At 66.6% G+C, this 57,671-nt stretch carries 48 protein-coding genes and 2 pseudogenes (2 of these 50 cut by a window edge); 30 read left to right on the forward strand and 20 right to left on the reverse strand.

What is annotated here, in order from left to right:
• On the forward strand, nt 1-499 hold the final stretch of the coding sequence (locus QFZ69_RS14460; RefSeq protein WP_306919160.1) for a dicarboxylate/amino acid:cation symporter. 953 nt of this gene lie to the left of the window's left edge; only the last 499 of its 1,452 coding nucleotides appear in the window; its start codon lies beyond the left edge, outside the window; it ends in the stop codon at nt 497-499.
• A gap of 120 nt (nt 500-619) precedes the next feature.
• On the opposite strand, the gene QFZ69_RS14465 is transcribed toward QFZ69_RS14460, so the two are convergent.
• A complete protein-coding gene (locus tag QFZ69_RS14465) occupies nt 620-1,180 on the reverse strand; it encodes a hypothetical protein (protein ID WP_306919162.1) in 561 nt (186 codons plus the stop codon).
• A gap of 308 nt (nt 1,181-1,488) precedes the next feature.
• Between QFZ69_RS14465 and QFZ69_RS14470 the strand changes: the two genes are divergently transcribed.
• Both QFZ69_RS14470 and QFZ69_RS14475 read left to right on the forward strand, forming a co-directional pair.
• Entirely contained in the window at nt 1,489-2,223 is a 735-nt protein-coding gene (locus tag QFZ69_RS14470; RefSeq protein WP_306919163.1) for a TetR/AcrR family transcriptional regulator, read from the forward strand.
• 1 nt (nt 2,224) lies between these two features.
• Complete coding sequence (locus QFZ69_RS14475) at nt 2,225-4,768, forward strand: MMPL family transporter (RefSeq protein WP_306919165.1); 2,544 nt, start codon at nt 2,225-2,227, stop codon at nt 4,766-4,768.
• A 230-nt stretch (nt 4,769-4,998) separates the two neighbouring features.
• Here the strand turns inward: QFZ69_RS14475 and QFZ69_RS14480 are convergent, their stop codons facing one another.
• The gene (locus QFZ69_RS14480; protein WP_306919167.1) at nt 4,999-6,537 is read right to left on the reverse strand and encodes an HNH endonuclease signature motif containing protein; all 1,539 of its coding nucleotides are present in this window, start codon (nt 6,535-6,537) and stop codon (nt 4,999-5,001) included.
• A 58-nt stretch (nt 6,538-6,595) separates the two neighbouring features.
• Here QFZ69_RS14480 and QFZ69_RS14485 point away from each other — a divergent pair, with 58 nt between their 5' ends.
• The 3 genes from QFZ69_RS14485 (at nt 6,596) to QFZ69_RS14495 (ending at nt 10,072) form a co-directional block, all read left to right on the forward strand.
• On the forward strand, nt 6,596-7,321 hold the full coding sequence (locus tag QFZ69_RS14485) for a nucleoside triphosphate pyrophosphatase (RefSeq protein ID WP_306919170.1): 726 nt from the start codon (nt 6,596-6,598) through the stop codon (nt 7,319-7,321).
• 158 nt (nt 7,322-7,479) lie between these two features.
• Complete coding sequence (locus tag QFZ69_RS14490) at nt 7,480-9,306, forward strand: biotin carboxylase N-terminal domain-containing protein (protein WP_306919700.1); 1,827 nt, start codon at nt 7,480-7,482, stop codon at nt 9,304-9,306.
• Between the two features lie 34 nt (nt 9,307-9,340).
• Complete coding sequence (locus tag QFZ69_RS14495; RefSeq protein ID WP_306919171.1) at nt 9,341-10,072, forward strand: glutamine amidotransferase; 732 nt, start codon at nt 9,341-9,343, stop codon at nt 10,070-10,072.
• Nucleotides 10,073-10,245: 173 nt separating this feature from the next.
• Here QFZ69_RS14495 and QFZ69_RS14500 read toward each other — a convergent pair.
• A pseudogene (locus QFZ69_RS14500) lies at nt 10,246-11,660 on the reverse strand (MFS transporter).
• A gap of 287 nt (nt 11,661-11,947) precedes the next feature.
• Between QFZ69_RS14500 and QFZ69_RS14505 the strand changes: the two are divergent.
• From QFZ69_RS14505 to QFZ69_RS14515, 3 genes are read left to right on the forward strand one after another with little or no spacing between them, the layout of a single operon-like run.
• Complete coding sequence (locus tag QFZ69_RS14505; RefSeq protein ID WP_306919175.1) at nt 11,948-13,372, forward strand: MFS transporter; 1,425 nt, start codon at nt 11,948-11,950, stop codon at nt 13,370-13,372.
• A 1-nt stretch (nt 13,373) separates the two neighbouring features.
• Nucleotides 13,374-15,614: a molybdopterin oxidoreductase family protein gene (locus tag QFZ69_RS14510; RefSeq protein WP_306919177.1), complete on the forward strand. Its 2,241-nt coding sequence runs from the start codon at nt 13,374-13,376 to the stop codon at nt 15,612-15,614.
• Nucleotides 15,611-17,170 carry an FAD-dependent oxidoreductase gene (locus tag QFZ69_RS14515; protein ID WP_306919180.1) on the forward strand — a complete coding sequence of 520 codons (1,560 nt, stop codon included), beginning with the start codon at nt 15,611-15,613 and terminating at the stop codon, nt 17,168-17,170. Before QFZ69_RS14510 ends, QFZ69_RS14515 begins: the two co-directional genes overlap by 4 nt.
• Nucleotides 17,171-17,323: 153 nt before the next feature.
• Here the strand turns inward: QFZ69_RS14515 and QFZ69_RS14520 are convergent, their stop codons facing one another.
• From QFZ69_RS14520 to QFZ69_RS14535, 4 genes are all read right to left on the reverse strand, one after another.
• A complete protein-coding gene (locus QFZ69_RS14520) occupies nt 17,324-18,706 on the reverse strand; it encodes a hypothetical protein (RefSeq protein ID WP_306919181.1) in 1,383 nt (460 codons plus the stop codon).
• A 421-nt stretch (nt 18,707-19,127) separates the two neighbouring features.
• The gene (locus tag QFZ69_RS14525) at nt 19,128-20,060 is read right to left on the reverse strand and encodes a S1C family serine protease (RefSeq protein WP_306919183.1); all 933 of its coding nucleotides are present in this window, start codon (nt 20,058-20,060) and stop codon (nt 19,128-19,130) included.
• Complete coding sequence (locus QFZ69_RS14530; protein WP_306919185.1) at nt 20,057-20,368, reverse strand: hypothetical protein; 312 nt, start codon at nt 20,366-20,368, stop codon at nt 20,057-20,059. The genes QFZ69_RS14525 and QFZ69_RS14530 overlap by 4 nt, the downstream gene beginning before the upstream one ends.
• A 131-nt stretch (nt 20,369-20,499) precedes the next feature.
• Nucleotides 20,500-21,048 carry a dihydrofolate reductase family protein gene (locus QFZ69_RS14535; RefSeq protein WP_306919187.1) on the reverse strand — a complete coding sequence of 183 codons (549 nt, stop codon included), beginning with the start codon at nt 21,046-21,048 and terminating at the stop codon, nt 20,500-20,502.
• Between the two features lie 170 nt (nt 21,049-21,218).
• Between QFZ69_RS14535 and QFZ69_RS14540 the strand changes: the two genes are divergently transcribed.
• Nucleotides 21,219-21,920: a hypothetical protein gene (locus QFZ69_RS14540; protein ID WP_306919189.1), complete on the forward strand. Its 702-nt coding sequence runs from the start codon at nt 21,219-21,221 to the stop codon at nt 21,918-21,920.
• Nucleotides 21,921-21,987: 67 nt separating this feature from the next.
• Here the strand turns inward: QFZ69_RS14540 and QFZ69_RS14545 are convergent, their stop codons facing one another.
• Complete coding sequence (locus QFZ69_RS14545; protein WP_306919191.1) at nt 21,988-22,887, reverse strand: helix-turn-helix domain-containing protein; 900 nt, start codon at nt 22,885-22,887, stop codon at nt 21,988-21,990.
• Nucleotides 22,888-23,018: 131 nt separating this feature from the next.
• On the opposite strand from QFZ69_RS14545, the gene QFZ69_RS14550 reads away from it, so the two are divergent.
• Nucleotides 23,019-24,323, forward strand: coding sequence for an MFS transporter (locus tag QFZ69_RS14550; protein ID WP_306919192.1), 1,305 nt, complete (start codon nt 23,019-23,021; stop codon nt 24,321-24,323).
• A gap of 52 nt (nt 24,324-24,375) precedes the next feature.
• Nucleotides 24,376-25,419 (forward strand): NAD(P)-dependent alcohol dehydrogenase, encoded by a 1,044-nt coding sequence (locus QFZ69_RS14555; protein WP_306919194.1) that lies wholly within the window; start codon nt 24,376-24,378, stop codon nt 25,417-25,419.
• Between the two features lie 71 nt (nt 25,420-25,490).
• Here QFZ69_RS14555 and QFZ69_RS14560 read toward each other — a convergent pair whose 3' ends face one another.
• The gene (locus QFZ69_RS14560; protein WP_306919197.1) at nt 25,491-26,906 is read right to left on the reverse strand and encodes an NAD(P)H-quinone dehydrogenase; all 1,416 of its coding nucleotides are present in this window, start codon (nt 26,904-26,906) and stop codon (nt 25,491-25,493) included.
• Nucleotides 26,907-27,010: 104 nt separating this feature from the next.
• Between QFZ69_RS14560 and QFZ69_RS14565 the strand changes: the two genes are divergently transcribed.
• Nucleotides 27,011-27,832, forward strand: a complete 822-nt coding sequence (locus QFZ69_RS14565; RefSeq protein ID WP_306919199.1) for a purine-nucleoside phosphorylase — start codon at nt 27,011-27,013, stop codon at nt 27,830-27,832.
• Between the two features lie 30 nt (nt 27,833-27,862).
• Here QFZ69_RS14565 and QFZ69_RS14570 read toward each other — a convergent pair whose 3' ends face one another.
• From QFZ69_RS14570 to QFZ69_RS14600, 7 genes are all read right to left on the reverse strand, one after another.
• The gene (locus QFZ69_RS14570) at nt 27,863-28,348 is read right to left on the reverse strand and encodes an Rrf2 family transcriptional regulator (RefSeq protein ID WP_306919201.1); all 486 of its coding nucleotides are present in this window, start codon (nt 28,346-28,348) and stop codon (nt 27,863-27,865) included.
• Between the two features lie 371 nt (nt 28,349-28,719).
• Nucleotides 28,720-29,133, reverse strand: a complete 414-nt coding sequence (locus tag QFZ69_RS14575) for an HPP family protein (protein ID WP_306919204.1) — start codon at nt 29,131-29,133, stop codon at nt 28,720-28,722.
• Between the two features lie 259 nt (nt 29,134-29,392).
• A complete protein-coding gene (locus tag QFZ69_RS14580) occupies nt 29,393-30,769 on the reverse strand; it encodes an NAD-dependent succinate-semialdehyde dehydrogenase (RefSeq protein ID WP_306919206.1) in 1,377 nt (458 codons plus the stop codon).
• A 475-nt stretch (nt 30,770-31,244) separates the two neighbouring features.
• Nucleotides 31,245-32,339 (reverse strand): DUF3445 domain-containing protein, encoded by a 1,095-nt coding sequence (locus QFZ69_RS14585; RefSeq protein WP_306919208.1) that lies wholly within the window; start codon nt 32,337-32,339, stop codon nt 31,245-31,247.
• A gap of 11 nt (nt 32,340-32,350) precedes the next feature.
• A complete protein-coding gene (locus QFZ69_RS14590) occupies nt 32,351-33,322 on the reverse strand; it encodes a PDR/VanB family oxidoreductase (protein ID WP_306919210.1) in 972 nt (323 codons plus the stop codon).
• Nucleotides 33,319-33,924 (reverse strand): dimethylamine monooxygenase subunit DmmA family protein, encoded by a 606-nt coding sequence (locus QFZ69_RS14595; protein WP_373461901.1) that lies wholly within the window; start codon nt 33,922-33,924, stop codon nt 33,319-33,321. Before QFZ69_RS14595 ends, QFZ69_RS14590 begins: the two co-directional genes overlap by 4 nt.
• Nucleotides 33,925-33,932: 8 nt before the next feature.
• Entirely contained in the window at nt 33,933-35,477 is a 1,545-nt protein-coding gene (locus tag QFZ69_RS14600; RefSeq protein ID WP_306919215.1) for an APC family permease, read from the reverse strand.
• Between the two features lie 315 nt (nt 35,478-35,792).
• Here QFZ69_RS14600 and QFZ69_RS14605 point away from each other — a divergent pair, with 315 nt between their 5' ends.
• The 4 genes from QFZ69_RS14605 to QFZ69_RS14620 all read left to right on the forward strand — a co-directional run bounded on the left by QFZ69_RS14605 (nt 35,793) and on the right by QFZ69_RS14620 (nt 38,173).
• Nucleotides 35,793-36,554 carry a FadR/GntR family transcriptional regulator gene (locus QFZ69_RS14605; protein WP_306919217.1) on the forward strand — a complete coding sequence of 254 codons (762 nt, stop codon included), beginning with the start codon at nt 35,793-35,795 and terminating at the stop codon, nt 36,552-36,554.
• Nucleotides 36,551-37,252, forward strand: coding sequence for a cache domain-containing protein (locus QFZ69_RS14610; protein WP_306919218.1), 702 nt, complete (start codon nt 36,551-36,553; stop codon nt 37,250-37,252). The genes QFZ69_RS14605 and QFZ69_RS14610 overlap by 4 nt, the downstream gene beginning before the upstream one ends.
• 214 nt (nt 37,253-37,466) lie before the next feature.
• Entirely contained in the window at nt 37,467-37,706 is a 240-nt protein-coding gene (locus QFZ69_RS14615) for a hypothetical protein (RefSeq protein WP_306919219.1), read from the forward strand.
• Between the two features lie 326 nt (nt 37,707-38,032).
• A complete protein-coding gene (locus QFZ69_RS14620; protein ID WP_306919221.1) occupies nt 38,033-38,173 on the forward strand; it encodes a hypothetical protein in 141 nt (46 codons plus the stop codon).
• Nucleotides 38,174-38,268: 95 nt separating this feature from the next.
• On the opposite strand, the gene QFZ69_RS14625 is transcribed toward QFZ69_RS14620, so the two are convergent.
• Nucleotides 38,269-39,015, reverse strand: coding sequence for a FadR/GntR family transcriptional regulator (locus tag QFZ69_RS14625; protein WP_306919223.1), 747 nt, complete (start codon nt 39,013-39,015; stop codon nt 38,269-38,271).
• Between the two features lie 215 nt (nt 39,016-39,230).
• Here QFZ69_RS14625 and QFZ69_RS14630 point away from each other — a divergent pair, with 215 nt between their 5' ends.
• From QFZ69_RS14630 to QFZ69_RS14645, 4 genes are read left to right on the forward strand one after another with little or no spacing between them, the layout of a single operon-like run.
• Complete coding sequence (locus QFZ69_RS14630; RefSeq protein WP_306919225.1) at nt 39,231-40,034, forward strand: (Fe-S)-binding protein; 804 nt, start codon at nt 39,231-39,233, stop codon at nt 40,032-40,034.
• On the forward strand, nt 40,031-41,557 hold the full coding sequence (locus QFZ69_RS14635; protein WP_306919227.1) for a LutB/LldF family L-lactate oxidation iron-sulfur protein: 1,527 nt from the start codon (nt 40,031-40,033) through the stop codon (nt 41,555-41,557). The genes QFZ69_RS14630 and QFZ69_RS14635 overlap by 4 nt, the downstream gene beginning before the upstream one ends.
• Nucleotides 41,554-42,192, forward strand: a complete 639-nt coding sequence (locus QFZ69_RS14640) for a lactate utilization protein C (RefSeq protein ID WP_306919229.1) — start codon at nt 41,554-41,556, stop codon at nt 42,190-42,192. Before QFZ69_RS14635 ends, QFZ69_RS14640 begins: the two co-directional genes overlap by 4 nt.
• Nucleotides 42,193-42,232: 40 nt before the next feature.
• Entirely contained in the window at nt 42,233-43,975 is a 1,743-nt protein-coding gene (locus tag QFZ69_RS14645) for a phospho-sugar mutase (RefSeq protein WP_306919230.1), read from the forward strand.
• A gap of 20 nt (nt 43,976-43,995) precedes the next feature.
• On the opposite strand, the gene nirD is transcribed toward QFZ69_RS14645, so the two are convergent.
• Entirely contained in the window at nt 43,996-44,373 is a 378-nt protein-coding gene (gene nirD / locus QFZ69_RS14650; protein ID WP_306919232.1) for a nitrite reductase small subunit NirD, read from the reverse strand.
• 255 nt (nt 44,374-44,628) lie between these two features.
• On the opposite strand from nirD, the gene nirB reads away from it, so the two are divergent.
• From nirB to QFZ69_RS14680, 6 genes and pseudogenes are all read left to right on the forward strand, one after another.
• Complete coding sequence (nirB, locus tag QFZ69_RS14655) at nt 44,629-47,313, forward strand: nitrite reductase large subunit NirB (protein WP_307000203.1); 2,685 nt, start codon at nt 44,629-44,631, stop codon at nt 47,311-47,313.
• A 2-nt stretch (nt 47,314-47,315) separates the two neighbouring features.
• Nucleotides 47,316-48,351, forward strand: a pseudogene (gene cobA, locus QFZ69_RS14660) (uroporphyrinogen-III C-methyltransferase).
• Between the two features lie 5 nt (nt 48,352-48,356).
• Nucleotides 48,357-49,544, forward strand: a complete 1,188-nt coding sequence (locus QFZ69_RS14665) for a uroporphyrinogen-III synthase (RefSeq protein ID WP_373461902.1) — start codon at nt 48,357-48,359, stop codon at nt 49,542-49,544.
• Nucleotides 49,545-49,691: 147 nt separating this feature from the next.
• Nucleotides 49,692-50,552: an FAD-dependent oxidoreductase gene (locus tag QFZ69_RS14670; protein ID WP_306919238.1), complete on the forward strand. Its 861-nt coding sequence runs from the start codon at nt 49,692-49,694 to the stop codon at nt 50,550-50,552.
• Between the two features lie 94 nt (nt 50,553-50,646).
• Entirely contained in the window at nt 50,647-51,384 is a 738-nt protein-coding gene (gene deoC, locus QFZ69_RS14675) for a deoxyribose-phosphate aldolase (protein ID WP_306919239.1), read from the forward strand.
• 53 nt (nt 51,385-51,437) lie between these two features.
• Nucleotides 51,438-51,680, forward strand: a complete 243-nt coding sequence (locus QFZ69_RS14680) for a hypothetical protein (RefSeq protein ID WP_306919241.1) — start codon at nt 51,438-51,440, stop codon at nt 51,678-51,680.
• Between the two features lie 107 nt (nt 51,681-51,787).
• Here QFZ69_RS14680 and QFZ69_RS14685 read toward each other — a convergent pair whose 3' ends face one another.
• Together QFZ69_RS14685 and mfd are read right to left on the reverse strand one after the other, a co-directional pair.
• A complete protein-coding gene (locus QFZ69_RS14685; protein ID WP_306919243.1) occupies nt 51,788-52,621 on the reverse strand; it encodes a metal-dependent hydrolase in 834 nt (277 codons plus the stop codon).
• A 3-nt stretch (nt 52,622-52,624) separates the two neighbouring features.
• Complete coding sequence (gene mfd, locus QFZ69_RS14690) at nt 52,625-56,326, reverse strand: transcription-repair coupling factor (RefSeq protein WP_306919246.1); 3,702 nt, start codon at nt 56,324-56,326, stop codon at nt 52,625-52,627.
• 305 nt (nt 56,327-56,631) lie between these two features.
• On the opposite strand from mfd, the gene QFZ69_RS14695 reads away from it, so the two are divergent.
• The 3 genes from QFZ69_RS14695 to QFZ69_RS14705 form a co-directional block, all read left to right on the forward strand.
• Nucleotides 56,632-57,129 (forward strand): DUF2505 domain-containing protein, encoded by a 498-nt coding sequence (locus QFZ69_RS14695; RefSeq protein WP_306919248.1) that lies wholly within the window; start codon nt 56,632-56,634, stop codon nt 57,127-57,129.
• 4 nt (nt 57,130-57,133) lie between these two features.
• Nucleotides 57,134-57,355 (forward strand): SCO4848 family membrane protein, encoded by a 222-nt coding sequence (locus tag QFZ69_RS14700; RefSeq protein WP_306919250.1) that lies wholly within the window; start codon nt 57,134-57,136, stop codon nt 57,353-57,355.
• 97 nt (nt 57,356-57,452) lie between these two features.
• On the forward strand, nt 57,453-57,671 hold the 5' end (the start) of the coding sequence (locus QFZ69_RS14705; RefSeq protein ID WP_306919252.1) for a VanZ family protein. The gene runs 228 nt beyond the window's last position; 219 of the gene's 447 nt are visible here — the first part of the coding sequence; its start codon is at nt 57,453-57,455; its stop codon lies beyond the right edge, outside the window.

Below are 57,671 nucleotides of genomic sequence, written 5' to 3' on the forward strand. Positions count from 1 at the left end.
CGCCTACGCCTCCTTCGCCGTGCCGCTGGGCGCCACCACCAAGATGGACGGCTGCGCCGCCATCTACCCGGCAATCTCGGCGATCTTCGTGGCCCAGTTCTTCGGCATACAGCTCGACTTCACCCAGTACCTGCTGATCGCCCTCGTCTCGGTGCTGGGCTCGGCCGCGACCGCCGGTACCACCGGCGCCGTCGTCATGCTGACCCTGACGCTTTCCACCCTGGGACTCCCACTGGCCGGCGTCGGCCTGCTGCTGGCGATCGACCCGATTCTGGACATGGGCCGCACGGCCGTCAACGTGGCCGGCCAGGCGCTGGTCCCGACCATCGTCGCCAAGCGACAGGGCATCCTGAACGACTCGCTCTACAACGCACCGCGCAACGGTGACCCGTTCACCGACGAAGTCGACGACGCCGGCAACTCCGCCGTCGACCCTTCGGCTGCCGCCGCTCCCGCCGTTGAACGGGACGAGCGCGAGCTGGCAGACGCGAAGGCGTAACCGCCGGAACGAGCCGCAACAGGAGAAGTCCCCGGGAATTCCCGGGGACTTCTCCTGTTAAGCGGGCGTCCGGCTTGAGCGGCGTCCGGCTTCAGCGGCGTCCGTTGGAATCCGCGGCGCCTAGTGCCCGCCTCCCCCGATGACGCCTTTCTCCACGGCCTTGCTGACGGCGTCCGCCTCGGCCTGGGTCAGGGTTCCATCGGTGACGGCCTGGTCCAGCTTGGTCTTCAGCGCCGCGGCACGGTCCGCCTGTGCTGCGGTCCGGAGCTCCTCGAGGGCCGCGGTGACCCTGGACTCCTCGATGCCGAGCGACGACGCCAGGGCCTTGGCCAGGGCCGCGTCCCGGGCGGCACGGTCCGGTTTGGCGCCGTCGGCCGGCGGGGTGGTGGGCTTGTAGGCGTCGCGGAAGGCCTTCAGCGCTTCAGTCACCTTGGCCTCGTCGACGCCAAGCTTGGCGGCCAGCTCGGAGGCCCGGGCGCCGCCGCGGTCCCCGCCACGACCATGGCCGCCGCGCATGCCCTGACCGTCGGTGGTGCCGGGCGTCGCCTCCGCCGAGGCACTGGTGCTGGGAGCGGGAGTCGGAGTGGTGGCTGCCGATGCCATTTCGGTGACTCCCAGACCGGCGCCGAGGGCCAGCGAAGCGGCCGAAATGACCAGGGTGATTCTCTTCGTGCTTGACATGTGCTGTCTCCTGGATCTGCCGTGCGGTGACGGCTCCTTGTGCTGTGGTCTCTTTTCCAAGACGTAGTTCCAGTCTGCTGCGGCCGCTTCAGCCGGAGCTGTCGGGAAGCTTTCATCTTGCTGTGAATGTTTCCGGTCCTGAGGCTCGGGAATGGGTAGGCTCAGGGCATGTCGATCGTTACGTCGAACGAGATCCCGGAAACAGCAGCCGGACCTGCGATGACCGGACACTCCTCGCCGATTTCCCTCCTCGGCCCGGCCCCTCACGAAAGTTGCGCACTGTGCAAACATGCACGTAGTGTAAGGGCGTGACCCCACCTTCCACTCCCGATGCCGCCAGTCCCGACAGCGCCGGGCCCTCGCGCCGCGAGCTCAATAAGGCGGCGACCCGCCAGGCCATCACGGAAGCGGCGCTGGGCCAGCTGCGCGCCAAGGGCCCGGGCAACTTCACGGCCGAGGACATCGCGGACGCTGCCGGTATCTCCCGCCGGACCTTCTTCAACTACTTCAACAGCACCGAGGCGGCGATCGCGGCCGTGACTTTCGGCTTCCTGGACAAGGCGCTCCAGCAGTTCCGGCTGCGCCCGGCCGGGGAACCCTTCCTGGAATCGGCCCGTGCAGCACTCGTGGCCCTCGCGGACCCGATGACCGTGGCCCCGATGGCCGAGCTGTACAGCCTGGGCAAGTCGAATCCGCAACTCAGCCGCTCGGAGCTGGAAGCCTGGGACCACTGCACCGCCGAAATCACTGCCGCCGCCCGCGAGCGCGTCAACGAGGGGGCGGGCGCCGAACTCGACGAACTGTACCTCCGTGCCCTGGCCGGGTCCGTCATCTCCTGCGGCAGGGCGGCCATGGACGTCTGGCTGGCCAGATGCGGCGGGTCGCTCACCCCGGAATCCCTTTCCACCCTGCGCCAGCTCCTGATCGATTCCATGGGCCTGCTGGGCTCTGGATTCGCCCGCCCCGCAGCTGCCCAGGGTGCCCTTCAGGCCGGCAACCCGGCCGTCCCGTCCACCGCCACCCCTTCCCCAGATCGGCTCTGACATGGCACTACTCCTCTACCGCCTCGGCAAGTTCTCCTACCGGCACCGATGGTTGGTGATTTCACTGTGGCTGGCCGTGATGGTGGCCATCGGTGGTGCCGCCGCCGCCTTCCACGGCACCCTGTCCAACAACTTCCAGATTCCGGGCACGGAAACCCAGCAGATGGCGGACAAGCTCAAGAAAGAGCTCCCTGCTTCCTCGGGTGGCTCTGCGGGAATCGTCTTCGAAGCCAATGGCACCGAGTTCAGCCAGGCCGGCAAGGATGCGGTGTCCGCCGCGCTGACCAAGCTGACGACCCTTCCGGACGTCCAGGGGACGTTGGAACCGTTCGCCACCCAGGCGCAGCTGGACGGCGCCGCCGCTGAACTTATTACCGCCCAGCAACAGTCAGCCGCAGGCCAGGCCCAGCTGGCCCAGGCCGCGGGAGAACTCGCCGGCGGCAGGAGCCAACTTGAGGCCGCCGAGCAGCAGATGGCCGCCGCCGGACTCCCCGCCGCCGCCATCGAGGCACGGCTCGGCCAGCAGAAGGCCGCCCTCGCCGCCGGGCAGGAGAAGCTCGACGCCGCCACCAGGGAGCTTGCGGCCGGCAACAAGAAACTCGCCCTCGGTCAACGCCAGTTGGACGCCTCCCGAGGGATGCGCTTCGTCTCGGAGGACGGCAACGCCGCGATTGCCCAGGTCCAGTTCAAGACCTCCATCAATGGCCTGGAGCCCCAGGTCCGCCAGGAAGTCCAGGACATCGTCAAGGAAGTCTCCTCCGCCGGCGTCACGGCCCTGCCGAGCAAGGAAATCACCGAAGACGTCTCCGAGCTGTTCGGGATCTCGGAGATCCTCGGAATTGCCATCGCCGCCCTGGTCCTGATCATCATGCTGGGCACCTTGATCGCCGCCGGACTTCCTCTGCTCATGGCCGTCGTGGGCGTGGCAGTGGGCGTGGGCGGCACGTTCGCCCTCAGCGGCGCCCTGGACATGAGCTCCATCTCCCCGATGCTGGCCTTGATGCTCGGCCTCGCCGTGGGCATTGACTATTCCCTGTTCATCGTCAGCCGCCACCGCGGCCAACTGCTGTCAGGCATGGATCCGGAGGAATCCGTGGCCCTCGCCACCGGCACGTCGGGAAACGCGGTGCTCTTCGCCGGCCTCACCGTCATCATTGCCCTCGCAGCGCTCGTCATTCCGGGGTTGCCCTTCCTGGCCGTGATGGGGCTGTCCGCCGCCGGCACCGTGGGCGTCGCCGTCGTCGTCGCCCTGACTCTGACCCCGGCCGTCCTCTCCCTGCTGGGCCGGAAGCTGATCTCCAAGCGGGCCTGGGCCAAGGCGGAGGAGCACAACACCGAGCCGGGCCACGAGATGGAAGACCGCGCCAGGGACGAACACCGCGGCAGCCACGGCTGGGGCGGCCTCGTCACCAAGCACCCGGTGATGGCTCTGCTGGCCGGCGTCCTGCTGCTCGGCATCGTGGCGCTGCCAGCCGGCCAGTTGAGGCTCGCCCTGCCCGACGGCGGGTCAGAACCCGTCGATTCGCTGGCCTTCAAGGCCTACGACGTCACGGGACGCAGCTTTGGAGCAGGCATGACAGGACCTATCGTGGTCGTCGGTGACCTCCCGGCCGGTCTCAGCGAAACCGAGGCGCAGGCCAGGCAACTCGACGTCGCGGACATCCTGCGCAGCACCGAGAACGTCACCGCCGCCGTCCCCGTGGCACTGAGCGACGACCGCCGCACCGCAGTATTCCAGGTCATCCCGAACGAGGGACCGGCCAGCGCCAGTACGGTCCGGGTGGTCTCCGAACTGCGCGCCGAAAAGGGCGCGATCAAGGACTCCACCGGGGTAAGCATCGGCCTCACCGGACAGACCGCCGGAAACGTCGACGTTTCCACCAAGCTCGGCGATGCCCTGCCGCCGTACCTGGCGATCGTGGTGGGCCTGTCCCTGATTCTGCTGCTGCTGGTGTTCCGTTCCATCGTGGTGCCGCTCCTGGCCACCGGCGGCTTCCTGCTCTCGCTGGCTGCCGCCTTCGGCGCCGTCGTCGCGGTCTACCAGTGGGGTTGGCTCGGGGCCATCTTCGGCGTCGAGAATCCGGGCGCCGTGCTGAGCTTCCTGCCGATCATCCTGATCGGTGTGCTGTTCGGCCTGGCCATGGACTACCAGGTGTTCATAACATCCGGCATGCGCGAGTCCTACATGCACGGCGAATCGGCCAAGCACGCGGTCCGGTCCGGCTTCAGCCAGGCCGCCGCGGTGGTCACGGCGGCAGCGATCATCATGGTCAGCGTGTTCGCGGGCTTCATCTTCTCGCACCTGAACATGGTCCGGCCGCTGGGCTTCGCCATGGCCTTCGGTGTGCTGATCGACGCCTTCGTGGTCCGCATGACGATCGTCCCCGCCGTGATGTACCTGCTCGGCGCGAAGGCCTGGTGGCTGCCCCGCTGGCTGGACCGAATCCTGCCTGACGTGGACGTTGAAGGCGCGAAGCTGCGGAAGCCGGACACCATTCAGGCTGCCGGTGCCGCGGAGGAACCCGCGGAGGCCACCGCCCACTGACCTTCGCCACCGCCCACGAGGTGTCAAGCCGCCCGCCGATCACGTTGATCGGCGGGCGGCCTTGTTGTGTGCAGGGTGGAGTCGCCTCGCGGGGCCGCCGGGCAATCAGGCTGGAGCGATCCGGCCGGATGGATCAGGCCGGGCGGATCAGGCGGCGTCGATCAGGCCGGGTGGAGCAGGCGGCGGCATCAGGCGGGGTGGATCAGGCGGCCGCTACCGGGCGGGGTGGATCAGGCGGCCGCTACCGGGCGGCCCGCGCCGGCTAGCTTGAGCGTCTTGGCATTGTGTCGCAGTTCCCGTCTGAAATGTCTGTCAGTTGAAGCTGGCGGCACGGCGAGGGTACTTCCAGCCTCTGTGCGCCGTAGCGGAACGCCGGGCAGCGGTGGTGCGGTGGAGTGGTAGCTGTGGCCGGTGGGGGTGGTGAGTTCAAGGTTGTGCCTGTGTTCCTTCGTGTCCGCGGGTCCGGGCCCGGGGCGTGGCCGGCTGGTCCAGCCGGGAGTTTCCTTGGTGTAGTTGCAGGCTTCGCAGCACCCGGCGCCGTTGGTCGAGTTGGTCGGTCCGCCGTGCTGCCATGGAATGATGTGGTCCAGATGGCGGATCGGGGCGTCGCAGTAGGGGGTGCGGCAGGTGTCGTCGCGGGCCTGGAGGAAGCGTCGGAGCCCGGCGGGGAAGAGCCGGGCCCGGGAGTCCATCGCGACCAGGTCCCCGGCGCCGGGAGCGGTATAGAGCCGCCGCAGCCAGGTCTGCAGCTGGCGGTTGCCGTCGTCGCCATTACCGGCGGCGCCGCGGGTTTCCGCACCGCCCGGGCCCGCTCCGGTGCCCGGCGCTGAGCCGGCGTTTTTGATCAGTTCGCGGGCCCAGCCGGCGGGGACGATGCCGTAGCCGGGGAGCCGGGCGGGTTCGCTGTCGCCCTGGAACAGGGTCCGGTCAGTCAGAACGAGCTGGATCTCGATGCCGGTGATACCGCCGGGGGTGCCGGTGAGGCGTTCGACGAGCCCGTCGGCCATCAGCTGCCCGCGGCCCCGGGGGTCCCCGCCGGTGCGGAGCGACTCGGCCTGCCTGGACAGGGCGGCGTAGGCGGCGACGCCGGCGGAGACCGGGAGCAGCGCGGTCAGGTACGTCATGGTGTCCGGGGCGGGGCGGAGGCTGACGTGCCGGTCACCGGCGGCGTGGCTGGCCCGCTCCGTGACCGAGCGGGGGTCCTTCCGGTAGGCGCAGGCCCGGGCCGCGGCAACCATGGCCCGGTCGCCCGCGCCGGTGAAGGATCCGGTGTCGGCGGCGAGTTCCTCGTCGACGGCGCAGCGGTCCGCGGCGGACAGGCACGCGGTTTCCCTGGCCAGGAGGGTGGCGCGCCATTCGTTGAGCTGCCCGCTCTCCAGCGCCGCGAGGGTGTGCGGCATTTCGGTCACGAGGGCTTTGGCCAGGCCCAGGAGCCGGCCGCCGCGGGCCGGGGACTCGCGCCGGGCGAGGGCGATCTGCGCCGCGACCCCGGCCCCGAGCTCGGCCGCGGGCATGCCGGCCGCGCGCTGGGCGCGGCGTTGGACGGCATCGAAGGCGACCGCGATCCGGGCCTGCAGCGCGGCCGCCGCGGACTTCAGATCCTCGAGCTCCCGGAGTTGGTCAATCAGCCCGGGCCCGGGCCCGCCGCTGCCGCGGCCGCCGCCGAGGTGGCAGGGGCGGACGGTGGCGAGCAGGCGGGCGACATCCGGAACCGTCGCGCCGCGTCCAGCGCCGCCCCGAACCACTTCTGGCTCCCGATTGCCGTCCATGAACCAACTCAATCAGAGACCTCCGACAATAAAGGCCCGGGGGAATTAGGCTGGAGCGGTGACCCGCCTCATTCTTGCCTCCCAGTCCCCCGCCCGCACCAAGCTGCTCAGCTACGCCGGCATCCGGCACGAAGTCCTCGTCTCCGATGTGGACGAGGACGCCGTCCAGGCCCGCTATGGCGTGACCGATCCGCACGACACCGCCCTCCTGCTCGCCCGGGCCAAGGCCGAGGCCGTGGCATCGCTGCCGGAGGCGGAAGGCGCCCTGGTACTCGGCTGCGATTCGGTTTTCGAGTTCGACGGCGAGGCCCACGGCAAGCCGTACACGGCCGAGGTCGCCCGGGAACGGATGCTCCGGATGAGCGGCAGCATGGGTGTACTGCACACGGGCCATTGGCTGGTGGACTGCCGGGACACCGACGGCCCAGCCGACGGCCGCGACGATGAACGCCTAGAAGGCGCCGACAGCTCCGAGAACAGCTCAGAGCGCCCCGGCACCGGCGCGACCCTGGGCCATGTCACGTCCGCCGAGGTGCACTTCATGGAGATGAGCGCCGAGGAAATCGATGCTTACATCGCCACCGGGGAGCCGCTGCAGTGCGCCGGATCCTTCACGATCGACGGCTACGGCGGGGCCTTCATCCGCAAGGTGGACGGCGACCCGCACACCGTCGTCGGGCTTTCTATTTCAACCCTCCGCGGCCTGTTGGGCCAGGCGAAGGTGGGCATCACCGAACTCTGGACCGGAGGGGCGGTGGACCCGGCCGAGGTACGGGCTGAGTGAGCCATTTCGCAGTCCCTTTGTAGCAACCCTACAAAGGAGGGGCCGTTTGCGGGCGGATTCCGCAAGTAATATCGGCGGACCCCACAAAACCGCGCTAGGCTCCCTGAAGGAAAGAAGGAGACGCCTTGTCAGCAAATTCGGAGCAGTCCGCAAATCCCGTGCCGTCGTCAGCCGCAGTAACGTCAGCCGCAGTTACCCATCGGCTGAGCAAGGTGCTGATCGCCAACCGCGGTGAAATTGCCGTGCGCATCATCCGCGCCGCCCGCGACGAAGGCATCGCCTCCGTGGCGGTCTATGCGGACCCGGACCGGGACGCCCTGCACGTCAAACTGGCCGACGAGGCCTACGCCCTGGGCGGTAACACCGCCGCCGAGTCCTACCTGGTGATGGACAAGCTGATCGAGGTGGCCCACCGCTCCGGCGCCGACGCCATCCACCCCGGCTACGGCTTCCTGGCCGAAAACGCCGAGTTCGCCGCCAGGGTGATCGCCGCCGGCATCACCTGGATCGGTCCCTCCCCCGAGGCCATCTCCGCCCTCGGCGACAAGGTCCAGGCCCGCCACATCGCCGAAAAGGTCGGCGCCCCGCAGGTCCCAGGAACGGCAGACCCGGTGGAGTCCGCCGAGGAAATCCTCGAGTTCGTGGACAAGTTCGGACTGCCGGTGGCCATCAAGGCTGCCTTCGGCGGCGGCGGCCGCGGCATCAAGGTGGCCCGCACCCGGGAGGAAATCCCCGAACTGTTCGATTCCGCCGTCCGCGAGGCCGTCGCCGCCTTCGGCCGCGGCGAGTGCTTCATCGAGCGCTTCCTGGACGCCCCGCGGCACGTCGAGACCCAGTGCCTGGCGGACGCCCACGGCAACGTCGTGGTGGTCTCCACCCGTGACTGCTCGCTCCAGCGCCGCAACCAGAAGCTGGTCGAAGAAGCCCCCGCCCCCTTCCTCACCGAAGAACAGAACCGGCGGCTCTACGAATCCTCCAAGGCCATCCTCAAGGAAGCCGGCTACCTCGGCGCCGGCACCTGCGAGTTCCTCGTGGGCCAGGACGGCACCATCTCCTTCCTCGAGGTCAACACGCGCCTCCAGGTGGAGCACTGCGTTTCCGAGGAAGTCACCGGGATCGACCTCGTCCGCGAGCAGTTCCGGCTGGCCCGCGGCGAAGAACTCGGCTACGGCGACCCCGAGGTCCGCGGCCATTCCATCGAATTCCGCATCACCGGCGAGGACCCGGGCCGGAACTTCATGCCCGCCCCCGGCACCATCACGCGGCTCTTGAACCCGACCGGCCCCGGCGTCCGGATCGACTCCGGCGTGGAGCAGGGCGACATCATCAGCGGCAACTTCGACTCGATGCTCTCCAAGCTGATCGTCACCGGCGCCACCCGCCCGCAGGCCCTGCAGCGCGCCCGCCGCGCCCTCGAGGAGATGGTGGTCGAAGGCATCCCCACCGTCATCCCGTTCGACCTCGCCGTCGTCAGCAACCCGGACTTCGCTCCCGCCGAAGGACCGTTCAAGGTCCACACGCGCTGGATCGAGACGGCCTTCGTCAACGACATCCCCGCCTGGATTCCCACCGGCACCGATGTGGAAGCGACCGACGCCGGCGAACGCCAGCGCGTCGTCGTCGAGGTCGGCGGCAAGCGCCTCGAAGTCGTCCTCCCGGCATCGCTGGGTTCCGTTACCTCCGGTAGCGGGGGCGCCGGCAAACCGGCGAAGGCCAAGAAGCGCTCCCGCAGCGGCGGCGCGGCAGCCGCGGCCAGCGGTAACGCGCTGACTTCCCCCATGCAGGGCACCATCGTCAAAGTGGCCGTCGCCGACGGTGAGACGGTTGCCGAAGGCGATCTCGTCGTCGTGCTGGAAGCCATGAAGATGGAGCAGCCGCTCACCGCACACCGGGCCGGGATCGTGATGGGGCTGTCCGCAGCTGCCGGCGAGACCGTCTCCGCCGGCGCCGTCATCGCCATGATCGAAGACACCGCGGCCGGGTAGCGGAGGAGTTGACGGGAACGGCAGACTTAGTTCCGTGAAGCCATTCCTCCTCCTCGCCTCCCGCGCCGAAGACGCCGCAGCCGAAGACGAATACAGGGCCTACCTCCGCTATACCGGCCTGGACGCGGCGCAGCTGCACCGGATCCGGATGGAGGCCGTCCCGCTGCCGGACCTGGAACTCTCGGAGTACTCGGGCGTGATCGTCGGCGGCAGCCCGTTCACCTCCAGTGATCCCGCGGAGCAGAAATCGGTCACCCAGCACCGGGTGGAGCGGGAGCTGGCCGCGCTGTTGGACCGGATCGTGGCCGAGGACTTCCCGTTTCTGGGCGCCTGCTACGGGGTCGGGACGCTGGGCCGGCATCAGGGTGCCGTGATCGACCGGACCTACGGTGAGGGACTGGGCGGCGTCATCATCAGCCTGACCCAGGAGGGGTTGAACGATCCGCTGCTCAAGGGCCTGCCGGAGGAGTTCACGGCGTTCACCGGCCACAAGGAGGCATGCACCGTCCTGCCGCCGGACGCGGTACTGCTGGCGAGCTCCGCCGCCTGCCCGGTGCACATGTTCCGGATCAAGACCAACCTCTACGCGACGCAGTTCCACCCGGAGCTCGACGCCGAAGGGCTGGTCACCAGGATCGACATCTACCGCCATGCCGGGTACTTCCCGCCGGAATCGGCCGAAATGCTGATGGAGGACGCCCGGCAGTTCGTCGCCACGGAACCGATGAAGATCCTCCGGAACTTCGTGGAGCGGTACGCCACCTGACGGTTCCGGGCTGAGCCCGGCCTGAAACCCGGCGCCGAAGAGCCCGGACGGGAGCAAGGCGCAAAGAAGCCCGGTGTGTTCAGCACACCGGGCTTCTTCTCTCAGGAACCAGTTCCAGTAACCAGTTTCAGGAACCAGTTTCAGTAATGAGTCTCAGTAACGAGGGGCGAGCGTCAGGCTACGTTGTTTTCGTAGTCCAGGTCGCGGGTTTCCTTGCTCAGGAACAGGGCGATCAGCGTCAGGACCGACATGGCGGTGAGGTAGACGCCCACCAGCACGGGGCTGCCCTTCGCCATTTCCCAGAGCCAGACGGCGATGAACGGGGCCACGGCCGCGCCCAGGATGCTGGAGACGTTGTAGCTGACGGCCGAGCCGGTGTACCGGACATTGGTCGGGAACAGCTCCGGCAGCAGTGCACCCATGGGACCGAAGGTCAGGCCCATGAGGGAGAAGCCGATGATGAGCAGGGCCATGGTGCCCACAAAGCCGCCGCTGAAGAGCGGGACGAACAGCAGGCCGAAGCCGAAGATGCCGGCGGTGACTGCCATCAGCATCTTGCGGCGGCCGTACTTCTCGGCCAGCGGGCCGGAGACCAGGGTGAAGATTCCGAAGAACACGACGCCGGCGATCAGCATCCAGAGGAAGTCGTTGCGGGAGAAGCCCAGGCCGGGGACGAAGGCGGCTGCGGCGGCCTCGGTCATCGGCTTGCCGGCCTTCTCCGCGGCGGCCTTGGCGGCGTCCAGGCTGGAGGCGCGGGTGCCGTAGGTCAGCGTGAACGTGGTCATCAGGTAGAAGAGCACATAGGTGGCGAGCATGATGAACGTGCCCAGGATCAGCGGACGCCAGCTGGTCTTGAAGACGCGGGCGAGCGGCAGCTTGGCGACCTCGTTGGATTCGAGCACCTTGGTGAAGGCCGGGGTTTCGATCAGCTTGAGCCGGACGTAGAGGCCGATGATGACCATGACCGCGCTGAGCAGGAACGGCACCCGCCAGCCCCAGGCCATGAAGTCCTCCGCCGACAGCGCGTAGCTGAAGACCAGGAAGATGACGTTGGCGATGATGAAGCCGATCGGGGCGCCCAGCTGCGGGAAGGTGCCGTAGATGGCCCGCTTGTTCGCCGGGGCGTTTTCGGTGGCCAGCAGGGCCGCACCGCTCCATTCGCCGCCGAGGGCCAGGCCCTGGGCGAAGCGCATGACCACCAGCAGCGCCGGGGCCCAGAATTCCCAGCCCGGGACGAGGGCGGTGGGCAGGCAGCCGATGAGGAAGGTGGCAATACCCATGGTCAGCAGCGATGCCACCAGGGTGCCCTTGCGGCCGAACTTGTCACCGAAGTGGCCGAAAACGATGGAGAGCCAAGCGGGCGCGCGATGAAAGCGACGCCGAAGACCGCGAAGGAGCTCAGCAGCTGGGTGGTTTCGTTCTGGCCGGGGAAGAAGAGCCGGGGGAAAACCAGTACGGCGGCCGTGGCGTAGACGTAGAAGTCGTAGAACTCAACGGTGGTACCGATCAGGCTGGCGACGATGACGCGGCCGCGCGAGTTCACCTGTTTGGCGGACCCATGCCCCGTGGAGGTTGCAGTGGATGACATGTAGTGGCGCTTTCATGAGGACCGGACCGTTCTTGCTCAGCGTCCGGATGAGGAGAGGATACGTAGGCCTACATATTAGTTCCCGTGGTCCAATCAATGGACAAATGTCCCACTATTTGGACAACCGGGATCGTCTCACGTGATGGCCCTCACACGATACCGTTCACGTTCCTCACGCCGTACTGGACGCGCCGATAGGCAAACGTCACAGCATGTTAACAAACGGCGACGGTCCCGGAAACGCGGCTTCCCTACCTTGGAAGGACAACACCCCCAAGGAGGTCTCCGTGACTGCTGAACGCACCGCAAACGCCGAACCCGGCGTTGCCACACACCTTGAAGCCGGTACAACCGTCGGGGGCCCCGCCCTTGAATACCGTCCCGGCCGTTGGATCGCCAACTGGGATGCCGAGAACAAGGACCAGTGGGAGTCCCTGGGCCGCCCCATCGCGCGCCGCAACCTGAACTGGTCCATCTTCGCCGAGTTCCTGGGCTTCGTGGTCTGGCAGCTCTGGTCCATTGTGGTGGTCCAGCTGCCCGCCGCCGGATTCACCTTCAGCACCTCGGAAATCTTCTGGCTGATCTCCATGCCCAGCCTGGTCGGCGCCACGCTGCGGATCCCCTACACCTTCATGGTCCCCCGCTTCGGCGGCCGCAACTGGACCATCGTCTCGGCCTTGCTGCTGCTGATCCCCTCAGTCGGACTGGCCATGTGCGTCTCCAACCCGGACACCCCGTTCGGCACCATGCTGTTGGTCGCGGCCCTCGCCGGCTTCGGCGGCGGCAACTTCGCCAGCTCGATGGCCAACATCACCTTCTTCTACCCGGCCCGGGAAAAGGGCTGGGCGCTGGGACTGAACGCCGCCGGCGGCAACCTGGGTGCCGCCGTCGCACAGCTTGCCGTTCCGATCGCGATCACCCTCCTGGCCGCGGGCGCCGTGAACCTGCCCATGGCAGGGCTCATGTGGGTCCCGCTGATCCTGCTCGCCGCGTTCGGCGCCTGGAAGTACATGGACAACCTCACCAGCGCCAAGGGCGACGTCGCCGGCTCGCTCGCCGCGCTGAAGGAACCGCACCTGTGGATCATGGCGCTGCTGTACATCGGCACCTTCGGCTCCTTCATCGGCTTCGCCGGTGTCTTCCCCAAACTCATCAAGGACTACTTCCCGGCGTTCTCCTCCATCGGCGTCGGCACCGTGGCACTCTCGCTGGCGTTCCTCGGCCCGCTGGTCGGCTCCCTGGCCCGCCCCTACGGCGGCCGGATGGCTGACCGCATGGGCGGCGCCCGGATGACCGTGGCCGCGTTCGCCGCGATGGCCGTGATCACGCTGACCATGATCTGGACCCTCCCCCTGAAGAACTTCTGGCTCTTCCTGGCCCTGTTCCTGTTCCTCTTCACCGCCAGCGGCTTCGGCAACGGAGCCACCTACCGGATGATCCCGGTCATCTTCGCCACCTCCAGCCGGGCAGCAAAGTCCGGGGCCAGCACGGTGGCCACCCAGCGCCTGGCCTCCTCGGCGCTGGGCCTGATCTCGGCCATCGGCGCCTACGGCGGGTTCGTCATCCCGCAGGTCCTGAATGCTTCCAACAGCGCCAGCGGCTCGTACACCCCGGCGTTCTACGGCTTCGTCGGTGCGTACGTCCTGATGCTCGTGGTCTGCTGGGCCTGCTACCTCCGCACTGCCAGCCGAAATGCGATGGGACACGTCTAACATGACCAAAAGCGCCGACACGCACTGCCCTTACTGCGCGCTGCAGTGCGCCATGACGCTTACGTCCCCAGCGGCTCTGACCCCGGCTCCCCGGCCGGGGTCAGACCCCGTGGCGGCGCAGCCCGCCGCCGTCACCCCCGTCCTCGAGGCGCCCCTCGACGTCAGTGGACGCGACTTCCCGACCAACCGCGGCGGCCTCTGCCGCAAGGGCTGGACCTCCGCCACGCTGCTGAACCACACCGGCCGGGTCACCGAACCGCTGCTTAAGGGCGCCGACGGCGTCCACCGCGCCATCGGCTGGGACCAGGCCCTGGAGCTCATCACCGCAGCGGTCAAGACCACCCGCGCCCGGTACGGCGCGGACGCCGTCGGCGTCTTCGGCGGCGGCGGGCTCACCAATGAGAAGGCCTACCAGCTCGGCAAGTTCGCCCGGCTGGCCCTCGGCACCTCACGGATCGACTACAACGGCCGGTTCTGCATGTCCTCGGCCGCAGCGGCCGGAATGCGCGCGTTCGGGCTGGACCGCGGCCTCCCGTTCCCGCTGGCGGACCTCGACGCCGCCAGCACCATCCTGATGCTCGGCTCCAACGTCGCCGAGACCATGCCGCCGTTCGTGCAGCACCTGCAGGGCGCCCGCGACGTCGGCGGCCTGATCGTGGTGGACCCCCGCCGCTCGGCCACCGCGGCGTTTACCTCCGACGGCGGCGGCCTGCACCTGGCACCGCTGCCCGGCACCGACCTCGCCCTGCTCCTCGGCATCTCCCACGTCGTGATCCACGAAGGCCTCGCCGACGCAGGCTTCATCGCGGCCCGCACCGCGGGCTACGAGGCCCTGGTCCGCAGCGTCGCGGGCTTCTGGCCCGAGCGCGTGCAGTCCCTCACCGGCGTCCCCGCCGGGCTGATCCGGGACACCGCCCGCAGGCTGGCCGACGGCGCCCGTAAGGGCGGCAGCTACATCCTCACCGGCCGCGGCGTGGAACAGCACGTCGACGGCACGGACACCGCCACTGCCGCCATCAACCTCGCGCTGCTGCTGGGGCTGCCCGGCTCCGCCCGCAGCGGCTACGGCACCCTGACCGGCCAGGGCAACGGCCAGGGCGGCCGCGAGCACGGCCAGAAGGCGGACCAGCTCCCGGGCTACCGCAAGATCACCGACCCCGCCGCCCGCGCCCACATGGCCGCGGTGTGGGGCGTCCCGGAGTCGCTGATCCCCGGACCCGGCGTCCCCGCCGTCGAACTGCTGAAGTCTTTGGGACAGCCCGACGGCGTCCGTTGCCTCTTCGTGCACGGCGCCAACGTGGCGGTGTCCGCGCCGGACGCCAACGCCGTCATCAAGGGCCTGCGCAGCCTGGACTTCCTGGTGGTCTGCGACTTCTTCGTCTCCGAGACCGCCGCCGAGGCGGACCTCATCCTGCCGGTCACGCAGTGGGCCGAGGAGGAAGGCACCCTCACCAACCTCGAGGGCCGGGTGCTCCGCCGCCGCCGGGCCCTCGCTCCCCCGCCCGGCGTCCGCACCGAACTGTGGATCATGAACCGGCTGGCCGAGGCCCTGGATGCCCCGTCGGCGTTCAGCGAAGACCCGGAGACCGTGTTCGAGGAGCTCCGGCTCGCGTCCGCGGGCGGGCTGGCCGACTACTCCGGGATCGACTACGCCATGCTGGACCGCGGCGAGGCCGCCTACTGGCCCTACCCCGCGGGCAGCACCGGCACCCCGCGGCTGTTCCTGGACTCCTTCGCCCACCCGCACGGCCGGGCCGTGTTCACGGCGGTGACGCCCCGCCGTCGTACGCCTTCTGCCGCGCCGGCCGCGGATGCGGCTGACCGCGCCGGCGCTGGTCATTTCGGCACGGCGATGACCCTGATCACGGGCCGGCTGATGGAGCACTACCAGTCCGGCGCGCAGACCCGCCGGGTGGCCGCCCTTGCCGCTGCCCAGCCCGAGGCCCGGCTGCAGATCCATCCCGCGGCCGCCGCGGCGCAGGGCATCGCCGAGGGCGACTATGTCTCCATTTCGAACGGGCGCGGCGAGGTCAGCTGCCGCGCCGAACTCAGCACGGACATCCGGCCCGAGACGGTGTTCCTGCCGTTCCACTTTCCGGAGCTGGAGAGCGCCAACCGGCTCACAGAGGCCGCGACGGATCCGATTTCCGGGATGCCGGAGTTCAAGACCAGCAAAGTGTGGGTCCGGCCGGGCGCAGATGTGCTGCTGGCTGCTGATTTCCAGAAAGAAGGTGCCTCATGACTGAGCGGATTGTTGTGGTGGGCTTCGGGCCGGTGGCCGCGCGGCTGGTCGACGAGCTGTTGCCGGCAGTGCGCGGCGGGCTGGCGCAGCTGACGGTGATCGGCGAGGAGGCGGAGGCCGCGTACAACCGCGTGCTGGTGGCCGATCTGGGCGTGGGGCGGACCACGGCGTCCGCTTTGGCGCTGTCCGATGCGGCCGCGCTGATTGCCGATGGCGTCGACGTCCGGCTCGGCGTGCGGGTCCGCCGGGTGGACCGCGCCCGGCAGCAGCTGATTCTCAGCGACGGCACCTCCCCCGGCTACGACCGGCTGGTCTTCGCCACCGGCTCCCGTCCGGTCATTCCCAACCTCACCGGGCTCAACCCGGATCCGGCCGCGCCCGTGCTGCCTCCGGGCGTGACCGCGCTGCGGGACCTGCGCGACGCCTCGGTCCTGCAGGCGGCGGTGGCGGGCGGCAAACGCGTGGTGGTCCTGGGCGGCGGCGTGCTCGGCCTGGAGACGGCCCTGGCCGCGGCCGAAGAGGGCGCCACCGTCACCGTGGTCCACAACGGGCCGCACCCGCTGGGCCGCAACATCGACCGCGGCGGCGGCGCCGTCCTGGCCGCGAGCCTGCGGAACTGCGGGGTGCGGGTGGCCGGCAACGCGCGCTCCGTCGGGGTGGAACACAACGCGCCCGACGGCGGGTTCTCGGCGCTGCTGCTGGAGGACGGCTCCGCGATCGACGGCGACCTGCTGGTGCTCTCATGCGGCGTCCGGCCCCGGACGGAGCTGGCGGAAGGCTGCGGACTGTCGACGGCGGCCGGCATCCTGGTGGACCACAAGCTCCGGGCGCATCACGAACCCCACATCTTCGCGATCGGCGACTGCGCCGAGGTCCGCTGCCCGGAGCCGGAGTGCGTCGAGTGCCGCACCGCGCGGGGCCCGTCCGGGCTGGTGGGTCCGGGCTGGCGGCAGGCGGAATGGCTGGCTGACTACCTGACGCTGCTGGCTTCCGGGGCTGACTCCGAGGCGGAAGCGTTGCCTCCGCTTCCGGCGGAGAAGCCTGGCGTCATTGTGCTCAAGGCACGCGGCCTGAACATGGCCGTGGCCGGGGACAATGGCGCGGAACCCTGGGATGAGGACGTGCTGAGTGCCGGTGCGGTGAACGGCCGTGCCCGGCTGCAGATCGCCCAGTGGGCCGATCCAGAGCACGGCCGCTACGTGAAGATGACCACCCGCGCCGGTGTCCTAGAGGGCCTGGTAGCCGTGGGAATGCCCCGCACCGCGGCTGAGCTGGTGCAGCTGTTCGAACGCGGCGCCGAACTTCCCGCGGATAGGTCGCTGCTGCTGCGCCTCGATGGGCCGGACCAGGCGGCTGCCGCGGGTGCGGCCGATCCTGAGCGGACGGTATGCCGTTGCGCTGGGGTGAGCGGAGCCAAGATCGCTGCTGCAGTTACTGACGGTTGCGGGACTGTGGCCGAAGTGTCCGGTGCCACCCGCGCCGGCACCGGCTGCGGCGGCTGCCACGAGGACATCAAGGGGATCATCGAGAAGCACTTCCAGGGGGCGGCGGCGTAGGGGCGGAGCGGAGCGCTGCGCACAACTTGGGCAGGCCGGACTGAGTTCACACACAGTCAACGCTCCTGGGTTGCAAACTATCAAGATGTTCGACCAGTGCGCCCATGTGGTGAGGCAGATACTGCCTAAGCGATCACCCCCTTCAACGAGCCCTCAGAAGCTGATCTTGAAGATCAGCTGCCCTGTTCCGTGGTGGCCGGCAGGCATGCCGTAACCTGGCCCAACTAACGGGCTGGCCTTAAGCGCGGTGGGGTGGGACCCTGCTTCCGTGTCAGTCTGAAAGGCGGGATCGCTACTGATGATGGCCTCCCCACCGAGCCCTAGGCCGACACGACCGACGTTGATCATGATTCTAGAGTTGACGCCCGCCTCAGCGCCCGCAAGAGTGTGTTCACGGCCGTCGTTATAGCGAACGAAGCCTCGCGCGAGGGCGCCCACTGGGGAGAATTCAATCCATATATCGCCTGCTGAAGTGCGGACTTTTGCGGTTCGAACCACGAACCGCGCTCCAACGGTGGACTCGGTACGGCGCGTACCAGTAAGTGCCGTAGCGTCCAGCTCCAGCCGGCCGGTGTAGGACAGTCCGGCGAAGCTCCCTTGGGTCAGCTGTTCAATCGTGTGGCCCCAGGTGATTCCGCCCTCGATCAGGGGCTTGGTGCCGGACGGCCACGGGAACAGAGGGCTGTTGCTTACTTTCTCGTGAATGAACTTTTGGACAAGGCTCCCCCACTCCGGGCTGTCGACCCCGACGCTCGTGACTAAGTCAACTGTCGTCCCGCCCGAGCGGAGCACGGTCACGCCGATGTCGACGGTGAGCACGCCCGAGTAGGGACCCTTTGGCGTCCGGTAGGTGGTCTCTGGGCCGAAGGATGCTCCCGGTGGAAGCGTTGGGCGGGGCGTCGTCATACCAATCAACGTTAGGCCGATTCTGCTCAAACCAACCCCGTGCTTGTTGAAGATTGCATCACCGCGAAAGCCGGCGGTTTTGCCTTGATCGGTACCCGCCCCCTGATTAGGGATGTTTCCGTTGCCGTCATTGTCGTAGTTGATCCACACGTCCACCTTGCTCTCGGAGGCCGCCCGCTCCTCCAACGTCTCGGGCCTCAGCATCCGGTCCAGCCAGTCCGGTTTGTGGGGAGCCTGCGTAAGGGCACGCAGGGTCTGCTCAGTGGATAATGGTCCAAAGGTCAGCCGCGTGGGTCGCGCTTCATCCTTCGACTCCAGCCGGGGCAGCAGCTGTAACAGTGGCGCCGGTGGCGGGGGCACCGGATGAAGTCCAGCGATGAGCGCCCACAGCTCACCTCTGCTTGACTGTTCAAGCGAGAGATGAAGCTCGTCAAGTGGGTTCCGCATCCGCAGCGTCGTAGGGGTCGAACCGGACTCGCCAGTATCCCTCTGGATGCGCGATACGCCGGAAGAGCCAGAAGCGGGGTCGAGGATGCGCTGAACAGCGCGATTCCCGATGGCATGCTGTAGCAGGAGACCCGCCTCGAAACGTTGTCGTGTCTGGACCCGGGGGGACAAAAGGGCAGCCATTTCCGCCTTGAGGGGCGACTCACGCGGTCGATCGACGGAGTGGGCACAGCGATCATTTGACGGTCGGCTCCGCTCACGGCCACCAACGGCGCCGTTCGCCCCTGTGTCAAAGTCTGCCCTCAATCGGTTCCCTAGCCTTGCCTACCGAATCGCTATTTGCGCAGCGACATACGATCCCACGCTACGCACTGTGCAGGGTTTCATACATACTCTTTACGCGGTTCCTGAGGCAGGGTCATCTGCCCGATAGCGCAGTAGCGACCTTGCTCCGCGTTGACCATCACACGGAGCAACAGCGCAAGCTCAGACGTGAGTGGGGGCGAGCGCGCCGAAGGGTGCGTAAAGAGAAGGTAGCCCGGAGTTCAGGACAACCAAGTCCTACGCCAGCTGGCGGTCTCCCAGTCCGCACCCGGCCGACACCTCAGCCGGCCATGGCACTACCGAGGACGACGTCCGTGCTGAGTTCCCTGCCGCCTCGCTGGTAGGTGACGTTGACGGCGGTCCCGGCTGCGTGTTCGTGTGCGGCGGCGGTGAGCTCCGAGGCGTCGGTGATGCTCCGCCCGGCCAGACCGGTGACGACGTCGCCGGTCTTCAGGCCCGCGTCGGCCGCCCCGGATCCTAGTGTCACGGCGGAGATCTCGGCCCCTTCCGTGAACCCTGATGACGTTCCCGAGGCCATGTCCTGAACGGAGAGTCCGAGCTGCCCGTGCGTCGCGGACCCCGTGGTGATGATTTCCTGCGCCACCCGGAAGGCCTCGTTGATTGGTATCGAGAAGCCGACGCCGATATTTCCGGACGAAGAGGACGTGGAGTCCGCCGTCGCAATAGCCACGTTGACGCCAATAACCTCGCCCTTCGAGTTCACGAGGGCGCCGCCGGAATTCCCGGGGTTAATGGCCGCATCCGTCTGGATGGCATTCATGCTGATCGAGGGCTGGACGGCCGTGGAATAGCGGCCCTGGCCCTGTGTGCTGGGCGCCGCGGCCGAGGAAGCAGTTTCGATGGTGCGGTTGGCGGCCGAGACGATGCCGTCAGTGACCGTGCCGCTTAGCCCCAAGGGAGCGCCGATGGCAAGGACGGTGTCGCCGACGTTGACTTTGCCGGAGTCACCGAGCACAGCAGGGACGAGTCTCTCGGCTGCAATCTTCACGACTGCCAGGTCCGCAAGCGGGTCGGTGCCAACCACCTTCCCGGAGTAGACGTTGCCATCGCTGGTGCGGACCTCGATGATGGCATCCGCGGCTTCGCCGTCCAAGGTGACCACGTGCATATTGGTCAGGATGTTGCCGTCCGCATCCAAAATGATGCCGGAGCCGGTTCCTCCCGACTCCGCAGCGGTCGCGCTGATCGTCACCACACTGGGTGTCGCCTTTGCGCCGCTGCGGTAACGGCATTCACGCTCTCTGCATTGTTGACGATCACGGGGGTAAATTCAGCCGCCTGCGCGGTACTTGCCGCCGGGGATGAGGCCTTCAAAAGGGTCGTGGCACCGGCGACAGTACCCCCGCCAAAGAGTCCGGCGGCCAACATGCAGGCAATGAGTCCTCCGGCACCGACCCGCCTCCTGACCTTCGGGCCCGCCGCACCCTTCGTGCGTGCCAGTTCGTCGACGCCCGACACCTGCGGCGCGGGCCCAAACGGGAGTTGTGTGGATTCCTTCATGATCGAGCTCCTTGGAGGGTGGTGCTCCGAGTCTTTCGAAGCTGTACCCCCATCGTGGAACTCCGGGCTTTCCGCCGTCTGTCGTCCCGCTGTGAAGGGACTGTGAGGCATTCGGGCGCTTGCATCAACTCCTAGTTCGGGAGCCCGTACCGCAATATCGCGTTTCCCTTGCTCGTGCGGCGCGCGTCTTGGAGGGTGAGCCGGATGACGGGATCAGCGGGCTCGAAGAGATGGCGCCCCTTCGCTGCCACGACCGGGTGGACCATCAAAGTCAGTGAGTCCAGCAAACCGGCGAAGAGCAGTTGACGCACAACGGAGATGCCGCCGCAAACACTGATCTCACCGCCATCTGTCTCCTTGAGTTCCGCCACAAACTCCTCCAGGCCCTTATCCATCAGCTTGGCATTCTGCCACTCCAGCTCACCGGACAGCGTTCGCGAGGCGACGTACTTGGCCACCGCATTGATGAACTGGCCGAATGGGTCGTTTTCGTCGGCATCGGGCCAGTAGCCTGCCCATTCCTGGTAGCCGACCCTGCCCAGCAGCACCGTGTCGGTCCGTTCGATCCAGTTTGACATTTCGGCACCCAATTCCTCGTCAAAGCTGTCGTACTGCCAGAGGTTTGGAGCTTCAACCACGCCGTCGACGGAGTGAAAGAGTCCGGCGGTCACGTTACGCATATAGGTGTTCTCCTAATTTTCAGTCAGACGGAAGGCAGGCAGGCATCGTTCAGACTGGCACTCTGCAGAGCTCGTGGCAAGAGAAACGAGCGGATTAATTTACGCGCGAGTAGCGAGCCATCGCGTCACACGAATCGGTGGGCGAACGCGCGGCAGGTAGCATCGGGGGCATGAGCGCCGACGACGACGACATCACCGAAGAACTGCTGGCTGACGCCGACAGGCTCACCGGGCTGGGCCTTGAGTTGCTGGGGCTCGACCCGCATCCCGATGACATGACCGCCGAGCAGCGGCTCCAGTTCGATCCCGAGGACCTTGAGGAGATGGCCGCCGTCGACCCGGCGGAGCGCCAGAAGGCCCTTCGCCAGACGCGCCTGCTGGCCGGCCTGCTGTGGAACTCCTCGAGCATCCTCATGGACCAGCTCTTCCGTGACCTGGGCACGCTCAGCGGGCTGGAGGCCGTGACTCCGACCGACGTCGCCGGGACGTCGGTGCTCTCCTGCCTGCCGCCGCAGTTCGCCGCCGGCTACGACGCGAAGTTCACCCAGAAGCTCATCGTCGTCGCATCCGACGTCACCGCGTCCCTGGTCCGCGGCTGGACCGCCCCGGGCTCCCTCGCTGCCGAGCTCGCCGTCCGGTGCCTGCTCGATCAGGCCGAGATCACCGAGGACATTTACGAACTGGACCTTCCCGAGGACTGGCGGGCGAACGTTCAGGAAGTCCTGCTCGAGGACGCGGACAGCGAGGCGCTGTACAGCGACGGCCCCGACGACGACGGCACGGTCGCCAGTGCGGCCGGGCAACTGGACTTCAAGCACTGGTTCCGTCCGTTCACACCCGGCGACACCGTTCCGCCGTACGCCTGTTCCTGACCCAACTGGAAATGCCACGAGGCCGCGGCGCCGCGGTCACTGCCCGCCGGGATGTTGCATGGACCGGCTACTGGTTGGATTCTGCTGCTTCTGAGGCCGTGGTGGCTGCCCAGCTGGTGAGGAGTTTGATGCGCTCTTCGTGGGTGGTTCCGGGTTCGGCGGTGTAGACGCTGAGGTCGGCCACCACACCCGGGGAGGTGGGCAGCGTGAGGGACTGGTAGATCAGCTCCAGGTCGCCGACCACGGGGTGTCGCAGCCGTTTGGTTCCCTCGTGGCGGAAGAGGATGTCATGCGAGGCCCACAGCGTGCGGAACTCCGGGCTCAGTGTGGATAGTTCGCGCACGAGTCCGCGCAGAGAGCGGTCGTTGGGCTCACGGCCCGCTTCGGCTCGTAGCAGAGCCGCGGTGGCCGCGGCGCCTGCGTCCCAGTCGATAAAGAACTCCCGTGAGGCCGGGTCGAGGAAGTGAAAGCGCGCGAAGTTGGCACGGCCGTGGGCAGTCGCAGTGTCGCTGGCGAACATCGGCGCGTGCAGTGCACGGGCCAGCGCATTGCTGGCCACAACGTCGAGGCGGCCATTGCGGACGAACGCGGCCGACATAGTGATGGAGTCAAGCAGCCAGTGGACAGGGGCAGCCAACTCAGCGTCCTTGCGGCGGGAAGGCGTGCGGCGCACGGGCCGGGCTGCCCGGGCCAGCTCGAAAAGATACCGGCATTCCTCGTCGTTCAGGTGCAGTGCGCGGGCGACGGCCTTGAGGACGTCTTCAGACACGCCGCTGATGTTGCCCTTCTCCAGCCGCGCATACCATTCGGTGCTCACTCCGGCGAGAAATGCGACCTCCTCGCGGCGTAGTCCGGGGACACGTCGGCGGCTTCCCGCCGGCAGGCCGACCTGCTCCGGGCGGAGTTTGGCGCGACGGCTGGCCAGGAAGTCCCGGATGTCGGCGCGGTTGTCGGGCTGGTTGTCCATGAATCCACGATAGCCCTGCTTCACCCCGGATAAGGGGGAAGAATTTGTCCCCCCTATAAACGCAGGCTTCTTCGCGAGTTGGAAACGGGGTGACATTGATGGAGACGCTATCGATGGCAACGAGGAGTTTTATGCAAGGGGAAGCCCCAGGCACCCAATCCGAGGTTCAACCCGAACTGGACAGACGCCAATCAACCCGGCTTCCGCTGGTGATCTACGTGCTGGCCGTGGGAACGTTCCTGATGCTCACGACCGAGTTCGTGGTGGCCGGCATTCTTCCGCAGATCGCGGGTGACTTCCAGGTCAGTGTCGCCCAGGCGGGCCTGCTGATCACGGTGTTTGCGGTCGGCATGGTTGTGGGCGCACCGCTGATGTCAATGCTGACTCTGCGGCTGCCGCGGCGGCTGACGCTGATCATCGCTCTTGTCGTGTTCGCGATCGGGCATGTCATCGTGGCACTCGGCTCCAACTTTGAAGTGCTGCTGCTAGCGCGGTTCCTGACAGCGCTGGCCACCGGCGCGTTCTGGGCGGTGGCCGCCGTCGTCGCTACCCAATCCGCGGACCCGGCGATGGGCGCCCGGGCCATGGGTCTGGTGAATGCCGGCGGCATGCTCGCCACCGTCATCGGCGTGCCGCTCGGCGCTTTCACTGGCCAGCTCATCGGCTGGCGCGGAACGTTCTGGGCTCTAGCGGCCCTGGCCTTAATCGTCATAGCGCCCATCGCGCGCCATGTCCCGCACGAAGCGCAGCACTATCGGGGGGTGTCTGTCCGCTCTGAAGTGTCCGCCTTGCGCTCCGGCCGGCTGTGGCTTGCCCTGGCGGCCTGCGCCACGACGACCGGCGGAGTCCTCGCCGCCTATTCCTACATTTCGCCGCTGCTGACCGACCAGGCCGGCATCCCCGCCGGACTCGTTCCACTGGCCCTGACCGGTTTCGGCATTGGGTCCCTGGCCGGCTCGATCCTAGGCGGACGTTTTGGTGATGCCCACCCACACCTGACCACCATGGTGGCGCCCGCCGCCAGTACTGTCATCCTTCTCCTTATCTGGCTGCTCTCAGGACAGCCGGTGCTGACGGCAGCGCTGGTCGTGCTGCTGGGACTGTTCGGGCTGGCGGCCAATCCCGTGCTGGTTTCCCTGGCCGTGCGCTTCGCCGGCCAGGCGCCAACGCTCGGATCATCCCTCAGCGTCTCAGCCTTCAACATTGGAACAGCCGTGGGATCCTGGCTTGCAGGTTTGGCCCTAGTCACCCCGCTCGGAGCCACCGGACCCGCCATGGTCGGCACGGTCATCGCCGCGCTGGCCTTTATCCCCGCAGCAGCGCTTGCCGTAGCCGCACACCGGGCAACACCGACCGTTAGGGACCCCGGGGCCCGCTCTGCCGCTACGACAGCGGCCGACGCTGGTCCTCGCACCAACGTTCACGTCGGGAACTAAGGCCACCCCGAGGTCGAAACCCAGCAAGGCCACGCCCAAAACAGGAGAAAACATGTTTACCGTCAATGCTTACGCAGCACCGTCCGCCACCGGGGACCTGGTCCCTACGACCATCGAACGCCGGGACCTTGGCGCCCACGATGTCCTGATCGAGGTCAGGTACGCGGGCATCTGCCATTCCGACATCCACACCGTCCGCGGCGACTGGGGACCCCAGACCTACCCGCTGGTTCCCGGCCACGAGATCGCCGGCATCGTCACCGAAACCGGCTCCGCCGTCACCAAGCACCAGGTCGGCGACCGGGTCGGCATCGGCTGCATGGTCAACTCCTGCCGCGAGTGCGCCAACTGCCTGAAAGGCGAAGAGCAGTACTGCCTCAACGGAATGACCGGCACCTACGGGGCCGTCGACCGCGACGGCACCATCACCCAGGGCGGCTACTCCACCCACGCCGTCGTGACCGAAGACTTCGTCGTCAGCATCCCCGAGGGCCTCGGGCTCGACGTCGCCGCACCCCTGCTGTGCGCGGGGATCACCACGTACTCCCCGCTGCGGCACTGGGGTGCCGGCCCGGGCAAGAAAGTCGCCATCGTCGGGCTCGGCGGCCTGGGGCACATGGCCGTCAAGCTCGCCCACGCCATGGGCGCCGAGGTCACCGTCCTGTCCCAGTCGCTGAAAAAGCAGGAAGACGGGCTGCGCCTGGGCGCGGACCACTACTACGCCACGAGCGACGAGGGGACCTTCGAGACGCTCGCGGGGACCTTCGACCTGATCATCAACACCGTCAGCGCCACAATCGACATCAGCGCCTACCTGCAGCTGCTGACCCTCGACGGCGCCCTGGTCAACGTCGGAGCCCCCGCCGAACCGCTCCCGGTCAACGCGTTCGCCCTCATCATGGGACGCCGGTCCTTCGCAGGCTCCATGATCGGCGGAATTCGGCAAACCCAGGAAATGCTCGACTTCTGCGCCGAGCACCAGCTCGGAGCCGAGATCGAAGTCATCCCGGCCGGCAAGATCAACGACGCCTACGAACGAGTCCTGGCCTCGGACGTGCGCTACCGGTTTGTCATCGACGCATCCACCTTGAGCTAGAACGCCGCCCGCCTTAACGACAAAGGGTCCAATGGCTTTGCGCCGTTGGACCCTTTGTCGTGCGGGGAGAACTACATGTGCACGTGCAGGCGCCGGGCCGCTTCGGAGATGGAGCCGCTCAGCGAGGGGTACACCGTAAAGGTGCTGGCGACGTCGTCGACGTGCAGTTTCTGCTTCACCGCAATCGAGATCGCGAAGATCAGCTCGGAGGCGTTCGGACCCACCACGACGCCGCCGATCACGGTGCCGGAGCCCTTGCGGGCGAAGATCTTGACGAACCCGTCCTTGTGGTTGCGCATCTTGGCGCGGGCGTTGCTCTTCAGCGACAACTTGACGACGTCGCCCTGGTATTTGCCGGAGTCGATCTCGGCCTCGGACACGCCGACGGATGCGATTTCCGGTGAGGTGAAGATGTTGGACGCCACCTGGTGCAGCTTGATCGGCGTGACGCTGTCGCCCAGGAAGTGCGCGACGGCGATCCGGCCCTGCATCGCGGCCACGGACGCCAGGGCGAGCACGCCGGTGCAGTCACCGGCCGCGTAGATGTTCGGTGCGCTGGTGCGGGAGACGCCGTCGACCTTGATGTGGCCGCTCTCGGTGAGCGCAACGCCGGCCTCCTCGAGGCCGATCCCGGCGGTGTTCGGAATGGACCCGACGGCGACGAGGCAGTGGCTGCCGGTGACCTTCGAGCCGTCTCCGAGCGTGACCACGACGCCGTCCTCGGTGCGCTCCACCGTCTCGGCGCGGGCGCGCGAGAGCACCTTGACGCCGCGGCGTTCAAAGACAGCCTCAAGGACCTCGGCGGCATCCGTGTCGGAACCCGGCAGCACGCGGTCGCGGCTGGAAATCAGGGTCACTTTGGAGCCCAGGCCGTTGTACGCGGAGGCAAATTCGGCGCCGGTCACGCCGGACCCCACCACGATCAGTTCCTCGGGGAGTTCGTCCATGCTGTAGATCTGCGCCCAGTTCAGGATCCGCACGCCGTCCGGCCGCGCGCTGGGCAGTTCGCGCGGGTGGGCGCCGACTGTGAGCAGAATCGCATCCGCTTCAACCGTCTCGGTGCCGTCGACGGTGAGGACCTCGATGGTGTGGTTGTCCAACAACGTTCCGGAGCCGATCAGGATCCGGACGCCCTGGTGCTCCAGGCCGGCCCGGATGTCCTCGGACTGCTGGCGCGCCAGGCCCAGCAGGCGGTCGTTGATGTGTTTGAGGTCGGCCCGCATCACCGGCGCGAAGTCGCCGCCGTCGACGTCGAACTTGACGCCCAGCTCGCCGGCCTCCCCCACGCGGGTCATCAGGTCCGCCGTCGCAATTAGCGTTTTGGACGGCACGACGTCGGTCAGCACGGCGGAGCCGCCGAGGCCCGCGCGTTCAATGATAGTGACCGTCGCGCCCAGGGAGGCGGCGACCATCGCGGCTTCGTAGCCACCGGGCCCTCCGCCCAGGATTGTGATGCGGGGTGAGCTGAAATCGGGATGCGTAGTCACAAACAGCCATTGTCCACCATCCGGACCGGCGCACCAAGAAACCGGCCCGCATTCTGCCGTCCCCGCTGCTGGGCAGCATGACACCGGCGCGGTAGCTTGTACCAGTGAGTAATACAGAATTCCTGAACACGGATCCCTTCGACGCCGCCCGCGCCGCCGCCGACTACATCGCCGACGAGACGGGCGTCGATTCCCACGACGTGGCCCTCGTGCTCGGTTCGGGCTGGGCCGACGCCGCCGACCTGATCGGCGAGACCACCGCGACGCTGTCCGCGGCCGAGGTCCCGGGCTTCTCCGCGCCCTCGGTGACGGGCCATGTGGGCACCATCCGATCGGTGCTGACCAGGGAGGGGGGCAAGCGCGCCCTGGTCCTGGGCGCGCGGACCCACTACTACGAGGGCAAGGGCGTCCGCGCCGTGGTCCACGGCGTGCGCACCGCCGCGGCCGCCGGCTGCAAGACCCTCGTCCTGACCAACGGCTGCGGCGGGCTGAACGAGGACTGGACGCCGGGCACCCCGGTGCTGATCAGTGATCACATCAACCTCACCGCCACGTCCCCGCTCGAGGGCGCCACCTTCGTGGACCTGACAGACCTGTACTCCGCCCGCATCCGGGACCTCGCCCGTGAGGTCGACTCCTCCCTGGACCAGGGCGTCTACGCGCAGTTCACCGGACCGCATTACGAGACCCCCGCCGAGGTGCAGTACGCCAAGCGGATCGGAGCCGACCTGGTGGGCATGTCCACCGCGCTCGAAGCCATCGCCGGACGCCACGCCGGCTTGGAGGTCTTCGGCATTTCGCTCGTGACCAACCTCGCCGCCGGCATCAGCCCGGTGCCGCTAAGCCACGAGGAAGTCCTGGCAGCCGGCCACGCCGCGGGTCCCCGCATCTCCAAACTGCTTGCGGAGATCATCGCCAAGCTCTAGCCGGCATCGGCCGCTAGCCTGCACCTGTGACTAGCCTGCATCTGTGGCGAAAAAGTCCAGCGCCCGCTGCCTGTCGTCCGGGAAACGCCGTTCCATCGAATCGGCGATCCCGGCGATGGTCTGGCGCGCCAGGGCCTGCCGCCACACCAGCTCGGCCTGGCGCATGGTCTGTGAAATGAGACAGCTCCGGACGAAATTCGCTTCCGGATCTGCCTCCGGGCTGTTACCCAGGATCCCCTCGCAGCGGAACGCCGGCTCGGGTCCCTCCAGCGCCAGGACAACGTCCAGCACGGTGATGTGTTCCGGCCGGCGGGCCAGGTGGAAACCTCCCCGAGGACCGGAAACGGAAGTCATCACCCCGGCGCGGACCAGGGCCTGCAGCTGCTTGTTCAGGTAGGCGGCGGGGAGTTTGTAGTACTCGGCCAGCCGGGCGCTGTTGACCGCCTCTCCCGCCGGGGTCCAGGCCATGTTGACGCAACTGTGCACGGCCCACTCCACCCCACGGCCCATCTTCATATTCAAGACGTTACGTGTCCGGAAAAATGGGTGTCAAGGCTGGGCGGGCCGCGAGTGGACAGTTCGCTGCCGTGTGTTGGGCGTGAACATTGCCGTGTGGTGTGAATCCTTATCTGTCCTCAAGCGGGGTTCACAGCGATGTAGGTTCTGAACTAGGGCCGTCTCGGGACTCACGGAATCACTTGTGAATCATGTAAACCCAGTGAATGAAGGGAAACCCGCGAACCCCAAAGCTACTGGAGACGGCGAACTCCTTAACCTTCTTGGCGCGTCAGTGCCCTAGTCAACGAGGAGGCGCTGACGCTATCTGACGTCGGTGGTTAGAGATGAGCAATCTGGAAGCCACGGCAGTCTCAAATGCAGCCTCCTTGTCAGATCCAATAGGTCGGGTAGGCGGCTCCGCGAAGCTGAGACCCGAGTATTCCAAAACTGACGAGGATGCATGCGGCGATAGCGGAGCACACTACAAAGGAAACCTGTCCCGTCGTAGCCATGGTACCGATAACTGCGGTCGCGGCCGCCGGTGAATGAGGCATTCTCAACCATAACGTCGCCCCGAGGGCCAGGCCGCCCGCGATGGCAGCGGCCCAGATCGAGTGGCTGATCAGCCCCGTGCCGACACCGATCAAGGCCGAAACAACCTGGCCGCCGATAACGCTTCGGGGCTGGGAGAGGGGCAATTGGGGGGCCGCGGCCACGAGTGCCATGGACGCGGCCATCGGAGGGATGAGCAGGAGCTGGCCCGACAGCTTACCCAGCAGCACGAGGCAGACCAGAGCGCCCACGCTGGTAAGCGTCGTCCCAATGAGTTTTGCTGCCGGTAAACGGCTCGGAGCCTGGGAGGACCAGCGTGAAAGGGGTTTGGGAGTATCAACGGTTGATCGGGCAGGAGTGGTAACTGTCATAGCTTTTCCTGACGTTGCACAGAAGACTTAGAAGGTTGGTGGAAGTTCATGGGGCGTGGCTTAAAGTCATTAGCCGTTGGAACGCCGAGAACATCAGGTGGGTATGAATATGTGTGCGATTACGTCGTGGAGCGAGTTTTTAGTCCGCGACGAAGTACAGTCGCTTGTTTACGAATTCACTCATGCCCAGCGGACCCATCTCACGACCGAAGCCGGAGCGCTTCACACCGCCAAAGGGAAGTTCTGCTGCCTCGGCAGCGATGATGTTGACGTGCGCCATGCCGACGTCCAGGCGGGATGCTATTTTCGCTGCACGTGCCTTATCAGTCGAGAAGACTGAGCCGCCGAGGCCGAAGTCGGAATCATTCGCAAGCTCGAGCGCTTCTTCATCACTGGATGCCTTGAACACGATGGCGACAGGGCCGAAGATCTCTTCACGGAAGGAAGCCGACTCGCGGCTAATTCCTGTCAGGACCGCGGGCGAGAAATAGGCACCCTTTCCTTCGGAAAGCACACCGCCAACCTCGAGAGTGGCACCGTCGGCGACAGCGCGCTGCACTTGGGCGTTGACTTGCTCCGCAGCGGCCCGGCTTGAGAGCGGGCCATAGCCATGCTCCGGCATGTTTAGTGGATCACCCGGTACGAGACCGTCAGCGAGCTTCTTGAGCTGAGCGACGAACTCGTCATAGATGTCTTCCATGACGATCATCCGCTTGTTGGCGTTGCACGCTTGGCCACTGTTGTAGACGCGGAAGTTCCAGCCGTCGGCAGCGATTGATGCGAGGTCGTCGGAGTCGAGTACTATCATCGCGTCGGTTCCGCCGAGTTCGAGTACCGCTTTCTTCAGATGCCGCCCGGCCTGCTCGCCGATGATGGCGCCAGCGCGCTCCGAGCCGGTGAGGGACACGCCCTGCACACGTGGATCAGCGATCATTGTGGCGACCTGATCGTGGGTGGCGAAGACGTTTGTGTAACCACCGACGGGTACACCCGCTTCTTCCATGATCTGCTGGATCGCCAACGCCGAACGGGGGCAGATATCCGCATGTTTGAGCAGTATCGTGTTCCCGAGAATGAGGTTTGGTGCGGCGAAGCGAGCGACCTGGTAGTACGGGAAGTTCCAGGGCATAACCCCAAGCAGGGCGCCCACGGGGCGGTTCTCGATGATCGCTTTTCCCGAGATCGTGCTGGGGACCTCCTGGTCAACAGCAAGGCTGGGGCCATGCACGCCGTAGTAGTTAACGATGGAAGCGGCGAACTCGACCTCCTCGATGCCCTCGGACAGGGGTTTACCCATCTCCTGCGCGATAATCTTGGCCAGCTCTTCCTTGCGCTCTTCGAACAGTTCAGCGATGCGTCGGACAACGGCTGCGCGGTCCTGAATGCTCTGTTCGCGCCACTGGTGGTAGGCGGCGTCAGCACTGGCCAGAACCTGCTCTATCTGTTCGCCCGTGGCAGCTTCAAAGGTCTCAATGACCTCACCCGTTGCAGGATTTTGAATACGGTACCGTGACATGTGGCTCCTTGTTGTGTGTTTGCCATTGCCGATGCTTCGCGTTCCAGCGGCCAGCTCAAATGTTTGCGTACAACGTTTCGTGATCGTGGGATCCAGTGGGACTCCCAGAGTCCGACATGCCTATCTGGATAATGACGGGACGGCGGGTGATCAATGCCAGGGCATACAGGACGCGTTTCAGGCATGCGATACCCCATCAGGCAAGGTCAGTAACCTGGCTCGTTGTTCGGGGGATTTCTTTGGATTGCAATGCGCGTCAAGAGACACTTTGGGGAAAGGGCGGGCGCTCACCACGAAAGCCCACACTGCGGGTCGTCACGACCTGCACACCAATGAAGCAGGAGGGTGCCCTCCTTAGCGCTCATGCAGTAGCTGGCCGTTGGTGGAGACCGAGACTTCCGTGTGAAGTTGCACCTCGGGCCACTCAGCATCGCGTGTTTCGTGCGGTGCCGCCCATAGTTTTTCTTTCGTGCGCTTAGCGGCCACCGGGTTGTATTCCTTCCGGGGCCCAGGGGTAGCCCGTTGCTAGTGGTGCCCCGTCGTCGTGACGTGAGAGCCATTCAACGGCAGCATCGTGGTAGCGGTGGAAACCTTTGTAATCGACGAGCTCGGAGTCCAGAGAGGCGAGAGCTCGATGGATTCGTTTTGCCCAATCGGGGGCGTACTGCACCAGCTCAGCGAGGCTGACGAGGTAGGTGCGGACGGGGAACACGATGGCGTTCGATCGGGGAAGTCGGTGCAGGGGCTGCAGTTCGATGCGCAGGTACACCATGTCTCCTGCGTTATCTCTGTTGACCTTCACCCGATCCGGTGCCCATTCCGGGAGGGTTTCTACTGAGGTCTCGAGACGCGGGTGGACGGTGAGAGACCAGTTGACCCGCCTGACGGGGTGGCCGGGCTTCATGCGGAGCAGGAATTTGAGAGCTCTATCCAGGATGCCCATTTCGTGCAGCTTTGGGACTGGCCCGTGGAATTCGAAGAAGCTCATGCCGAGGTTGAATTGCAGCGAGTAGTCGGCTCGCTGGGTAGTCATGCCTGCACCAATGACGAGCGTGTTGTCTTTTTCCTCGAGAACTACGAATTCGCCCTGCGCTTGTCGCGTCGCGTACTCCATCGGGTCCATTGGCAAGGTTGCCGGGTCACCGAAGGTGAAAGAATCATCGATTCCGAGGAGCCTGTTCTGCCACCGCCACTCGTTTCCGTTCTTAGTGAGGGTGAAGTGTTCCGGAAAATCCCTGGCATATGACTCAAAGATGAGCTCCAGCAGATCCCATTGCGCTTCCAGCATGTGCGGCAACGCAAGATAGTGGACGCCCGGCATTTCCCTGAGCATCTGATCTCGGTGCCCGCATTCGGATACGTAGTGTTCATCAACATCGAATGCTGCTCTCAGAGCACCGTCGCCGGCTGGAACGTGTGGTTCCAGATTCATGGAGTACATGTAATCGTCGTCCGGAAACGGGAATGGCAGACGGCGGACTCCTTCGGGTGAGTTCCGGAATTGGTACTCGCCTTCTGGTGTATATGTCTCATCCGTTTTGAATGCGGCTGACTCAGGTATCGCTGTCATGTGAGTTGTCCTTAAGCGTTGATGACGAGTTTTGTACAGGTGGCCCGCGAGACGCAGGGCATGATGAGCTTGTTTGTGCACCGGTCCGACTCGGATAGCCAGTCGTCACGGTGATCGATGGTGCCCTCAAGTTCCAGAACTTCGGTCTCGCAATCACCGCATGCGCCTCCCCTGCAGAGGTACGGCAGCTTGTGCCCTGCCTCCTCAACTGCTTCCAGCAGCGACTGCTCGGGAGACACCTCAATCACTGCTCCGGAACGCGCCAAGGTGACGGAGAACGGGTCGCCAGTGGAACCTAGGTCATCGAACCTTTCGAAGTGGATGTTTGAATCTGACCATCCAAGGTCATGGGCCGCGCCGATGATGTCATCGACCATTCGTCTTGGTCCGCAGACGTAGGCGTGTGTACCAAGTGGCCGTCCTGTCAGGATGTCTGACGCGTTCAGCCGGGACCGGCCGTCATGGCCGTAAAGCGTGACCCGATCTCCATAGCGCTCCTTGAGTTCACGACCAAGGGCGGCGTGCCCTGGGCCCCGAACGGCCAGGTGTAGTTCGAACGGACTTCCCTTGAGACTTAGTTCATCAAGTTGCGCGTAGACGGGGGTGACCCCTACGCCGCCTGCGAGGAAGAGATGGTGCCGGGCATGTTTTGAGACTGGAAAAAGATTCGCCGGGATACCCGCGAGGAGAACATCTCCCTCGCGGACGTTGTCGTGCATAGCCAGCGAGCCGCGTTTTCCGTTATTGACCCTGCGGACAGCTATCTGGTATTCGCTTGTGTCGTAGGGCGAACTCATGAGCGAGTACGCGTTGCGCTTGGTATCCCCATCGGACGGGATCAGGACGGTGATGTGGCTGCCACCGGAAAATGGAGGGAGCCAAGACCCGTCAGCGGCGCAGAAGGTGTATCGGTTGATTTCTGGCGTCACCGGTTCGATGCGTTTGACCCTGAGCTGCAGGGCTCCGTGCTGGGCCTCGGTCATGTATCCAACTCCTCATTTTCCGGAAGTTCACCGGGCACTTCGCTGTCTGCTTTCACTCCTTGGAACGCGGCAAGCCGGCCGGAGTAGTGATCGCGAACGATCAAATTAAGTTCACAGCCGGGGCACGCGAACACCCTGCGGGTGACATTCTCGGAATAGTGGCTGCAGTGCGCACACCACACACGCCTTGAAAAGGAACCCGCGTGCTCACGCAGCACCTCGTCCCGGTTCATGCCGTAAGAGGTTGCAACTTGCATTGAGGTGCCGATAAACCCCTCAGAACCGGATATGTACAGTCGCGTGCCCATCTTTGCCGTCGCGAGGAATGCATCGAGTCCGCGGACTGCATCGGCGTTGGCCGGAAACACGATGAGACCGCACACTTTGAATTTTTGGATGTCAGCCAGATAGTTCTGGCCCGTGAATGACTCGGTTGAGTACAGAACCGTCGTCGCGGCCAACTGGTCCGGGTTCATCTCTCCGAGAAGGCGCACCAGGGGCTTTCCGCCGCTGCCTTGCGCAGCAGTGACGTGGCCGAGGCCGCTCGTCATCGGTGTGAGCTCGTCGTACACGGGACGGCTCTTAATGCCAGTGATTAGCATGAGCTTTGTTACCTCTCATTCTTCGACGCCGCGATGAGGGCATCCGAGCGGTCGCGGGCAGGGGCGGTTGGAATGGCGTCGGCTGCCGGAGCGTCACCCTTGAGGTGCGGCTTCTTCCAGGCCATGTAGACCAGGCCGACCACGACGACAGTGACGGCGGAAATCAGGACGACATAGTTGGCGAACCAGCCATCTTCCGGTGTCCGGGGCCAGGCCATGTTGACCATGCCCAGCACGCCCCAAGTCAGGGCTGCGATGTTGACGGGGATGCCCCAGACGCCAAGCTGGAACGCGCCGTTCGGCTTCCATCCCAGAATGCGCGCCCGAAGCGAGGCCAGGACCACCATCTGGAAGCCCATATACATGCCCATGGCTGCGAAGGAAATGATCACTGTCAGGGCGTCGCTGGAAATTTTCGATCCGATGACGATAAGGGCCGGCACCACACCTGCAAGGAGCAGGGCGTACGGGGGTACGTGCCGCGATTCGCTGAAGGTGCTCAGGAGCTTGCTAGCCGGAAGTATGCCGTCGCGGGCCATCGAGTAGGCAAGGCGGGAGGTGGCTGCCTGGAGGCTCAACACGCATGAGAGGAAGGAGACCATGACGACCGCGAGGACTGCCTTGAAGCCGATAGGGCCGAAGGCCGAGAGGAGGATGTTCCCGACGGGGTCCGTGTCCGTGCCTGATATGACGGCAGCGAAGTCGGGAACAGCGAGGATCAGGGACAGGCATACGAACATTGCTGCGAAGCCACCAATGTAAATGGTCATCCTCATGGCTTTGGGGATGGTCCGGCCAGGGTTGGGGACTTCCTCAGCCACGTCGCCGCAGGCTTCGAATCCGTAGTACTGGAAGATTCCGATCAATCCGGCAGCGGCGAACGCTACGAAGTAGTTGCTGCCTTCGCCTGCACCGAATGCCTGGAACAGGACGCTGAGGTCATGGTGCCGGGCGGTTACAAGCAGCCAGCTTCCCACTGCCAGTGCGCCACCGAGTTCCGCCAAAAGACCGATCATCGCCACGGCGTTCAGCACCTTGGTACCACCAAGGTTAAGAACCGTGGCCAGGGCTATGACCGCAAGCCCCGCAATGATGATGGAGTCAACGCTGCTTTCCATACCGATGAGGGTGCTCAAAAATGGGCCTGCCCCGTATGCGACGCTGGCGATAGTGGTCAGAAGCGCGACGAGGTAAACCCAACCGTTCATCCAGCCCCATTTGCGGCCCCAAAGCCTGCGTGACCATGGATAGACTCCGCCGGCCACTGGATACGCCGCTACCACCTCACCGAAAACCGTCGCGACGAGGAGTTGTCCGATCCCCACGATGACCAGAGACCAAAACATTGGGGGCCCGGCAACGCTCAGGGATGCTGCGAACAAGGAATAGACAGCTACTACCGGCGATAGGTAGGTGAACCCCAGCGAGACGTTCCCCCAGAACGTCATCTCCCGCTTGAATTGGCTCTCGTACGAGTAGCCAAGACTCGCGAGATGCTGAGCGTCTTCGTCGCCGGCGAACTCCTTCGCGGGCTCCGTGATTTCTTCACGCATTGAACTCCTTCTGGTCGGCCCTGACTTCAGTGTGAGGGGGGCCACGTCAGGAAAACCCTACTTTCAAATGTTTAAATGCGCAACAGCACGAGAAAAACTCCGAAGATCCTTGAAAAGCAGGCATTCAGAGCCGGTCGGATGGAGTAATACCTTTATTTACAGTGGATTTTCTTGCTGTTGCCGCTAGTCTTGACGCAAAGCAGGTCAAGAAGGAACGTTTTCTGGGTACGGACCGTGACACCAGGTCTTGCTAGGGTGAACCTTCGGCCCCGGATTAGAATCAGTTCTGTTCCCTACATCGCACGGAGTCGTTTTTTGGCATCTACCACCGCATTTCAAGCCCAGGTCTACCGGTCGTTGCCTGAAACCGAACGCTCCGAGGCAATCGTCGACCGGATTTCCAAAGCGATCGCCCTTGGCCTGCTAAAGGTAGGCGAGAGGCTTCCTGCGGAGACGGCCCTCTCGGAAATGTTTGGCGTTGCGCCGTCTACTCTCCGAGAGGCACTGTCTGATCTCCGGGATCAAGGGATTGTGGCTACGCGGAGGGGACGCAGTGGCGGAACGTTCATAGTCAAACAGCCGTTTACTTCCGCTGACGTCATAAGAAAATGGTTTCAGGACACATCCATTGCCGAGATTCGGGACGTCGGGGACGAGCATGCTGCTATCGCCGCCGCAACTGTACGACTGGCATGCGAACGGGCCGAACCCCACGAGATCAGCAGACTTCTGGAGCTTGGACGAGCTGTCGTTATGACAGACAAACCGGAACTGCGCGCACGCGCAGATAGCAGATTCCATATCGAACTGGCGGTCCTGGCGCAGTCCCCGAGACTTACGAATGCGGAAATAAGGCTGCAAGCCGAGACAGTTCAAGCGCTTTGGGCGCCCGAGTCACTGACCCGCGACCCGGAATTGGTGGCGGCCGAGCACCTTGCCTTGGCTCGCGCCATCGCAAACGACGCACCAGAGGCCGCTCAACAGTTAGTGCTGGAGCACATCCGACATGACATTCACCATCTGGTGGATGCGAAATTGTCCTTCGGATACCCGACGTATCAGCAGGAGCGCTCATGACAACCAATACCCCCGCCATCAAGGCCGCAACGGAAATAGCTGCGTGGACCAACGCACTCGGCCTTGACGTCTACGAATTTGCAGCCCGAACCGGTGCACTGTGGACTAATCGCCCAAGCCCTCTCAAGGTCGCCCCTAGGGACATCGCAGCGCTTGAAAACATGTCCAAGGAGTTCCTGGGCACGCATAGTTTCGTTGTTGGAGCGGGAGTCATCTTCTCCGCAGACGCTATCGAGAACCGAGGCGGCGTCCTTGAATGGTGGACCACGCGTACGCAAGGCATTGAAAAGTTGGAATTTGATCTCACCCCTGGCGGGGAACGGTTTTACGACTACCAGAACATGCCCTTCTTCACGTCAGCCAGCCGCACAGGTGAACAATCGATGTGGGGTCCTTACCTGGACTACCTGGGCTTAGACGAATACATCCTCACTCACACCGCACCGATACAGCTGGGCGGGAGATTCGTAGGAGTAGCTGGTTGTGACATAAGGATTCGCAAACTAGAAGAGATATTCATGCCTGCGCTACGGGCCATCCCGGGAGACGCCGCCCTCCTCAATGAAGGCCGCCGCGTCGTCGTAGGAAACTCCGGCGCCTACCTGGTCGGCGAGAGGATACGCTCCATCCCAAGCGACAAACAATTGCTCCCGATCGAAGCGCCGCATCTCGGACTCTCACTGCTGAGCTGCCGCTAACTGCCGCTATTCCTACGATCGGGACCATCTTCGGCAAATCCCACCAGGAGAAGTGGCGTTGCGCTGGCAACATCACCGACTGGACCACTAGGTCGACGCGTGCAGCAGGGGCGTCCTGGGTGGATATTGGCCGTGCCGTGGCATTAGCCGACAGTCTGCCCACAAACGCTGGGCCGATGTCGCCACCGCGGTGCGGACCGCGGGCGTAGCCTTCATGCACCGCTGGATCAAAGGCGCCTATGAGGAGCACGGGGAACCGGTCTCCGAACAAATTGCCTCTGAACTGGATGAATTTGCCGTCGCGATGATTGAGGGGATATACCTCACCATCAAAGGTGGCTCGCCGGTTACACCGGCCGTGATGCTTGATCACGGCCGGTGTAACCGGCGAGCCACGGCCCTTGTCGGCCTGGCCGAGGACGCCCTAGGAGGCATTAGTTGTCAAAACGCCTGAGTGCGAACGTCGGGAACGACTCACTGAAGCCCGGCAAATGGAAAGGACCGGTCAAGAGAAGTTTCAGCATGGGAAGAAGGCACGAGGCGTGCCTTCGTTGCACGGAAGATAGCGTCAGGAGAGGACTCCTTGTCGGACGACTACAACGGCCGAGGGGCCCTTCCACATCCTTGGATCTGAACAGCGATCATCCACATACAGAGGAACACCGCCGGCAAGAACACCGACGCGGTCAAACTCAGCAAGGACATTGTGAGCGGGCAGGAAGCCGAAATCCAGGAAATGCAGAAACTGCCTGGATCTGGCGTTCGTGCCAGGCAGCCAGGATGGCGTCCACATCGGGGAAGTATTTGTACCGGGTGGCCCTCCCGATCCCGGCCGACTGCGCGATCTGCGACATCGTCACCAACGTCGCCGCAACAGCTCCGTACGTGCCGAACATGACTCTCGACAGCATCCGCCTCTGACCAGCCCAAACGATCTCAGAGGGCAGACAATCCGCCCAGCCGTATGTGGTCCGGTTCAGTGAACCTCGTGGCGGCGGTTATCCTCCAGGTTTGGTTCAGTCCACGGCTTGGGCGGCTGTAGCTTCCTGCGCCTGCTGGTGGAACCACTCGATGTGCTCGCGCAGAAGGCGGGCCGCAAGCTCGCCGTCGTGCGCTTGGACGGCATTGAAGATGCCGTGGTGCTGAGTCCGCAGCACGGATATGACGTCCGGCCACGCGTCCATCACGTCCATCGCGCCCTTGACGTAGCCGACGACGGAGCCGCTGAGGGATTCCATCATGGTGGTGACCACAGCGTTCCTTGCGAGTGAGCTCAGCGCTACGTGGAACCGCACGTCCAGTTCGTGGAAGGCTGCACGGTCCATTTGCGGGTCGTCCATGGCGTCGAGCAACTGGGCCGCCTGCTCCAGCTCCTCCTTCACGTCGGTGCGGGTTGCTGCTGTCTGGGCGGACCAGGTCTCAAGCAGGATGCGGGTCTGGACGATGTCCTCCACAGGCAGCCGGCTGCTGGCGACGTGCAGCCGCAGTGCGGACGACAGGCCCGCGGAGGGGTCGGAAATGACGATTGCCCCCGAGGTGGGTCCGGATCCGACGGAGCTGCGCAGCACGCCCATGGCGTCCAGGATGCGGATGGCTTCCCGCACGGAAGCCCGGGAAATTCCGTAGCTTTCGGCCAGTGTGCGTTCGCCCGGAAGCCGGTCCCCGAGCTTGATCTTGCCCGAGCGCAGGTCCGCCTCGATGTCCTGCAGGAGCGCGTCATAGGTGCGACGGCGGGACGGTGCTCCTGCTTCTGCGCTTGTCACGGGTATTTCCTTCCAGGAGGGGGCGAGTGCGGGCCGTAGGCAGAGCCGCGCTCCATCCGACCACCTTACGCAAAAGCATGGACTCCTGACGGTCGAGGTTGACTGCGGTCACCGCGATCGCCAGGTCCCCTCGCCCCGCGGCCCTACTTGAAAGTGGTGCCGGTCACGTGTTGTAGTATGGTCAGACCACATCCGAGGCCCCGCGAAAGGCTGTCATGAGAATTGCTTTGTTCGCCACCTGCATCGTGGACGCGATGTATCCGAACACCGCCCGGGCCACAGTGAAGATCCTGGAGCGGCTGGGACACGAGGTCGTGTTCCCGTCCGGGCAGGCGTGCTGCGGCCAGATGCACGTCAACAGCGGCTACCTCAACGAGGCGGTTCCCGTGGTTGCCAACCACGTCGCGGCCTTCGACATCGACGACTACGACGTCGCCGTCGCGCCCTCCGGCTCTTGCGTGGCCTCCGTCAAACACCAGCATCCGATGGTCGCCCGCTCCTGCGGAGACGCAGCGCTGGAAGCCCGGGCCACCGCTGTCGGCGCTAAAACATACGAACTCTCCGAACTGCTGGTGGACGTCCTGGGCGTCACCGACGCCGGCTCCCAGCTCGGCTCCTACTTCCCGCACCGCGTCACGTACCACCCCAGCTGCCACGGCATGCGCCTGCTCCGGCTGGGGGACCGGCAGGCCCGGCTATTGCGCAGCGTGCAGGGGATCGATTTGGCCGAACTGCCGGAGGCGGACCAGTGCTGCGGCTTCGGCGGCACGTTCTCGATGAAAAACGCCGACGTCTCCTCGGCCATGCTCGAGGACAAGACGGCCAACATCGCGGCAACCGGTGCCCGCCTGTGCGCAGGCGGGGATGCCTCCTGCCTGATGCACATTGGCGGCGGCCTCTCCCGCCAAGGAAGCGCGGTCACCACCTTGCACCTGGCCGAAATCCTGGCCAGCACCGCAGCAGCCCCGGCGTCCGTCACCGGCGAAGTCCTCGTCTCAACCGGAAAGGCAGCACGATGAGCACCTTCCTGGGCATGCCCTCCCTGCCCGTCTACGGCGCGGGCAACCTGCACGCCTCCGAGTCCTTCCCGAAGGCCGCGCACCGCGAACTCGGCAACGCCCAGCTGCGCACCAACCTCGGCCACGCCACCCACACCATCCGCGACAAGCGGCTGAAGATGGTCTCCGAACTGCCGGACTGGGAGCAGCTGCGCGACGCGGGCAGCGCCATCAAGGAATCCGTAATGGCCCGGCTCCCGGAACTCCTCGAACAGTTCGAGGAGAACTTCACGGCCCGCGGCGGCGTCATCCACTGGGCCCGCGATGCCGACGAAGCAAACGCCATCGTCGCCGGCCTGATCCGGGAGACCGGCGAAACCGAAGCGGTCAAGGTCAAATCCATGGCGACCCAGGAAATCGGCCTCAACGAGTACCTCGAAGAGGAAGGGATAACGGCGTTCGAGACCGACCTCGCCGAGCTCATCGTCCAGCTGGACCACGACAAGCCCAGCCACATCCTCGTCCCGGCGATCCACAAGAACCGCACGCAAATCCGCGACATCTTCCTGCGCGAAATGCCCGGCGCCGATCCCTCGCTGACTGACGACCCGGCGGTGCTGGCCATGGCCGCCCGCGCCCACCTCCGACGCAAGTTCCTCACCGCCAAGGTCGCCGTCTCCGGCGCCAACTTCGCTCTCGCCGATTCCGGCACCCTCGCCGTCGTCGAATCCGAGGGCAACGGCCGCATGTGCCTGACACTGCCCGAGACGCTGATCACGGTGATGGGCGTCGAGAAACTGCTGCCGACCTGGCAGGACCTGGAAGTCTTCATGCAGCTGCTGCCGCGCTCCTCCACCGGGGAACGAATGAACCCCTACACCTCCCTCTGGACCGGCGTCACCGAAGGCGACGGGCCGCAGAACATGCACCTGGTGCTGCTCGACAACGGCCGCAGCGCCGCCCTGGCAGACGAGATGGGACGCTCCGCGCTGCACTGCATCCGCTGCAGCGCCTGCATGAACGTCTGCCCCGTGTACGAGCGCACCGGCGGCCACGCCTACGGCTCCACCTATCCCGGGCCGATCGGCGCGATCCTCTCGCCGTTGATGACCGGCATACAGGCAGAGGAGAACGACTCGCTGCCGTACGCGTCATCGCTCTGCGGAGCCTGCTATGACGCCTGCCCGGTGAAGATCAACATCCCGGACATCCTGGTGCACCTGCGCAGCGTGGACGTGGACAGCAAGCGCGGGAAGAGGAAGCTGCCCAGCCAGATGGACGTCGGCATGAAGGCGGCCTCCTGGGCACTGTCCTCCGGCAAACGGCTCGGGCTGATCGAAAAAGGGCTGCCGCTGGGACGCCTGGCTGCCGGCCCCGACAAGAAGATCACCAAACTGCCGGGCATCGCCGCCGGCTGGACCCAAAGCCGGGACATCCCCGCGCCCCCGCCGCAGTCCTTCCGCAGCTGGTGGGCCAAGGAACACCGGACACCGGACACTGACGGCGCCCCCGCGCCGTCACATGACAAGGAAGGCCAGCCATGAGCGCACGCGAAGACATCCTCGCCCGGATCCGCGCCGCCCTGCAGGACAGCCCCGAGGTACCGCGGATTCCCCGCGAATACCGGGCAACCTCGGGGCTGGACGAGGCGGCACTGATCGAGCTGTTGGTGGACCGCCTGATCGACTACAAAGCGCAGGTATCCGTGGTGGACGCCGCCGAGGTGCCCGCACGGGTTGCAGCCCTCCTCGCCGGCGCGCACAGCTACGTCGTGCCCGCCGGGCTCGACGCCGGCTGGCTCGCCGCTCTCGGCAGCCAGCATGAGGACGAGGGCCGCCGCCACGTGGATTCCGCCGCCGCGCCGCTGACCGTTGCGGAGCTCGACGGGATTGACGCCGTCGTGACCGGCAGCGCCGTCGCCGTGGCAGAAACCGGAACCATCATCCTGGACGGCAGCCCCAACCAAGGCCGCCGCGCCATCAGCCTCGTCCCGGACCACCACATCTGTGTCGTGAAGGCCACCGACATTACCGGCATCCTGCCCGAGGCGCTGCGCCGGATCGACGGCACCCGGCCGCTCACCATGATCAGCGGCCCGAGCGCGACCAGCGACATCGAACTCGAACGCGTGGAGGGAGTCCACGGCCCCCGTAGGCTCGACGTCATCATCGCCCGATAGATGGAACGCTTCGACGGCGATTGCGGATAGTTTGGTACCTATGACGTCTCCTGATGCCGAACTCATCCGACTGCTGGGCGAAGCCCGGGACTGGGCCGCCCAGGACCCGGACCCGGCCACCGTCGCGGGCCTCTCCGAGCTAATCCAGCTGACGGCCGGCGGCGCCGCTGCCGCCCGCCAGGAGCTGACGGACAGCTTCAGCGGCACCCTGCAGTTCGGCACCGCAGGCCTCCGGGCGGCCCTCGGCCCCGGCCCGAACCGGATGAACCGCATGGTGGTGCGCCGCGCCGCGGCCGGCTTCACCGCGTTCCTGGCCAACGCCGTCGAGCAGGCCTCCCCCGGCACCCGGCCGCGCGCCGTCGTCGGCTACGACGCCCGCTACAACTCCGAAATTTTCGCCGAGGAGACGGCGGCAGTCCTCACGGCCGCCGGAATTGAAACCTTCCTGATGCCTGCGGCCCTGCCGACGCCGCTGCTCGCCTACGCGGTCCGGGCGCTGGAGTGCGACGGCGGCGTGATGGTGACCGCCAGCCACAACCCGCCGCAGGACAACGGCTACAAGGTCTACCTCGGCCGGCACGCCGTCGAGGAAAGCGGCCGCGGGGCGCAGATCGTCGCACCCTACGACACCCTGATCGCGGCCAGGATCGACGCCGTCGGCGCGCTGGAGTCCATCGTCCTGGCCAAGGAAGGCTGGACGGTGCTTGACCCCTCCATCGCGGCCGACTACGCGGCCGCCGTCGCGGCCCTCGCCGTTCCCGAGCACTTCCCTGCCCGGGACCTCAAGATCGTCCTGACCCCGATGCATGGCGTGGGCGGAGGGACGGCCGTGGCCGTCCTCAACGCGGCAGGCTTTGCCGACGTCACCTTGGTCGCCGAGCAGGCGGAACCGGACCCCGACTTCCCCACGGTGAACTTCCCGAACCCGGAAGAGCCCGGTGCCCTGGACCTGGCCCTCGAGACCGCGTCCCGCGTGGACGCCGATATCGTTCTCGCCAACGACCCCGACGCCGACCGCGCCGCGGTTGCCGCGAAGGACCCGGACACGGGCGCCTGGCGCATGCTGCGCGGCGACGAGGTCGGAGCCCTGCTGGGCGCTCATGCCGTGGCCCGTCTGGCGGCTGCCGGCGGTGAGGCCGCGGGGGGCGTTTTCGCCAACTCGATCGTGTCCTCGCGGTTGCTCGCGCGGATCGCGGCTGCCGCGGGCTATGCACATGAGGAAACCCTGACGGGCTTCAAGTGGATTGCGCGTGTGCCGGGCCTGCTCTACGGCTACGAGGAGGCGCTGGGCTACTGCGTCGCGCCGTCACTGGTCCGGGACAAGGACGGGATCTCCGCCGCCGTGCTGATCGCGGAATTCGCGGCCGCGGCCAAGGCCGAGGGCAAGACCATCTTTGACACGCTGGATGAGCTGTACCTCGTGCACGGCCTCCACGCGAGCGACCAGTTCAGCATCCGGGTGGCGGACCTGGGACTGCTGGACGCAATGATGAACCGGCTGCGCGTCAGCCCGCCGGAGTCCTTTGGCGGCTCCGCGGTGGAGACGGTCGTGGACCTGGCGGCGGGCAGCGAAAAGCTGCCGCCAACCGATGGTGTGCTGTACCTGACCAAGGACCTCAGCCGCGTCATCATCCGCCCCAGCGGGACGGAGCCCAAGCTCAAGTGCTATCTCGAAGTCATCCGCAGCGTCGAATCTGCCGCGGAACTGCCGCAGGCGCGGCAGGAAGCGCGCGGCGCCCTGGACAGCGTCCTCACCGACGTCCGCGAGGCCCTGGGGCTGTAAAGCCCCACGTCCCGAGGGTCCTAGAGCTCCACCTCGATGTATCCGGCCACGATCCGGGTGCTGAAGGTCTCAAGCCAGAGACCCGGTGTGCCAAGGCACTCCCCGGTCTTCAGGTCATAGACTTCCTTGTGCAGCGGCGAGGCCAGCGTGGGGCGGGCCCCGCGGGAACCTGTGATGCCGCGTGCCATGACATGCGCCCCGGTCGCCGGGTCCTCCTGCGCCACGGCGAAAACCTCACCGGCAGCGGTGCGGAACAAGGCGACCTGGCGCCCCGCAATCAGGGCTGCCTCGCCCCAGGCGGGCTCCAGCTCCTCCACGGCGCACACACGGTGCCAGCCGGTTCCAAAGCCGGGGTGTGCGCCAAAATTCCGTGCTGCGCTCTCAAGTACGGCAGTCATTTCGGTCCCTCTCTGTACATCCCTAACGTGCTCAACCGCTCCTGCGGCCACGTCTCCAAGCTAGGCCCGAGGTGTTTCAACCGGATGCGCCAAATGTGTCAGGCGGGTAAAAGAGACCTCACCCGCCCCGAAACACATTCGTGATGCAGAAGTTAAGATCACGAAACATAAGGGAAACTGAAGCGAAACTGCGGTTGCCTAGGCTGGGTACACAAGCTGCAGAGCACCGTCTGCGGCCCATGCGAAAGGCCCACCGTGACCGGACAGACTTCCAGCCCCCAGAACCAGGGCGCAGAGCGCACCACAACACCGCGCCGCATCGTGGTTGCCGGCGGCGGCCCTGCAGCCCACCGCTTCGCGGATGCCATGCACTCCCGGGGCCTCGACGGCTGGCACGTCACGGTCCTCACCGAGGAAGCGCACCTCCCGTACGACCGCGTCGCCCTGAGCAAGGCCCTCACCGACGCCGACGTCGACCTCACCCTCGGCACCGCCTCCATGTGGGATCACGATGCCCTCAGCCTCAAGACCGGCGAGCGCGTTACCGGCCTCGACACCGCCGGCAAGACCGTCACGACGGCGGCCGGCACCGTGTACCCGTACGACGAGCTCGTCGTCGCCACCGGCTCCGACGCGGCCCGCCTGCCCATCGCCGGATCCGACCTCACCCACGTGTACCGCACGATCGAGGACGTCCGGGCCATCAACAAGGAGATCGCGGAGCTGACGGCCAAGTTCGGCCGCAAGGTCAACGCCGTCACCATCGGTGGCGGCCTCCTGGGCCTCGAATCTGCGGCCGGCACCGAGCAACTCGGCGCCACCCCGATCGTCATCAACGGCTCCCCCTGGCTCATGAACACCCAGCTGGACGAGGGCGCCGGGCAGGCCCTCGGCCGCCTGATCGAGGCCAAGGGCTTCACCGTCCACGGCGGCGTGTTCCCCTCCGAGGTCCTCTCCGACGACGACGGCCAGGTCACCGGCGTGCTCATGGCCGACGGCCGGATCATCGACGCCGACATCGTCATCGTCGCGATCGGCGTGAAGCCCCGCGACGAACTGTTCCGCCTGGCCAACGGCCCGGAAACCGAAGGCACCGCGGCTCAGTTCCAGCTCGGCCCGCGCGGCGGCGTCGTCATCGATGATTCCTGCGCCACCGAGGTCCCCGGCATCTGGGCGATCGGCGAGGTCGCCAACTTCGGCGGCATGTGCCTGGGCCTCGTGGCACCGGCCAACACCATGGCGGAGATCGTCGCGGACCGGCTGCACGGCGGCCAAGCGACCTTCCCGGGCTTCGACACCGCCACCAAGCTCAAGCTCTCCGGCGTCGACGTCGCCAGCTTCGGTGACGCCTTCGCCCGGACCGAGCACGCCCTCGAGATTGTCTACGCCGACCCCGCCCGCGGTGTCTACCAGAAGATCGTCACCACGGACGACGCCAAGACCCTGCTCGGCGGCATCTTCGTCGGCGACGCCTCCCCCTACACGAGCCTCCGCCCCATGCTGGGCCGCGAACTGGCCGCCGAACCCGGCGCGTACCTCACCGCGGCCGGCGGCGGCGACGCCCCGGACACCGAACTGCCGGACGACGCCATCCTGTGCTCCTGCAACAACGTCTCCGCCGGAACCATCCGCGACACCGTCAACGGCTGCGGGGCCTGCGACGGCAACGCTCCCGTCCAGGAGCTCGGCGAGCTGAAGGGCTGCACCCGCGCCGGGACCAGCTGCGGTTCCTGCGTGCCGATGCTCAAGAAGCTGCTGGAAACCGAACTGACCAAGTCCGGCGTCGCCGTCTCCAAGGCACTCTGCGAACACATCGAGCTGTCCCGCCAGGAACTCTTCGAGACCATCCGGGTCCTGGAACTCACCTCCTTCGAGGAGGTCATGGCCAAGTACGGCACCGGCGCAGGCTGCGACATCTGCAAGCCGACCATTGCCAACATCCTGGCCAGCCAGAACAGCGCCTACGTCCTCGACGCCGGCCGCGGCACCCTGCAGGACACCAACGACCGCGCCCTGGCCAACATGCAGAAGGACGGCACCTACTCGGTGGTCCCCCGCATCGCCGGCGGCGAGATCACCCCGAAGAAGCTCGGCGTCATCGCCGCCGTGGCCGAGAAGTACAACCTGTACACCAAGATCACCGGCGGCCAGCGGATCGACATGTTCGGTGCCCGGCTGGAGGAGCTCCCGGAAATCTGGAAGGAACTCGTGGACGCCGGCTTCGAGTCCGGCCAGGCCTACGGCAAGAGCCTGCGCACGGTGAAGTCCTGCGTCGGTTCCACCTGGTGCCGGTTCGGTGTCCAGGATTCGGTGGCCATGGCCATCCAGCTCGAGCTGCGCTACCGCGGCCTCCGCAGCCCGCACAAGCTCAAAATGGGCGTCTCCGGCTGTGCCCGCGAATGCGCCGAGGCCCGCGGCAAGGACGTCGGCGTCATCGCCACCGCGGACGGCTGGAACCTGTACGTCGGCGGCAACGGCGGTGCCACCCCGGCGCACGCCCAGCTGCTGGCCAAGGATCTCGACGACGAAACGCTGCTCAAGTACATCGACCGCTACTTCATGTACTACATCCGCACCGCCGACCGGCTGCAGCGCACCGCCCGGTGGCAGGAGGAGCTCGACGGCGGCATCAAACACGTCGAGGACGTGGTGGTGCACGACACCCTGGGCATCGCCGAGGACCTCGAAGCCGCCATGGCCAAGCACGTGGACACCTACGTGGACGAATGGGCCGACACCCTGAAGGATCCCGAGCGCCTGCGCCGGTTCCGTTCCTTCGTCAACGCCCCCGACCAGAAGGACGACTCCATCACCTTCGTCCCGGACGAGCGCGGCCAGATGCGCCCGGCCACCGCAGAGGAGAAGGCCCTGGCCGCTCAGCAACCAGTGATGGTCGGGGCTTCCATCCCCATGCGCCCCCGCGATGAGAACGAGGTATAGCCATGCAGCTCAGCATTGATCTCACCGGCCGCGAAGTCCTGGTCACCGGCTCCGACACCGCCGCCCGCCAGGCCGTCCGGCGCTACCAGGCCGCTGGCGCCGTCGTCCTCCCGGCTCAGCACCCCGGCCGGGGCGCCGCACGACGGTCCCCTGCCGGAACGGCCCTTCCTGGTGGCCGCGGTCGACGACGGCCAGCCGGGCTGGGAGGCACTGCTGGAGCGCTGCCGCGCGACCGGCATCCCCGTCGCCGCCGAGCCCGCCGCGGGTCCCACCGGCCGGGTCACCCTGGTGGGCGGCGGTCCCGGCACCACCGAGCTGCTGACCGTGGCGGCCGTCAAGGCGCTGCGGGACGCCGACGTCGTGTTCTACGACCGGCTCGCCCCCTACCAGGAGCTTCCCTCGCTGAGCACGGCCGTACTCGTGGACGTGGGCAAGCGTCCCGGCCACCACCCGGTCAGCCAGTCCGGGATCGAGGAGCTCATGGTCAACGCGGCCCTCGCGGGCAGGAACGTGGTGCGGCTCAAGGGCGGCGATCCGTACGTGTTCGGCCGTGGCGGCGAGGAAGTCGCGGCCTGCGTCAAAGCCGGCGTGCCCGTCCGGGTCATTTCCGGCGTCACCAGCGCCATCTCCGTCCCCGCGGCGGCCGGGATCCCGGTCACGCACCGCGAGGTCAGCCACATGTTCACCGTGGTCTCCGGCCACGCCCCGCTGACCGAAAAAGAGCACACCCACCTGGCCGGCCTCGGCGGAACAATCGTGGTCCTGATGGGCATCGGCACCCTGCACCAGCTCGCCGCCGGGCTGCGCCGCGCCGGAATGCGGGCGGACATGCCGATGGCCGTCGTCGAGCGCGGTTACCGCCCCGGGCAGCGCACCACCATCGCCGACCTGGGCACCATCACCACCGCGGCCGCGGACTGCACGAACCCGGCCGTGCTGGTGATCGGCGACGTCGTCCGGGTGGCCGAAGCCAACCGGGGCTCCGCTGAAGCAGCGGCCGACCTGGACCGCCTCGCCGCGTCCCTGATGGGCGCGTGAGAACCGTGAGTGCGCTCAATACCATCGCCCCCGAAGTCCTGCCCGGCGTTCGCGGCGTTTCCGGCGCCCCGGAGGCAATTGCCGAGGACGTCCTGGAGAAAGAGCTACCCCTCGAAGGGTTCCGGATCGGCGTCACCTCGCACCGGCGCTCCCAGGACCTGATCGAGGCCCTGGAACGGCGGGGCGCCGAGGTGCTGCACGCGCCGGCGCTGAAGATCGCACCGGTGCAGGAGGACCTGCGCCTGATCGAGGACACCCGCGCCATCATCGACGCCCGGCCCGACCTGTGCATCGCCACCACCGCGTACGGGATGCGCCGCTGGTGCGAGGCCGCGGATACCTTCGGGATCGGCGAACAGCTGCTCGAGACCCTGGGCGCCACCCGGATGTTCGTCCGCGGCCCCAAGGCCCGCGGTGCCGTCCGCGCCGCCGGGCTGGCCGACGTCGGGATCAGCAGCGACGAAACCACCGCGACCCTGGTGGACATGCTCCTGGCCGAAGGCGTGCGCGGCAAGACCGTCGCGGTCCAGCTGCACGGCTACACCGACGTACGCCAGCTGGAGCGGCTGCGGATGTCCGGTGCCACCGTCCTGACCGTCACCCCGTACCGCTGGGTCAAGCCCGACGGCGCCGACCGGCTGCCGCGGCTGATCGAGGCGGCGTGCAGCGGCAACCTGGACGTGCTGACCTTCACCAGCGCCCCGGCCGTGGACGCGATGTGGAGCACGGCACACGAGATGGGCCTGTACAAGCAGCTTGTGGAGAGCCTCAAGACGAACGTCGCGACCGCCGTCGTGGGTCCCGTCACGGCCCAGCCGCTGCTCGACGCGGGACTGCAGCCGCTGGTCCCGGAACGGTTCCGGATGGGCGCCCTGATCCGGCTGGTCTGCGAGCACCTGGCCCTGAACCACGTCCGCCGGCTGGACACCGCCTCGGGCAGCGTGGAGCTCCGCGGCCGCTCGCTCCGGGTCGACGGCGAGGCCGTGGAGATGGCGCCGGCCCCGCTGCTGCTGTTGCGGGCGCTGCTGGGTGCCGGCGGGGCCGTGCTTTCCCGCGAGGCCTTGTCCGAACTGCTGGAGCTGAGGGGTTCCGTCCACGCCCTGGACATGACCGTGAGCCGGCTGCGCTCCTCCCTCCCGGACGGCCGGCTGGTGGAAACCGTGGTCAAGCGCGGCTACCGGCTGCGGGTGTGACGCAGGGCATTACCGGCCGGTAAATACTGGCGAACGGGCTGCGAAAAAACAGCAACACCGGGGAAACACGCCGGAAAAACCCGACGCCTACGCTGGGTGCACCAAGCACGACGGCCACACCACCGGCCACCAGCGAAAGGGCCCACCATGTCCAACGTCTCCAGCACAACACCTGATTCCCAGACCCGGCCCCGGATCGTCATCGCAGGGGCCGGTCCGGCCGCCCAGGCCCTCGTCCGGCAGCTGGCCCGGACGCCGTTCGCCGGCGGAATCACGATGCTGAGCAACCGCGACGACGCTCCCGCCGGGCTGCTCGAGCTCGCCGCCCTGCCGCAGGTTTCGCTGCGCTTCGGCCAGCCGGTCAGCTACATCGACCCGGACGGCCGGCGGGTCACCACGGCCGACGGCCTGGAGTTCACCTACGACCAGCTGGTCATCGCCACGGGTTCCTCCCCGGCGGGAGCACCCCTGGCGGGCGCCGGCCGCTGCCTCAGCTATTCCACGATCGACGACGCCAACGGCCTCGGCGAAGCCGTCAAGGACGTCACCCGGGTCCTCGGCAGGCGTCCGCTGGGCATCCTGGTCGGCACCGGAACGGCCGCCGGTCAGGCTGAAGCGGTGCTGCGCGCCAGGGGTGTCCGTCCCGTCCGCACCACACTCCGGCCCGCGGCCGTGCTTCCCAACCTCGCGGGTTCGATGCTCCCCGCCGCCGGTGTCGTCTTCGAAGACGGTTCCAGCATGAACGGGGATCTGGTGGTTCTGGCGGAGGAACGGATTGCCCGCGACGCCCTCTCGGTGAGCGCCGGGCTGAAGACCGCCCCGCGCGGCGGCATCGTGATCGGCGAGGACTTCCGCACTTCGGTGCCCGGGATCTGGGCCATCGGGGATGCCGCCGTATTCGACGGCGTCCGGCTGGGACTGCTCGTGGCCGCCGGGTCGGCTGCCTCGGTTTGCGCGGCGCAGCTGCTGCGGGCCACGCTGGCCGAACCGCTCGCGGACGCAGCCTAGCCGCTCGCCTGGGGCGGGCGTGGGGGCCGACCGGCGGGCCTCCGGGGCTTGTTTCTGTTGTGGCAAGATGGACACAGCTAGGAAAGGGACCACCATGAGCAACGAAGCCACTACCGCCGCCGGCAGCACCACCCCCGCTACGCCGGAGGCAACGGCCGGCGCCGGTAACCTCGCCTCCTTCATTGACCACACCCTGCTCAAGCCGGAGGCCAGCGAGGCCGAAATCCTCAGGGTCTGCGCCGAGGCTGCCGAGTACCGGTTCAAGTCGGTCTGCGTCAACCCCGTCTGGGTCAAGACGGTCAAGACCGCGCTCAAGGGCTCCGGCGTGCTGACCTGTTCCGTGGTCGGCTTCCCGCTGGGCGCCACCCCGAGCGACGTCAAGGCCTTCGAGGCCCGCGGTGCCGTGCTGGACGGCGCAGAAGAGGTGGACATGGTGATCAACATCGCCGCCGCCCGCGCGAACGACAAGGGCGCGCTGGTCGATGACATCACCGCCGTCGCCGAGGCCGTCCACGAAGGCGGGGCCATCCTGAAGGTGATCATCGAAACCGGCCTGCTGGACGATGCCCAGAAGGTCCTGGCCTGCGAGGCCGCGGTGGAAGCCGGCGCTGATTTCGTGAAGACCTCCACCGGCTTCAACGGCGGCGGAGCCACCGCGGAAGACGTCGCCCTGATGCGCCGCACGGTCGGCCCGGACCTCGGCGTCAAGGCCTCCGGCGGGGTGCGTTCCCTCGCGGACGCACAAGCTATGATTGCTGCAGGTGCAACACGTATTGGCGCCAGCTCCGGGATCGCGATTGTCAAGGGTGAACAGGGTTCATCCGGGTACTGACCCGTTCCGGCAGCCGCCACAGTTTTGAGCCCCACGGGGCCGAGGAGGAATGAATGTCCAGCAAGACCGAGCAGACGCAGAAGACCGAGCAGACCCCGCAGACCGAGAACAGCCTCGGCTCCACCATCGTCATCTTTGCCGTGATGATGGTCCTGTTCCTCGCGTCCGTGTACTCTCTGTCGTACCTGACGCTGGGCAACGCGTGGCCGATGGCCGTCTGCCTGACGCTGTTCGCCGCTTCGTTCTGGATCCCGCAGACGATCCTCGGCCGCTCGGACTCGGCCGGCGAGAGCTAGGCTGCCACCTCCACGCTTAAATGGCTGAAGCTCCGGATCTCCGGAGCTTCAGCCATTTAAGCGCCCGTCACATCGGCCGCACGGGGCCGGCGGCCGGTCGGACCCCGCTAGCTTCCGGTCAGCCGGCCGACCAGGCTGCTGACGAACCCGGTCCCCAGCGCGACGGCGGCCGGAAAGTGCGCCTCCGCCAGGGCCAGCGCCGCCCCGAACATGCCGATCATGGCGTAGGCGCTGACCGGGATCAGCACAAACCATTCCCGCCGCGACCCCGCCCGGCCCAGCAGCGGGACCGAGAACGCCCCGTTGGCCTTCCAGACGTCCTTCACGAGCGGCAGCTTCCGCAGCAGCTTCGGCGGCTTGATCACCAGCGGCCAGAGCAGCGGCACTCCCCCGGTGGTGATCATGTCCCCCACGATGTGGACCAGCACGCCGGTCAGCATCGAGACCGGGAGCCAGGTCCACTGGTGCGGCGCGAACCACGTCACGAGCCCGGCCATGGCCAGGGCGAAGACCCAGTTGCTGATCCAGCCGTACTTCGGGAAAAGCTTCAGGGCCTTGGCCGCGATGCTGATCAGGAACATGCACAGCAGGCCGGCGCCGAGGGACAGGAGCCCCCAGTCGGTCTGCAGCTGGACCTGCCCGGCCATGGCCGCGAGCAGCACGAAGCAGGCCGCACCGAGCAGCGAGTGGGTGCCCTGCCGGTGCCCGCCGCTGGCGTTCTCGATGCCGACCGCGATCACATTGGACAGCGGCGGCAGCGAGTGCGCCACCGTGCTGGAGCGGTGGTCCCAGTCGCAGACCAGGGCCGTCCCCGCCGTCGCCATCCCGCCGATCACGATCCCGGTGGCGTCCAGCGGATACCAGCCCAGCGCGTAGGGCCCGGTCGAGGCAACAGCCACCCACGCCGCGGCGCCCGACGCGGCGTGGTGTCCTCCCATCATGCGCTAACTCCCCGTCGATGAGACAGATACGGCGGCGTCGGAGAAGATGTTCCGGATGACGCCGTTGGCCCACTCGAGGATCTCGGCGTCCTGCAGGTCCCGGCCGCCGATCCGCGCCGTCTTGGGCTTGGGGATGAGCACCGCATCCAGCGCAGGCTTGGCCTGCGCCCCCGGGTACATCCGGGTCAGGCGCATGAGCTTGGACTCCGGCAGCTGCGCCGGGGAGAACTTGATGAAGTTGCCTTGCAGGGCGACGTCACTCAGCCCGGCCTCGCGGGCACCCACCCGGAAGCGCGCGACGTCAATCAGGTTCGTTGCGGGCAGCGGCAGTTCGCCGTAACGGTCCACCAGCTCGGCGAGGACCTCATCGATCGCCTCGTAGGTGATGGCGCTTGCCAGCTTCCGGTAGGCCTCCAGCCGCAGCCGTTCACCGGGCACATAGTCGTGCGGCAGGTGCGCGTTGACGGGCAGCTCGATCTTCATCTCGGCGGCCTTCTCCTCCGCCTCGCCGCGGTACTCGGCCACGGCTTCGCCGACCAGCCGGATGTAGAGGTCGAAGCCGACGCCCTGGATGTGGCCGGACTGCTCGCCGCCGAGCAGGTTGCCGGCGCCGCGGATTTCAAGGTCCTTCATGGCCAGCTGCATGCCGGCGCCGAGCTCGTTGTGCGTGGCGACAGCCTTGAGCCGTTCCAGCGCCACCTCGCCCAGCGGCTTTTCCGAGGGGTAGAGGAAGTAGGCGTAAGCGCGTTCCCGGCCGCGGCCCACCCGTCCGCGCAGCTGGTGCAGCTGGGAGAGTCCGTACTTTTCCGCCCCGTCCACGATCAGGGTGTTGGCGTTGGAGATGTCCAGGCCGGTCTCGATGATGGTGGTGCAGACGAGGACGTCGAAGCGCTTTTCCCAGAAGTCCACGATGATCTGTTCCAGCCGGCTCTCGGACATCTGCCCGTGCGCCACCTCCACCCGGGCCTCCGGGACCAGCTCGCGGATCCTGGCCGCCGTGCGGTCGATCGTGGACACCCGGTTGTGGACGAAGAACACCTGGCCTTCACGCATCAGCTCGCGGCGGATCGCGGCGGACGTCTGCTTGTCCGTGTACGGGCCCACATAGGTCAGCACGGGGTGGCGTTCCTCCGGCGGGGTGGCCAGGGTGGACGTCTCGCGGATCCCGGTCAGGGACATTTCCAGGGTCCGCGGAATCGGGGTGGCGCTCATGGCCAGGACGTCCACGTTGGTGCGCATCTTCTTGAGCGCCTCCTTGTGCTCGACGCCGAAGCGCTGCTCCTCGTCCACGATCACGAGGCCGAGGTCCTTGAAGCCGAAGTCCTTGGACAGCAGCCGGTGGGTGCCGATCACGACGTCCACGGAGCCGCTCTTGACGCCGTCGGCGGTTTCCTTGGCCTCCTTGCCGCTCTGGAAGCGGGACAGCGGCTTGACGACGAGCGGAAAGCCGGAGAACCGTTCGGTGAAGGTCTCGTAGTGCTGCTGCGCGAGCAGCGTGGTGGGCACCAGCACGGCGACCTGCTTGCCGTCCTGGACCGCCTTGAACGCGGCCCGCACCGCGATCTCGGTCTTGCCGTAGCCGACGTCGCCGGAAATGAGCCGGTCCATCGGGATCTCGCGCTCCATGTCGGCCTTGACCTCGTTGATGGTGGTCAGCTGGTCCGGGGTCTCCACATACGGGAAGGCTTCCTCCAGCTCCCGCTGCCACGGCGTGTCCGCACCGAAGGCGTACCCGCGCGAGGCCATCCGGGCCGAGTACAGCCGGATCAGCTCCCCGGCGATTTCCTTGACCGCCTTGCGGGCCTTGGACTTCGTGCTGGCCCAGTCCGCGCCGCCCATCTTGCTCAACGCCGGGGTGTCCCCGCCGACGTAGCGGGTGACCTGGTCCAGCTGGTCGGTGGGCACAAACAACCGGTCGCCCGGGGCCCCGCGCTTGGAGGGGGCGTATTCCAGCACCAGGTACTCGCGCACGCCGTCGCCGCCGCCCGCCACCCGGCGCTGGATCAGCTCCACGAAGCGGCCGATGCCGTGCTGTTCATGCACCACGGAGTCGCCGGCCACGAGCTGGAGCGGGTCGACGGCGTTCCGCCGCTTGGACGGCATCCGGCGCATGTCCTTGGTGGAACCGGCGGAGGTCCGCCCCAGCAGGTCCGCCTCCGTCAGCAGCGCCAGCTTGAGCGGGTCCAGGACAAAACCGCGGCCGACGGCGGCGGTGGTCACCTCGATCAGCCCGGCCTGCGGATCCTGGTCGAGGGTGTCCACCCGCGCGCAGGGGATGTCGCTGTCGTGGAAGAGTTCCGCGAGGCGCTGCGCCGGGCCGGGGCCCTCGGTGACCACCACAATCCGCCACTGGTCCCGGACCCGGGAGCCGATGAACTCCATCATTTCCGCGACGTCGCCCTGGTAGCCGCGGGGTTCCCGGGCGTGCAGGTTGAGCACGTCGACGTCGGGCAGCAGCTCTTCGTCGCTGGCCAGCGAGGTGATGGACCACCAGGAGACGCCGTGCGCGAGGGCGGCAGTGCGGGTCTCGGTGAGCGAACGGAAGCTGGCCGAGTGCAGGGCTTCGGACGCCGCGGAGGTCAGACCTGTGTCCAGCACCAGGGGGGCTGTGCCGCCGTCGGACGCCGTCGACCAGGCGGCCTCGAGGAATTCCTCGTTCGTGGCGGCGAGGTCGTGGGCGCGGGTGCGCACCTTTTCCGGCTCGATCACGACGGCGATGGAACCCGCCGGGAGCTGGTCCAGGAAGGGGACCATGGAGTCCACCAGCACCGGGGCCAAGGATTCCATGCCCTCGACGGCGATGCCGCCGGCGATCTTCTCCAGCATGTCGGCGGCGGCCGGGAGCTGGGACTTCAGGGTCGCGGCCCGGGACATGACGGAGGGGGTGATCAGGATCTCGCGGCAGGGCGGGGCGTGGAGTTCGGTGGGGTGGTGCAGGCCGGGCGCGGTCAGCGAGCGCTGGTCGGCGACGGCAAACCAGCGCATCTGGTCCACTTCGTCGCCGAAGAACTCGACCCGGATCGGGTGGTCCTCGGTGGGCGGGAAGACGTCGAGCATGCCGCCGCGGACCGCAAACTCACCGCGCCGGGTGACCATGTCCACCCGGGCGTACGCGGCGTCGGCGAGTCGCTTCACGACGCTGCTGAACGGGGCTTCCTGGCCCACCGTCAGGGTGACCGGCACCAGTTCGCCGAGGCCCGCGACGATCGGCTGGACGACGGCGCGCACCGGGGCGACGACGACGCGCAGGGCGCCGCCCGTGGACGTTTCCGGGTGGGCGAGCCGGCGCAGCACCGACAGGCGCCGGCCGACTGTGTCCGAGCGGGGTGAGAGCCGCTCGTGCGGGAGCGTTTCCCAGCTGGGGAACTCGGCGACGGCGTCCGCCGGCAGGAAGGCGCGCAGGGCCTCGGTCAGGTCCTCGGCTTCGCGGCCGGTCGCGGTGACGGCGAGAACCACGGGCGCCTCACCGGCCGTCTCCTTGGCTGTTTCGCCGGCAGTCCCGTCCGCAGTGTCGTCGGCTAGCGCCCTGAGGCCGTCGGCCATTTCCGCGAGCAGGACCGATCTCATCCCGGCCGGAGCGCTGATCTGATAGTCCTCGCTCCGGACGGGGAACCCACGGGCCGCCTCAGCCTGGACCCGGGCATAGTTCCGGTCTTCGGCGAGGACGCGGCGCAAACCGGTGAGAGAGGGGCCGTTGGGGCTCATAGCTGTTGCTCCTGATGGGATCACGGGGGTGCAGGCAACACGAATACCCGAAATTCGTGAGAATCCCGGGGTAACCCAAGCCTACCGCGCAGCCCCGACGCAGGTCCGCAACGGGATGGGCTCCGGCCGGCGATCACCAGCACGTGCCGGGCGGATTGGGTGCGGCCGGCTGCTCCGGATGCGTGCCGAGCGCCCGGCCGGGCCTGGCTAGACCTCTCGGTGGCACTCGAATCGAAATCGGCCGGGCACACCCCGTAGGATACTGGGAGCCCGAATCGTCCGGAACAACAGTATTTGGAGACCCCATGCCCTTGAATGCATCCACCACCCTGCCCCACAGTGTTGACCGCGTTACCGCTGTTTTCGTCAACGAGGAATTCCTGCGCCACACGAGTGAATACGTCGGCGGCACGCTGGAATCCTTTGCCGTGGACGGTGACACTGCCGGCGCGTTTGTCACCACAACCGTCCGGACCGTCCCCACCACCCGGATGCCGGAGATCGCCCGCAAGTTCGTTGGTGAGAGCCTGAAGGTGACCCAGGTCGAAACCTGGGCTGCCCCCGCCTCGGACGGTTCGCGGCAGAGCAGCATCTCGATGAAGGTCGCCGGCGCACCGCTGGACGTCAGCGCAGTCCAGCGCCTGGTGTCCGAGGCCGGCAGCACGCGGATCGAGCTCGAAGGCACAGTCACGTCCTCGGTGCCGTTCCTGGGCGGCAAGATTGCCGAAGCCGCCGAGCCGATGGTCGGCAAGGCCCTGAACATCCAGTCGAAGCAGGCCCAGGCCTGGCTCGAAAGCCACTAGCAGCGTGGAGCTTCCGGCAATCCTGGCAATCGTCCTGATCGTGGCCGGTGTCTGGTCCCTCGTCGTCTGGCCGCAGTTCCTGCGCCGGGTGATGAAGGACCCCCGGGCCCGCGACGCCGGCGGCAAGGCTACCCGGTTCCTTACCGTCCACGTCGTCCTCGTCAGCATCTCGATGGTGCTCGGAGCCGCGACGGCGGGAATCGGGATCGCAGGCCTGCTCGCCTAGTCGAAACAGCCGCGGCACACCCTTTCGCCACGGCGTCACGCCGTCCTGGGCGCTACACCCAGGGAAACGACCGTGAACTACCGGAAGGCGCTGCCGATTGCGACCCCGCCGCCGCGTAGCCACGTGGGAGTTCTTCGCCTACGCGATGATCCTGGGCGCCATAGCAATGTGGCCCACTCCTGTGGACCGCGCCGGGGCGGGGCTGCTGGCTGAGGCGCTGAAGGAACTGCACCAACGAGGGATGCCCGGCTGGATCGACTATGCGTTTGTTGAGTCGGCGTCTAACGTTCTCTTGTTCGTCCCGCTGGGTATCCTG

The sequence above is a fragment of the Arthrobacter sp. V1I7 genome, from assembly GCF_030817015.1.
Classification (GTDB): domain Bacteria; phylum Actinomycetota; class Actinomycetes; order Actinomycetales; family Micrococcaceae; genus Arthrobacter.

Bases quoted from the DNA above. Each gene is read 5' to 3' on its own strand.
- nirD (WP_306919232.1), bottom strand. From the start codon at position 44,373: ATGACTGCCGTACTTGAGAGCGCAGCACGGAATTTTGGCGCACACCCC.
- QFZ69_RS14620 (WP_306919221.1), top strand. From the start codon at position 38,033: ATGGCGTCCACATCGGGGAAGTATTTGTACCGGGTGGCCCTCCCGATC.
- QFZ69_RS14555 (WP_306919194.1), top strand. From the start codon at position 24,376: ATGTTTACCGTCAATGCTTACGCAGCACCGTCCGCCACCGGGGACCTG.
- QFZ69_RS14670 (WP_306919238.1), top strand. From the start codon at position 49,692: ATGTCCAACGTCTCCAGCACAACACCTGATTCCCAGACCCGGCCCCGG.
- QFZ69_RS14630 (WP_306919225.1), top strand. From the start codon at position 39,231: ATGAGAATTGCTTTGTTCGCCACCTGCATCGTGGACGCGATGTATCCG.
- QFZ69_RS14610 (WP_306919218.1), top strand. From the start codon at position 36,551: ATGACAACCAATACCCCCGCCATCAAGGCCGCAACGGAAATAGCTGCG.
- QFZ69_RS14465 (WP_306919162.1), bottom strand. From the start codon at position 1,180: ATGTCAAGCACGAAGAGAATCACCCTGGTCATTTCGGCCGCTTCGCTG.
- QFZ69_RS14550 (WP_306919192.1), top strand. From the start codon at position 23,019: ATGCAAGGGGAAGCCCCAGGCACCCAATCCGAGGTTCAACCCGAACTG.
- QFZ69_RS14590 (WP_306919210.1), bottom strand. From the start codon at position 33,322: ATGACCGAGGCCCAGCACGGAGCCCTGCAGCTCAGGGTCAAACGCATC.
- QFZ69_RS14475 (WP_306919165.1), top strand. From the start codon at position 2,225: ATGGCACTACTCCTCTACCGCCTCGGCAAGTTCTCCTACCGGCACCGA.
- QFZ69_RS14510 (WP_306919177.1), top strand. From the start codon at position 13,374: ATGACCAAAAGCGCCGACACGCACTGCCCTTACTGCGCGCTGCAGTGC.
- QFZ69_RS14545 (WP_306919191.1), bottom strand. From the start codon at position 22,887: ATGGACAACCAGCCCGACAACCGCGCCGACATCCGGGACTTCCTGGCC.
- QFZ69_RS14515 (WP_306919180.1), top strand. From the start codon at position 15,611: ATGACTGAGCGGATTGTTGTGGTGGGCTTCGGGCCGGTGGCCGCGCGG.
- QFZ69_RS14530 (WP_306919185.1), bottom strand. From the start codon at position 20,368: ATGAAGGAATCCACACAACTCCCGTTTGGGCCCGCGCCGCAGGTGTCG.
- QFZ69_RS14615 (WP_306919219.1), top strand. From the start codon at position 37,467: ATGCACCGCTGGATCAAAGGCGCCTATGAGGAGCACGGGGAACCGGTC.
- QFZ69_RS14685 (WP_306919243.1), bottom strand. From the start codon at position 52,621: ATGATGGGAGGACACCACGCCGCGTCGGGCGCCGCGGCGTGGGTGGCT.
- QFZ69_RS14680 (WP_306919241.1), top strand. From the start codon at position 51,438: ATGTCCAGCAAGACCGAGCAGACGCAGAAGACCGAGCAGACCCCGCAG.
- QFZ69_RS14600 (WP_306919215.1), bottom strand. From the start codon at position 35,477: ATGCGTGAAGAAATCACGGAGCCCGCGAAGGAGTTCGCCGGCGACGAA.
- QFZ69_RS14635 (WP_306919227.1), top strand. From the start codon at position 40,031: ATGAGCACCTTCCTGGGCATGCCCTCCCTGCCCGTCTACGGCGCGGGC.
- QFZ69_RS14480 (WP_306919167.1), bottom strand. From the start codon at position 6,537: ATGGACGGCAATCGGGAGCCAGAAGTGGTTCGGGGCGGCGCTGGACGC.
- QFZ69_RS14540 (WP_306919189.1), top strand. From the start codon at position 21,219: ATGAGCGCCGACGACGACGACATCACCGAAGAACTGCTGGCTGACGCC.
- QFZ69_RS14585 (WP_306919208.1), bottom strand. From the start codon at position 32,339: ATGACAGCGATACCTGAGTCAGCCGCATTCAAAACGGATGAGACATAT.
- QFZ69_RS14640 (WP_306919229.1), top strand. From the start codon at position 41,554: ATGAGCGCACGCGAAGACATCCTCGCCCGGATCCGCGCCGCCCTGCAG.
- deoC (WP_306919239.1), top strand. From the start codon at position 50,647: ATGAGCAACGAAGCCACTACCGCCGCCGGCAGCACCACCCCCGCTACG.
- QFZ69_RS14580 (WP_306919206.1), bottom strand. From the start codon at position 30,769: ATGTCACGGTACCGTATTCAAAATCCTGCAACGGGTGAGGTCATTGAG.
- QFZ69_RS14570 (WP_306919201.1), bottom strand. From the start codon at position 28,348: ATGAAGATGGGCCGTGGGGTGGAGTGGGCCGTGCACAGTTGCGTCAAC.
- QFZ69_RS14695 (WP_306919248.1), top strand. From the start codon at position 56,632: ATGCCCTTGAATGCATCCACCACCCTGCCCCACAGTGTTGACCGCGTT.
- QFZ69_RS14520 (WP_306919181.1), bottom strand. From the start codon at position 18,706: ATGGCTGCCCTTTTGTCCCCCCGGGTCCAGACACGACAACGTTTCGAG.
- QFZ69_RS14535 (WP_306919187.1), bottom strand. From the start codon at position 21,048: ATGCGTAACGTGACCGCCGGACTCTTTCACTCCGTCGACGGCGTGGTT.
- mfd (WP_306919246.1), bottom strand. From the start codon at position 56,326: ATGAGCCCCAACGGCCCCTCTCTCACCGGTTTGCGCCGCGTCCTCGCC.
- QFZ69_RS14645 (WP_306919230.1), top strand. From the start codon at position 42,233: ATGACGTCTCCTGATGCCGAACTCATCCGACTGCTGGGCGAAGCCCGG.
- QFZ69_RS14595 (WP_373461901.1), bottom strand. From the start codon at position 33,924: ATGCTAATCACTGGCATTAAGAGCCGTCCCGTGTACGACGAGCTCACA.